Raw genomic sequence first — 57465 nt, 5'->3', positions numbered from 1 at the left:
TGGTCCTCCCAGTCGCGTCGGGCGAACCCGACGAGGGAGAAGCCCGGCGGCAGCATGCCGCGGTTGGCCAGGTCGTAGACGGCCGGCATCAGCTTCTTGCGGGACAGGTCGCCGGTGACACCGAAGATGACCAGCCCGGACGGGCCCGCGATACGCGGGAGCCGGCGGTCGCGCGCGTCCCGCAGCGGGTTGTCCCAGTCGTCCGTCAGGGCGTCGGTGATCTCCTCGACGGTCAGGTCCCGCACGGCCGGTCCGGCCGGTTTCGTCTCGGGAAGTTCCTTGCTCATTCCCCGTCGACCCCCTTGCTGCTCAGCGACTTCGCGACGGCGTCCAGCAGGTCCTGCCAGGCCACCTCGAACTTGGCGACGCCCTCGTCCTCCAGCTGCTTGACGACGACGTCGTACGAGATGCCCAGCCGCTCCACGGCGTCCAGGTCGGCGCGGGCCTCGGCGTAGCCGCCGGTCACCGTGTCGCCGTGGATGTCGCCGTGGTCGGCGGTGGCGTTCAGCGTCGCCTCCGGCATGGTGTTGACCGTGCCGGGCGCGACCAGCTCGTCGACGTACAGGGTGTCCTTGTACGACGGGTCCTTCACGCCGGTCGAGGCCCACAGGGGGCGCTGCTCGGTGGCCCCGGCGGCGGCCAGAGCGGTCCAGCGGTCCGAGGAGAAGACGTCCTCGTAGGCCTCGTACGCGAGCCGCGCGTTGGCGAGGGCGGCCCTGCCCTTGAGGGCGAGTGCCTCGTCCGTGCCGACGGCGGTCAGGCGCTTGTCGATCTCGGAGTCGACACGGGAGACGAAGAAGGAGGCCACGGAGTGGATGGTCGCCAGGTCGATGCCCGCCGCGCGGGCCTTCTCCAGGCCGGCCAGGTAGGCGGCCATGACCTCGCGGTAGCGCTCCAGGGAGAAGATCAGCGTGACGTTGACGCTGATGCCCTGGCCGATGACCTCGGTGATGGCCGGGAGACCGGCCTGCGTCGCCGGGATCTTGATCATCACGTTGGCGCGGTCCACGAGCCAGGCCAGCTGCCTGGCCTCGGCGATCGTCGCCTCGGTGCGGTGGGCGAGCCGGGGGTCGACCTCGATGGAGACCCGGCCGTCCCGGCCGCCCGTCGCCTCGTGGACCGGGCGCAGGATGTCGGCGGCGGCGCGGACGTCGGCGGTGGTCATCATGCGGACGGCCTCGTCGACCGTCACCCTGCGCACGGCCAGGTCGGCCAGCTGCTCCTCGTAGCCCTCGCCGGAGCCGATGGCGGCCTGGAAGATCGAGGGGTTGGTGGTGACACCGACGACGTTCCTGGTGTCGACGAGTTCGGCGAGGTTGCCGGACTCGATCCGCTTGCGCGACAGGTCGTCCAGCCAGATGGAGACGCCCTCGTCGGACAGGCGCTTGAGAGCTCCCGCGGTCGCGGTCACTTCGGTCACTGTGATCATCTTCTTTCTGGCGATCGGATCAACCGCGCGCGGCGGCAAGGGATTCCCGTGCCGCCGCGGCGACGTTCTCGGCGGTGAAGCCGAACTCGGCGAAAAGGGTCCTGGCGTCGGCGGAGGCGCCGAAGTGTTCGAGGGAGACGATGCGGCCTGCGTCACCTGTGAACCGGTACCACGTGAGACCGATCCCGGCCTCGACCGCAACGCGGGCCTTCACGGACGGCGGAAGGACACGGTCGCGGTACTCGCGCGTCTGCTCCTCGAACCACTCCACGGACGGCATCGACACCACCCGGGTGCCCACGCCCTCGGCCTCCAGCCGCTCCCGCGCCTCGACGGCGAGGTGCACCTCGGAACCGGTCGCGATCAGCACCACGTCGGGGGTCGGGGCGGAGGAGTCCGCGAGGACGTAACCGCCGCGCGCCGCATCGGGGTTGGGCGCGTAGGTCGGCACACCCTGCCGGGTCAGCGCGAGACCGTGCGGGGCGGGCTTCGTGGCGTGCCGCTTGAGGATCTCGGCCCAGGCGACGGCCGTCTCGTTGGCGTCGGCCGGGCGCACGACGTTCAGGCCCGGGATGGCGCGCAGCGAGGCCAGGTGCTCGACCGGCTGGTGGGTGGGGCCGTCCTCGCCGAGACCGATGGAGTCGTGCGTCCACACGTACGTCACCGGGAGCTGCATCAGCGCTGACAGGCGTACGGCGTTGCGCATGTAGTCGGAGAAGACGAGGAAGGTGCCGCCGTAGACACGGGTGTTGCCGTGCAGGGCGATGCCGTTCATCTCGGCCGCCATCGCGTGCTCGCGGATACCGAAGTGGATCGTACGGCCGTACGGGTCGGCCTCCGGCAGCGGGTTGTCCTTCGGCAGGAAGGACGACGTCTTGTCGATGGTGGTGTTGTTCGAGCCGGCCAGGTCGGCGGAGCCGCCCCACAGCTCGGGCAGGACCGCTCCGAGTGCCTGGAGCACCTTGCCGGAGGCGGCGCGGGTGGCGACCGAGGAACCCTCCTCGAAGACCGGCAGGGACTGCTCCCAGCCCTCGGGGAGCTGGCCCGCGACGACGCGGTCGAAGAGCTTCGCGCGTTCGGGCCGGGCGCCGCGCCACTTGTCGATCCCCTTGTCCCAGGCGGAGTGCGCCTCGGCGCCCCGGTCCAGGGCCCTGCGGGTGTGCGCGATGACCTCGTCGGCGACCTCGAAGGACTTCTCCGGGTCGAAGCCGAGGACGCGCTTGGTGGCGGCGATCTCCTCGGCGCCGAGCGCGGAACCGTGCGAGGCCTCGGTGTTCCGGGCGTTGGGGGCGGGCCAGGCGATGATCGTGCGCATCGCGATGATGGAGGGGCGCCCGGTCTCGGCCTGCGCCGTCCTGAGCGCCGTGTACAGCGCGTGGGGGTCGATGTCGCCGTCGGCGGCGGGCTCGATGCGCTGGGTGTGCCAGCCGTAGGCCTCGTACCGCTTGAGGACGTCCTCGGAGAAGGCGGTCGCGGTGTCGCCCTCGATGGAGATGTGGTTGTCGTCGTAGACGAAGACGAGGTTGCCGAGCTTCTGGTGGCCGGCGAGCGAGGAGGCCTCGGCGGAGATGCCCTCCTCCAGGTCGCCGTCGGAGACGATCGCCCAGATGGTGTGGTCGAAGGGCGACTCGCCCTCGGGTGCCTCGGGGTCGAACAGGCCGCGCTCGTAGCGGGCGGCCATGGCCATGCCCACCGCGTTGGCGACACCCTGCCCGAGGGGTCCTGTCGTGGTCTCCACACCGGCCGTGTGCCCGTACTCGGGGTGACCAGGCGTCTTCGACCCGTGCGTGCGGAACGCCTTCAGGTCGTCGAGCTCCAGCTCGTACCCGGCGAGGTACAGCTGCGTGTACAGCGTCAGCGAGGTGTGGCCGGGGGAGAGGACGAAGCGGTCACGTCCGGTCCACTCGGGGTCCGCCGGGTCATGACGCATCACCTTCTGAAAGATCGTGTACGCGGCCGGAGCCAGTGCCATCGCGGTGCCCGGGTGTCCGTTGCCGACCTTCTGGACCGCGTCAGCGGCCAGGATGCGTGCGGTGTCGACGGCGCGGCGGTCGAGATCGGTCCACTCGAAGCTGTCAGGTGTATGGGCGTTCATCTTCAAGAAGTCCTCGGTAAGAGCGGCAGAACTGCTCGGACGCCTTCAAATCTAAAAGTCTGACTTTTATGAGGGAAGGTGCCGGTGTGTCAGCCTGTGGTGAAAGTGGGACACCGGGATGAGCGGCGAGGCGGCACGAGAAGGACATGACGGACAGAACTATCCACAACGTCGGCGGTGACGGCGACGCGATCAGAACGTTTCCCTTCCCCGTCGATCTGAGCGTCTGCGGCGTCGGCATGCAGGTCGGCCCGATGGGCACCGGCCGCACCTGGCACGCCGACGCGCCCCTGCACCGCGTCCACCGCATCGACTTCCATGTGGTGATGCTCTTCTCCGGCGGCCCGGTCCGCCACATGATCGACTTCGCCGAGTACGAGGCCGGCGCAGGCGACGTCCTGTGGATCCGCCCCGGCCAGGTCCACCGTTTCTCCCCGGCCGGCGAGTACCGCGGCAGCGTCCTGACCATGCAGCCCGGCTTCCTCCCCCGCGCCACGGTCGAGGCGACCGGCCTCTACCGCTACGACCTCCCCCCGCTCCTGCACCCCGACGAGCCCCGCCTCGCCGCCCTGCGCGCCGCCCTGGACCAGCTCCGGCGCGAGTACGAGGACACGGAGACCCTCCCGCTCAGCCTGCACACCTCGGTCCTGCGGCACTCCCTGACGGCCTTTCTGCTCCGGCTCGCGCATCTCGCCGCCAGCTCGGCCGAGGACGCCGCACGCCAGGCCGACACGACGTTCACCCTCTTCCGGGACGCCGTGGAGCAGGGCTTCGCCACCAACCACAGCGTCAGCGCCTACGCCGATGCCCTCGGCTACTCCCGCCGCACCCTGGTCCGCGCCGTGCGCGCCGCCACCGGCGAGACCCCGAAGGGCTTCATCGACAAGCGCGTCGTCCTGGAGGCGAAACGGCTGTTGGCCCACACGGATCTGCCGATCGGCCGGGTGGGAGCGGCGGTCGGCTTCCCCGACGCGGCGAACTTCTCCAAGTTCTTCCAGCAGCACACGGATGTGACACCGGCCGGGTTCCGGGCGGAACTGCGCTGACGGACCGGGGGCGGGCGGGGGCGGGGAGTCGGCGCAGAGGGGCCAGCGAGCATGGAGCGAGCCAGGAACGAGCGAGGAGCGAGCAAGGAGAAGGGGCCCCACGCGTGCGCGTGAAGCCCCTCTGTCCCGTGGGGAGTCGGTGTCAGTGGCCGAAGTCGAACCAGTTGACGTTCACGAAGTCCGCCGGCTGGCCGCTGGTGAAGGTGAGGTAGACGTCATGGGTGCCGGTGACCGAGCTGATGTTCGCGGGGACCGTTCTCCATGACTGCCAGCCCCCGGTGCCGGCCAGCGCGAAGCTGCCGACCGGGGTCGCGGTGGGGCTGTCTAGGCGCACCTCGACCAGGCCGCTGACCCCGCTCGCGGCGCCGCTCGCGACCCGGGCGTTGAACTGGGTGGCCGCCGTGGAGCCGAAGGCGACGCCCTTGTAGAGCGCCCAGTCGCCGTTGGCTATCGAGCCGATGTCCTGACCGCCGCCCGTGTCCGTGGTGGTCTCGGTGACCGTGCCGGACTGGCTGTCGTAGGACTCGGCCTGGATCGCGCTGTACGCGTCCCGGCTGCCGGTCGGCGGGGTCGTGGTACCACTCCCGCCGCCCGCCGACGAGAGCACCTGGACGTAGTCCACCGTCATCGGGTGGTTCGGGTCGGTGGCGCTGGTGGGGCCGCCGCCGAACGCGTCCGGGAAGCCGCCGCCCATCGCCACGTTCAGGATGATGAAGAAGCCGTGGTTCGTCGCGTTGGCCCAGGTCGTCGCGTCGACCTGACTTGACTTCACCGTCTCGAAGTTGACGCCGTCGAGGTAGTAGCGGATCTGCTCGGGACTCGTGGACCGGTCCCATTCCATGGCGTACGTGTGGAAGCCCGCCTGGCAGGTCGTGCCGGTGCACGACGTCGAACCGCCGATGCCCGTCGTCTCGTTGCACGGACCGCCCGGGTTCGTGCCGCAGTGCATCGTGGACCAGTCGGTGTTGAGACCCTGGACGTTCTCCATGATGTCCAACTCGCCCACGCCGGGCCAGTTCTGGTAGTTGCCCCGGAACGGCGCGCCCAGCATCCAGAACGCGGGCCAGTAGCCGAGCGCCGACGAGCCGGTGACATTGGGGAGTTGGATGCGGGCCTCGACACGCAGCTTCCCGCCGGCCGGCGGCTGGAAGTCGGTGCGGTTGGTCTCGATGCGCCCCGAGGTCCAGTTGCCGGAGGCGTCCCGGCGCGGGGTGATCAGCAGGTTGCCGTTGCCGTCGAGTGCCACGTTGTTGGTGGAGGAGGTCATCGTCTCGACCTCGCCCGTGCCCCAGTTGGCCGCGCCGCCCGGGTACGAGGTCCCGGTGTCGTACTGCCAGTTGGCGGTGGACACACCGGTGCCCGCGGCGCCGTTGAAGTCGTCGAGGAACACCTGCGTCCAGCCGGAGGGCGGTGTGGGCGCGGAGGCGTTCGCGGGCAGGGTGAAAGCGGTTGCGGTGGCGGCGGCCAGACCGAGGGTGCTGAGGACGGCGATGAGGACACGCCGTAAGGGACGGGGTCTGCGCTGCCTGTCGGAGGTGTCGCTCATGGCTGCCTCTCGGGTACGGGGTGGGGGTGCGAGTGCGGTTGCCGCGCCCGTCTGAGAGCGCTCTCAGACAGTGGGTGCGCGGTCAATGTGCTCTCAGCCACTCCGGACGTCAAGAGGTGAAGCCGGGAAAGTCCTTTCGGCGGGCGGGAGTTCAGGGGGTGAATACGGTGAAAGAGGAGGTTTCCGCTCCGCCTTTCGGCGCGACGGTCCTAGACAGCGCTTCCCGTCTTCCACTCCGCCCACGACAGGTTCCAGCCGTTGAGACCGTTGTCCGCCGCCACGGTCTTCTCGCCGGAGTTCTTCACGACGACGACGTCACCGAGCATCGAGCTCTCGTAGAACTTGTAGCCCGCCACCGAGGTGTCGTTCGCGCCCTTCGCGTCGTGCAGGCCGACGCAGCCGTGGCTGGTGTTCTCGCTGCCGAACACCGACGTGGACGCCCAGTAGTTGCCGTGCACGAACGTGCCGGAGGTGGTGAGGCGCTGGGCGTGCGGGACGTCCGAGATGTCGTACTCGTCGCCGAGGCCGACCGTCGAGGACTCCATGCGGGTCTGCTTGAACCGCTCGCTGATCACCATGATCCCGGACCAGGTGGTGTGCTGGGCGTTGCCGCCGCTGACCGGGTAGGTGGCCAGCGTCGTGCCGTCGCGCTTGACGACCATCTCCTTGGCGGCCAGGTCCACCGTGCTGATCTGCTCGCGGCCGATGTGGAAGGTGACGTCCTTGGACTGCACGCCGTAGACGCCGTCCTGGCCCTCCACGTCCTTCAGGCGCAGGCTGAGCGTGATCTTCGTGCCGGCCGCCCAGTACGTCTCGGGGCGGAAGTCGAGCCGGGTGTCGCTGAACCAGTGGCCCACGACCTCCACGGCGGGATCGGCGGTGACGGTGATCGCCTTCTGGACGGCGGACCGGTCCTCGACCGCGTGCGTGAAGTTGATCGAGACGGGCATGCCGACGCCGGAGGTGGAGTTCGCCTCGGGGGTGAAGTAGCCGACGAAGGTCTCGCCGGGCGACTTCGTGGTGAAGGTCAGCGTCTGGGCGGCGGCGCCCCGCGGCTGCGCGGCGACCGTGTACTTCGTGCCCGAGTACGGGTTCCTCGCGGACGTCCATGTCGTCCTGGCGTCGTCGAAGGTCCCGGCCAGCGTGGAGCCGTCGTTGCCGGTCACCTTCACCGCGGCGAACGTGCCGTCGGTCACCTTCACGGTGACCGGAGCCGTGAAGTCGGCCTTCCTGGTGCCGTCGGCGGGCGTGACCGTGACGGTCGGCGCCTTCGCGGCCTTCGCGGACGCCGTCGCCGACGCACCACCGCCGGAGGACGAGCTCTCCGCGGCCCCCGCCGAACCGCTGCAACCGGTCAGCACGGCGGCCGGCACCACCCCGAGCACGGTGAGGACCCCACGACGGGACCACCTCTCCGACTGCTTCTCGGACCGGTTGGATATGTGCGACACGCCCACGGCAGGCCTTCCTCCGCATGTCGCGCACACGCCCTGGCCGTACGCGACGAGATCACCAGTGCCGTTGCATCCTGCGTCACGTCCATGGGTTGAATCTTTGAATCACAGGGGCTCCACCTGAGATTCCTGTGAAGAGAGCCTGAAAGAAGGCCTGAAACCACGGTTGCCGGACGCTTCCCGAGTGTGAACAGAGTATGAAGGCGCCGACCGGTGTCCTGAGTATCCGGTGAGATCCCCTGTCCCGCCATGGCTTCCCCACCCGACCGGTCGGAAGAGTGAGAAAGGAACCGAAGGCGGAGTTCCGTTTCGGCGGCTCCGCGGCAGACCACGCCGGAGGTATTCGTGACCGAAGTCCGCACGCGGCCCACCGTGGCGATCGTCGGAGCGGGCGCGGCAGGCACCCTGACCGCCGTCCAGCTCTGCGAGACCGCCACCCGCCGCCGGACCCCCCTCGACCTGGTACTGGTCGACCCGGCCCCGGAAGCCGGCCGCGGCACGGCCTACGCCACCCCCGATCCACGCCACAGGCTCAACGTCCCCGCGGGCGGCATGAGTTGCTACCCCGACGACCCCGGTCACTTCACCCGCTGGCTGTGCCGCCACGGTGAACCCACCGTCAGGGGCACCGACTTCGCCACCCGCTACCGCTTCGGCGCCTATCTCGCCGACACCCTCGCCCAGGCCGTCGTCCGCTCCCACGGCACGGTCTCCGTACGCCGGCTGCGCACCCGCGCCGAGCGCTGTACCGGCACCCCCGACGGCCCGGTGGAACTCCACCTCGCCGACGGGGGACTCCTCACCGCCGACGGTGCCGTCCTCGCCACCGGCCCCGCCGCCCCTACGGCCGCCTGGGCCCCGCCCGCGCTGCGTACCTCGCCCCGCTTCGTCGACTCGCCCTGGAAACCAGGTGTGTTGGACGCCGTGCGCGAGGACAGCGCCGACGTCCTCCTCGTCGGCACCGGCCTCACCGCCGTGGACCTCGCCCTCACCCTGGACCGTCCCGAACGCACGGTCCACGCCGTCTCCCGCAGCGGACTCCTGCCCCAGCCCCACGCGTTGGGCCCGGCCGGCGCGATGGAGGCACCGGACTGGCCCGACGACCCGACCCTGAGCGGACTGCGCCGGACCGTCTACCGGCACATCAGCCGCTCTGTCCGCACCCACGGCGACTGGCGCCCCGCCCTGGACAGTCTCCGCCCGCACACCGCACGCCTCTGGCACAGCCTCACGCCCGAGGAACGCGACGAGTTCCTCGGCGGCGAGGGCGCCCTCTGGAACACCCACCGCCACCGCATGGCCCCCGCCACCGCCGAGTCCCTGACCCGCGCCCGCACCGCCCGCCGCCTCCGGCTCCACACGGGCACGATCACCGATGTGGCGCGGTCCGGCGAGCGGTTGACGGTGACGCTGTCCAACGGCCGTGCGGTGCACGCGGGTTGGGTGATCGACTGCACCGGACCGGGACAACGGCTCGAAGACCCGTTGTGGCGCTCCCTGTTCGAGTCCGGCACGGCCGTGCCCGGTCCGCTCGGCATGGGGGCCGCCACCCGCGACGGACGCCTCCTCGACGCCCAGGGCCGCTGCGTACGACCGCTGTTCACGCTCGGCGCCCCCAGACGCGGGGAACTCTGGGAGACGACCGCGATCCCCGAGATCCGCGTCCAGGCCGCCACCCTCGCCCGGCACCTCCTCGCCCCGCCGCCGCGCCGCACCCGCCGCAGGCCCGTCGACGGACTCGGACTCCCGCTGTCCACCCACGCCGAGGCCGCCACCGCCTACCGCAACGGACTCGACCGGGTCCTCAAAGTGCGCGCCGGAGCCGAGGCCGCCTTCGCCCGCGCGGTCGCCCTCGACCCCGGATTCGCCCTGGGACACGCCGCGTTGGCCCTCCTCGGCCACGAATGCGGAGCCGCCGTCGACGTCCCCCGGGCACTGGCCGACGCCCAGCGCAGCGCACGCGAACGCGCCGACGAACGCGAGCGGTCCCTCGTCGACGTGATCACCCGCAGGGTCCGATCCACCGACGGGGACCGCGCGTTGATCCGCCACCTCGGCACCCACCCGGCCGACGCGCTCGCCCTCGCCACCGCCGTCCCCACCATCGCCTTCTCCGGCGTCACCGACCTGGACGACGACTTCGCCCTACGGCTCGTCGAGCGCACGTCCCCGGCCTACGACGGGCACTGGTTCCACACCTCGCTGCTCGCGTTCCTCCGCCAGGAGCAGGGCCGGCTGCACGAGGCGGGCGAACTGGCCCACCGCGCCCTGGCGGTCGAGCCCGCCTCCGGCCACGCCGTGCACGCGCTGGCCCACGTCCACTACGAGTCCGGCGCCCACGAGGCGGGCCGCGACTGGCTGGACCGCTGGGTCTCGGGGCAGGGCCGGGGCGCGGTCCACCGGGCCCACTTCTCCTGGCACATCGCCCTGCACGAACTGGCGTTGGACGACCCGGCCGCCCTACGCAGGCGCTGGTTCGCCCAGTTGGCGCCGGGACGGGTGACCGGGATGCGTGCCCTGGTCGACTCGGGGTCCCTGCTGTGGCGGGCCCGGCTCAGCGGCAACTGGCAGGGGGAGCAGCCTACTTCGGACGTCCTGGACTCGGTGACCCGCGAGGTGCTGGAGCGCCCGGCGACGGCGTTCACGGCCCTGCACGCGGCGGTGGCGCTGACGGCGGCCGGAGACCTCCCGGCCCTCCGCCGTCTGCGCGACCACGCGGCGGGCGCCGACCCGGTGCAGCGCGAGGTCATCGCTCCCCTCTGCGATGCCTTCGTCGCCCTCGTCGAACACCGCTTCCACGAAGCCGCCCACGGCCTCGACGCGCTGCTCCCGGTCCTCCGCAGGGTGGGCGGCAGCGCGGCCCAACGCGAGGTCGTGGAGGAGACGTTGCTGTACGCGCTGGTGTCCGCGGGGCGGTGCGACGCGGCACGACGGCTGCTCGACGCGCGGTTGGACCGCACGGCGGCGCCCCGGGACCGGCGGATGCTGGCGGGACTCCCCGGATGAGTTGAGCGGAGGACGGGGGTGTGCCGGGGTGGACGTCGGCCGGTCGGTGCACGCGGGCCCGGTCCGGGCCGGGAAGGGCGCCGTCACGGCTCGGGGCGCCACCCCAGTGCCCGCGAGATGCCGCGCGCCGCGAGCCGCACCGCCGGGACCAACGCCGGTACCTGGGCGTCCGCATGAGGCACCACGACCGACACCGCCGCCACCACCGCACCGCCCGGACCGCGCACCGGCGCGGCCACCGAGAGCGCGTCGTCCGTGACCTGACGGCTGCTCACCGCCACGCCGGTGTGCCGTACGTCGGCCAGGACCCGGCGCAGTCGCACCGGATCGGTGATCGTGTACGGCGTGAAGGACGCCAACGGCCCGGCGCAGTAGGCCTCTTGGCCGTCCGGGGCGTCGTGGGCCAGCAGGGCGAGGCCCACTCCGGTGGCGTGCAGGGGCCAGCGGGCGCCGACCCGGATGTGCACGCCGACCGCCGAACGGCCCGAGATCCACTCGGTGTAGACGACCTCCGACCCGTCCCGCACCGCCAACTGCACGTTCTCGTGCGTCGCTTCGTACAGGTCCTCCAGGTACGGCAGCGCCAGCTGGCGCAGGGCGAGGCCGCGCGGGGCGAGCGCCGCGACCTCCCACAGCCGCAGGCCCACGTGGTACGTGCCCGTCGTGTCCCGTTCCAGGGCGCCCCACTCGGTGAGGGCGCCCGCGAGCCGGTGGGCGGTCGTCAGGGTGAGGCCGGCGCGGCGGCTGATGTCGGACAGGGACAGGGCAGTGTGCGTGTGGTCGAAGGCGGCGAGCACGGCGAGCAGCCGGTCCGGCGCGGAGCGCGTGGCGGGCGCCGCCGCCCGGGGGATCACCGAGGGTCCCGTCGGGATGGCCGGTCCGGTGGCCGGTGCCGGCCGGGCGGTGGCGGCGGGCCCGGTGGCCGTGGCGGCCTCGGCAGGCGTGGCGGAGCCCGCCGTCGTGGCGGAGCCGGCGGTCGTCGTGGACCGGGTGGTGGGCATGGCCGGGCCTCCGTCCGGGGTCAGGCGAGTCCGTCCTCGGCGACCCGTTGCAGCAGGGTGTGCAGGGTCGCGCGCTCGGTCGCGTCGAGCGGGCCCAGCAGTTCGTTCGTGACGCGCAGGCCCGCCTCGTCCGTGTCGCGGAGGAAGCCGCGGCCGTCCGCCGTCAGGACCACGATGCGGCTGCGGCGGTCGTCGGGGGAAGGGCGGCGCTCGGCGAATCCGAGTTTCTCCAGGTCGTCCACGAGGCCGACGATCGCGCTCGGGTCGTAGCCGAGGCGGGTGCTCAGTTCGCGCTGGAGGGCGCCCTCGGTCGTGGCCAGGAAGCGGAGCAGCGCGTAGTGGCGCAGGCGCAGGCCCGACTCCTGGAGGAACGTGTTGAAGAGCTGGCCCGACCGCAGGCCCAGCCGGTACATGAGGTAGCCCGTGTCCGCGTGCAGCCCGCGCATCCACGGCTCGTGCGCGTCGATCGGCGGGTTCGCGGCGTGCGGCTGACGGGCGATGGCGGGCTCCCTGGGTCGAGGCCCCGGGCGGGGCGTGCGGTGGTCCGGGGCCAGTCTGACGCACCTGGCCCGTCGGCAACAACTATTGACGTCAACAATTATTGCTCTTAGCTTCGATCTCGTAGCCGCACCGGTGCGTCAGCAGCCGCATCGCGATGCACCGCCTTGTGAAGGGACCCCTCGTGCCCAGCATCGATCTGACCGGCAAGGTCGCCGTCGTCACCGGCAGCGGCCGGGGCCTCGGCCTCGCCTACGCACACGCCCTCGCCGCCCACGGCGCGTCCGTGGTCGTCAACGACATCGACGAGGCGGTGGCCGACCAGGCCGTGAAGTCGATCGCCGGGGCGGGCGGCACCGCCGTCGCCGAGGTGGTCCCGGTCGGCACGGCGGAAGCCGCCGAACGGCTGGTGAACCGTGCCGTCGCCGAGTTCGGGCGGCTCGACGTCCTGGTCACCAACGCGGGCATCCTGCGCGACAGGGTGCTGTGGAAGATGACCGACGACGACTTCGACGCGGTGATCACCACCCACCTCAAGGGCACCTTCACCTGCGCCCGCGCCGCCGCCGTGCGGATGCGCGAGCAGGGCGGGGGCGGCAGCCTGATCCTGGTCGGCTCGCCCGCCGGCCAGCGCGGCAACTTCGGCCAGACGAACTACGCGGCCGCCAAGGCGGGCATCGCCGCCATGGCCCGCACCTGGTCGATGGAGCTGGGTCGCGCGGGCATCACCGTGAACGCGATCGTGCCGGTCGCCGCGACCGCGATGACCGAGACGATCCCCGCGTTCGCGCCCTACGTGGAGGCGCTGAAGAACGGCGAGCCCCTCCCCGACGTCCTGCGCAAGGGCGAGGGCTTCGGCACTCCCGAGGACTGCGCGGCACTCGTCCCGTTCCTGGCCTCCGAGGCCGCGCGCGGCATCACGGGCCAGGCCATCGGCATCGGCGGCGACAAGGTGGCACTCTGGTCCCACCCGCGGGAGATCAGCACGGCCTACGCCGACGGCGGCTGGACCCCCGACACGCTGGCCGACGCCTTCACCGCCTCGGTCGGTGCCGAACTCCAGTCGGTGGGCATCCCCGCACCGAAGCTCCCGGAGGCGTGATGACACCCCCCATGGACCTCGAAGGACTCGTCGCGATCGACGTCCACACCCACGCGGAGGTGTCGTCGAAAGGCCACTCCTCCCTGGACGACGACCTGCACGACGCCTCCTCCGCCTACTTCAAGGTCGAGGGCAAGCGGAAGCCGACCCTGGAGGAGACCGCCGCGTACTACCGCGAGCGGAACATGGCCGCCGTCGTCTTCACGGTCGACGCCGAGTCCGCGACCGGCACCGAGCCCGTCCCGAACGAGGAGGTCGCCGAGGCCGCCGCCGCCAACGCCGACGTCCTCATCCCCTTCGCCTCCATCGACCCCTTCCGCGGCAGGGCGGGCGTACGGCAGGCCCGCCGCCTGGTCGAGGAGTACGGGGTGAGGGGCTTCAAGTTCCACCCCAGCATCCAGGGCTTCTTCCCCAACGACCGTGCCGTGGCCTACGACTTGTACGAGGTCATCGAGGAGACGGGCGCCATCGCCCTCTTCCACACGGGCCAGACGGGCATCGGCGCGGGCGTCCCGGGCGGCGGCGGCATCCGTCTCAAGTACTCCAACCCGCTGCACGTGGACGACGTCGCCGTCGACTTCCCCCACCTCAGGATCATCCTGGCGCACCCGTCCTTCCCCTGGCAGGACGAGGCCCTCGCCGTCGCCACCCATAAGCCGGGCGTGCACATCGACCTCTCCGGCTGGTCCCCGAAGTACTTCCCGCCGCAACTCGTGCAGTACGCCAACACCCTGCTCAAGGACAAGGTCCTCTTCGGCTCCGACTACCCCGTCCTCACTCCGGACCGCTGGCTCGCCGACTTCGAGAAGCTGCCCATCAAGGACGAGGTCCGCCCGAAGATCCTCAAGGAGAACGCCGCCCGCCTGCTCGGCCTGACCTGAGGGATGCCGGATGCGCAACGAGGGACTGGGGTCCTGGCCCGCCCGCCGGGCTCGGAAGACCCCACGCCGTACGGCTCTGGTCCACGGCAGTTCGTCGACGGACTACGGCACATTGCATACCAGGACCACCCGCCTGGCCCACGCCCTCCGGGCCCGGGGCCTCCGCCGCGGCGACCGCATCGCCTACCTCGGCCCGAACCACCCCGCCTACCTGGAGACCCTGTTCGCGGCCGGCCTCCTCGGCGCGGTCTTCGTCCCCCTCAACACCCGCCTCGCCGGCCCCGAGATCGCCCACCAACTCACCGACTCCGGCGCCCGGATCCTCCTCTACGACCCCACGCACACCGGGCTCGTCGCCGGACTGCCGGGCAGCACCGACGTACGCGTCTACATCGAAGTCGGCCCGGAGTACGAGGAGTTGATCGACTCCGCCGCGGACGAGCCGATCGACGAGCCCGTCACCGCCGACGACACCTGCATCATCATGTACACCTCGGGCACGACCGGCCGCCCCAAAGGCGCCATGCTCACCCACGGCAACCTGACCTGGAACGCCCTCAACGTCCTCGTCGACACCGACCTCGTCGCCGACGAACGGGCCCTGGTCTCCGCCCCGTTGTTCCACACGGCCGGGCTCAACATGCTCACCCTGCCGGTGCTGCTCAAGGGCGGCGCCTGCGTCCTGGTCGCGGCCTTCGACCCGGCGGCCACCTTCGACCTCGTCGAACGGCACCGCATCACCTTCATGTTCGGGGTCCCGACGATGTTCGACCAACTCGCCCGGCACCCCCGCTGGGCCGACGCCGACCTCTCCTCGCTGCGCATCCTCACCTGCGGCGGCTCCCCGGTCCCGTCCCCGCTGATCGCCGCCTACCAGGAACGCGGCCTGACCTTCCTCCAGGGCTACGGCATGACGGAGGCCGCGCCCGGCACCCTGTTCCTGGACGCCGAACACGCGCGGAGCAAGGCGGGCTCGGCGGGCGTGCCGCACTTCTTCAGCGACGTACGGGTGGTGCGGCCCGACCTCACCCCCGCCGACGTCGGCGAGACCGGCGAGATCGTGGTGCGCGGACCCCATGTCATGCCCGGCTACTGGGGGTTGCCCGAGGAGACGGCCGCGGTCTTCGCCGACGGCTGGTTCCGCAGCGGGGACGCGGCACGCGCCGACGAGGACGGCTACGTGTACATCGTCGACCGCATCAAGGACATGATCATCTCCGGTGGGGAGAACATCTACCCCGCCGAGATCGAGGACCTGCTGCTCGCCCACCCCGACATCGTGGAGTGCGCGGTGATCGGGGTCGCGGACGACACGTGGGGCGAGGTGCCGCGCGCGGTCGTCGTCCCGCGCGAGGGCGTCCCGCTCGACCCCGCCGAGGTGCTCGCGTCGCTGGCCGGGCGGCTCGCCAGGTACAAGATCCCCAAGTCGATGGTGGTCGCGGACGAACTCCCGCGCACCGCCTCCGGAAAGCTCCTCAAGTCCCGGGTGCGCAAGCGCTTCGGGGACCGGCAACTCCCCTAAGGAACGGGCTACTCATGAGCATCACCGTCAACGGCCTCGACGCACTCAGGAAGCTCGCGGGCAGCGACCTCGGCACCAGCGAGTGGATCGAGGTCACCCAGGAGCGCATCGACACCTTCGCCGACGCGACGGGCGACCACCAGTGGATCCACGTCGACCCGGAGAAGGCCGCGGCCGGACCGTTCGGCGCGCCGATCGCGCACGGCTATCTGACCCTGTCCCTCTTCATCCCGCTCTTCACCGAGCTGCTGGACGTCGAGGGCGTGTCCACGAAGGTCAACTACGGCCTGGACAAGGTCCGTTTCCCCGCACCGGTGAAGGCCGGCTCGCGGATCCGGCTCGCCGCGCGGCTCGCCGCCGTCGAGGACGTACCGGGCGGGGTGCAGATCGCCGTCGAGGGCACGATCGAGATCGACGGCGGGCCAAAGCCCGCCGCCGTCCTGCGGAGCCTCTCGCGGTTCTACGTCTGACGGACGGTCACGGTCGACCGTCGTGCGGGTACCGCCGCCCGTCTACTGCTGCTTGTACGCGTACACGCTCGTCGACACCTGGCACACGCCCGGCTGGACGACCTCGGCCCGCAGTGTGCCGCTGTTCACGTCGTAGTCGATGCCCTCGGCCTCGAACGTGCCCGTGCAGATGCTGCGTTGGGGCAGCGCGAACAGGCTGGTGACCGTGCCGGTGACCGGCTGGCCGTCCAGCTTGTGCGGCAGGTCGACCTGGAGGAGCGGGCGGATCTCGGGGAACTTGGTCCCCGACGCGTCGTCCGAGACGCACACCAGCCGGGTGTCCGTCACGAAGTCGCAGCCCTGGATGTCGTTCACCGTCCGGTCCAGGGTGATCTGTCCGGCCTGCGGCAGCGCCCCGCCCGTCTTCGGGGTGGAGGCGTTGAGCAGGGGAGTGGGGAAGACCTGGAGTCTGGACTGGTCGCCCCACTCGCCCGACACCATCCACTGCGTGTCCGGCGAGATCGCGTCGAACGAGTTGTTGATCTTCTCGCCCGGGTCGAGGGTGTGGACGTACGTGTAGCGCGTCCCGGACGGCGTGGTGACCGCGAACATCTTGGACGTGCCGGTGTCGGCGCCCTGGTAGGCGTCGAAGACGTAGCCGTTCGCGATGTCCGGGTCGCCGATGTGGTTCCAGCCCTGGATGCGCAGATCCAGCGGGATGGACGCCAGCCCGCGGTACAGCAGCGAGCCGTCGGCCCGACTGGCGACGCCCTCACCGCCGCCGAGACTGCCGGTGTAGGCCGTGCCGGTCTCCACCCAGGTGGTGGAGGCCGCCGCCGAGGAGGTGCTCACGCCGAGCGTGAGCGCACCCAGTAAGGCGGCGAGGACAGTCAGTTGACGCTTCATCAGATACCTGCCAGGTCGACGAAGATGGGGTTGGAATAGAACCATGTGTCGGCCCACGGGTCACCGTTGCCGGGCTCGTGGGGGATCGGGCCGTGCGGGTCCACCGAGGCGCCGAGGTAGCCCGTGCCGTGCCGTTCGCCGTCGCTGCCGCGCAGCCGCAGATAGAAGGACTCGTCCCCGGCGGTCACCGGGACGCGCAGGGTGTACGTCCCCTTGCGGCCGCTGACGTCCGCCGTACGGACGACCTTCGTGTCCGGCGCCCGCCACGCGTCCCGGTCGGCCACCGCACCGCGCACCGCGCCCCGGATGACGTCCACGTGCGCCAACTCCGGCAGGATTCCCTGGCTGTTGGGGCGCGAGGCGGTCGTCACGGTGATGTTCAGGGTGAGCCGGTCGCCCCTGCGGACCCGCAGCCGGCCGCCCAGTGTGACCCCCCGGCCGTGGTCGCAGTCCCGCTTCAGGCGGACGTCGAGCCCGTCCAGCAGATGCCCGTGGTCCACCCAGACCCGGCCCGCGCGCAGGCCCGCCATGACCTCGCGGTAGCCGTAGCGGGTCACGCCCACGTGGGTGCGGCTGAACTCGCCGGGCCAGAAGTCGCTGCCGGGCTGCTCGGAGTCGGTCCGCACCGGGTCGGGGAGCCTGCCGGTGTTGTCGAAGTTCTGCCCGTCGGGCCAGGCGCCGTTGGCCCAGGTGTCGTGGACCGTGCGGTGGTTGTCGGAGTTGGTGGTGATCGAGAAGAGCCGCCCCTCGGCCAGCATCGAGTCCCACAGGCCGCCGACGGTCGCCGTCGCCCAGTCGAAACCGCCGTAGGTCACGTACGCGCCCTCGGGGTAGCCCGACCAGGACTGGTCCGACGGCTTGTTCTGGTACTCGCCGCGGACGGACGTCGCACCGCCCCAGCCGGGCAGGGCCGCGCCCTGGGCGCCGGGCGCGCCCTCCATGCCGATCATGATCTCGGGGGCCGCGTCCCGCCAGGCGCGTATCTCGTGCGGGGAGTCGATGCCCAGGCGCAGCGGGTGGTTGGCGAGGACGAGGACGTCGTCGACGTAGCCCGAACGGCGTTGCTCCGCCAGCCACTTGACGGCCTTCACGGCGTGGGCCTCGTTGCGGGCGGTGTCCGCGTCGGCGGCGCCGCCCTTGTCGTAGCCCAACAGCTTGCCGTCGTAGGCGAGTTCGAACCGGGTGAGCAGATCCACCTCGTGCCGGCTCGGCGCGGCGAAGATCGTGCAGTGCTCGGCCGCCGGGATGTACCACTCCAGGCCCTGGAAGATCAGCTGACGGGGGTTCGCGGCACGTGCCCTGAGGATCTCCGCGTGCTCCAGCTTCGCGCCGTAGGAGGCGTGTCCGAAGTTGGAGTGCTCGTTGAAGACCATCCAGTCGAGGCCGTACCTCGCGGCGGCCCGCGCCTGCTGGGAGAACGTGTACTTCGCGTCGTGGCTGTACACGGAGTGCACGTGGTGGTCGCCGACGAGGTAGGCGAGGCGCGGGTCGTCGCCGCCGTAGCCCCGGCCGGCCGCCGCCGCGGAGGTGGCGAGCGGGCCCGCGCCGAGGGCGAACGCGGCGCCGAACAGGCCCGCGCGGCGCAGGAGTCGGCGTCGGGAGACGCCTTGTGCGTCGAGGTCGGCGGGGGAGACGGACGGGTCGGCCCAGGTGGGCAGCTGCTGCTCGGTCATGATGGCTCGGAAGTCCTCTGGGGTGTGGAGGGCTGTCAGTGGGTCATGAAGGAGGTCACGGGCAGCGCCCGGGAGACGATCCGGACGTCGCCGAGGCGGCCGCGCAGGATCTGGTCGATCCTGTCCGCGTAGGTGTAGCCGCCGAGCAGCCAGGGCAGGCCGGCCGAGGTGAGGCCCACGGCGGACGCCTTCGGATTGCGCACGACCGGGCAGCCGTCGACGTACAGCGTGGTGTGCCGGCCGTCGTTGACGACGGCGAGGTGCGTCCAGGTCTCCAGCGGGGTCTCCTGGCCCCAGTTGCTGGCGATGCCCTCCTGGTCGAGCGGGCGGACGGCCCACTGCGGCTCGCGGTCGTTGGACAGGGACAGAGTGGCGAGCGGCTCGTCCGGGTCGTCGGCGGTCTTGCCCGCGTCGCCGCCCGTGCCGGTCCGGCTCACCAGTCCGGACCAGGCGTTGTGGTCGGGGTCCCAGTCGGCGGGCAGCCGGAAGAACGCCTCGATCGTGTAACCCCGTTCGAACGTCGCGGAGTTGAGCGGCGCGCGGTCGGCCGTGCGCAGGTAGGCGCCCTTCAGCGGCGACTTGTGGCCGGTGAACTCCAGGCTGCCGTGGGCCGGTTGGTCGGGGTGGTGGTCCGCCGACCAGCCGAGCGTGCCGCCGCCGACCGTGACCACGGTGAGGTCGTTGCCGTGGCCGGACAGGTCGCGGACGGTGCCGGACACCGGGGACTCGAAGCGCCAGTAGGCCGCCGTGCCCGGGATCACCAGCTTCGACGCGGGACGCGCCGCACGGGCCGGCACCGGGTCGAAGCCGGCGAAGCGGTCCGCGAAGTCGATGCCGACGGAGAACCGGTCGGCGTCGCCGCTGAGTTCGATCTCCCGCCGCTCCAGCTCGTTGAGGCCCTTCGCCGCCCGGCCCAGGATCCACGGCGACACCGTCTCGACGTCGATGACATCGCGGTCCAGGTCGAAGTGGTAGAGCCGGATCATCGCCGCGCCGCCGAAGTAGCGGTTCTGATAGTTCGTCAGGTGCAGGTGGACGTCGTTGCCCGCCTTGTTTTTGCGGGTCGCCCGGCCGGCGGGCCAGTAGTGGCCGTTCAGGGTCAGGAAGATCTGGTCGTGGTCCGCGACGAGCCGGTCCCACAGCTGCTGCCCGTAGTCCGACAACGTGTCGTCGGCCACCACGAGTTCGTGGGTGGTGAGGACGACCGGCGTCCTCGGATGCTGCGCGAGGACGTCCTCCGCCCAGGCGTAGCCCTGCGCCGACAGCCGCCAGTCCAGCGCCAGCACCAGCCACTCCCGGCCGGCGGCCCTGAACACGTGGTACGTGTTGTAGCCGTCCGAAGAGGCCCCGCCGAAGGTGGACTTGTTCCTGAAGCGGCGCGGGCCGAACGTGTCCAGGTACGCGGACGCGCCGCGCTGGTCGTCCTTGGACGAGTCGATGTCGTGGTTGCCGGCCAGCACGCTGTAGCCGACGCCGCGCCGGTCCAGGAGCTCGAACGCCTCCCCGATCGCGGCGCATTCGGGCGCGGCGCCGTTCTGCGTCAGGTCGCCCAGGTGGGACAGGAAGACGATGTTGTCGTCCTTGCCGTGCTCCAGGAGGTAGCGCAGCGAGGCCTCGACGGGCGCACTGTCGATGCTGGGTCCGTCGAACAGGTACTGGGTGTCCGGCATCACGGCGAGCGTGAAGCGGCGGCTGTCGGTGTCGGGCCGCCAATGCGCCGCCGCGGAACCGGAGTCCGGGGCCGCCTCGGCGCCGCCCGGCAGTGCGACGCCGGCCGTGGCGGCGGCGCCGAGCAGGGCGGTCGCCCGCAGGAAGGTGCGTCGTCCGGCGCCGGCTTGCGCGCTCTCGCACCGCTCCTGCTCGTGTTCGTGGTCATGCGAAGTGCACACATGTGCTCCGTACGGGATGAGTGCTCGTGAGAGCTGCCGGGAACCGGTGGTTCACAGAACGCGCAGGGTCCAGCTCCAGCGATGGACACCCGGTGCGACGAGATACCGCGCCGATGTGTCGGGGCCGCACGACGCCGTGCCCAACCCCCGGTGCGCCGCGTCGAGTTGCACCACGCAGGACGCGCGCGGCACGAGTTCGTCGTGATGCCGTACGGCGGTCAGGTCGTCGGCGCGATGGCGGCTCACCGAGACCTGGCGGGGCTCGTCGAGGTCGACCGCGAGACCGGTGGCGTCCGGTGCCGACAGCGTGAACCGCCGTACCCCGTGCCGCCCACCGCTCTCCTGCGGCCGCAGGTACGGGGTGAACAACTCGTCGACGGGGACCGAGTGGTGGCCCACGGGCGCACCCGTGCTGCGGTCGGGGTACGACTCCCAGGGACCCTGACCGAACCACTCCAGCAGATCGAGCCCCGCCACCGTCTCGAACACCGTGCCCACCCGGGCCACGTCGTCGAACTCGGCGGGCAGTTCGGCCGATTCCTCGATCCTGACCCCGCCCTCCACCGGCGTGAACACCTGGCAGTGCCGGATCACACCGGTGGCCCCGGCGTACTCGGCGACCGTGGTGATCCTCCCCCAGCCTTCGGCCGGGGGGACCCCCATCTCGCTTCGCTCGCCGTCACGCCGTACCGAGACGACCTTGCGGACCAGCGAGTCGAGCCCCCAGGCCCGCCAGCGCGCGGCCATGCCCCCCAACTCGTCGTTGTCGGTGGGCGCCCGCCACAGGGACAGCGTGGGGGCGACCGTCAACAGCGGGTGGAGCAGCAGGCCTTCGCCGTCGACCTCGACCCGGCCGCCGCCGACCGCGGGCGTCGCCACCGGCGTTGCCGCCCGCAGCCGCACCTGGGGCGCGCAGACGTCTGTGCCGCGCGGTGCCCACGGCTGGTCCTCGGCCGTCGTCACGCGCAGCGTCAGCCAGGCCTCGCCGCCGTCCTCGGGCAGCGCGAACGGCAGCGGTACGGCCACCGTCTCGCCCGGGCACAGGGCGGGCAGCTCGGCCGGGGCGGTCAGCGTACGGCCGTCCGCGAGGGCCAGCTCCCAGGTCCCGGCGAGCCAGTCGAGGCCCCGGAAGTGCTGGTGGTTGCCGAGGACGACGCCCTCGTGCCGGAAGCGCTCGATGCGCACCGGCGCGGAGATCTCCCGGTGCTCGAACATCACCGGCTTGGGGGTGCGGTCGGGGAACACCACGCCGTCCGCGATGAACACGCCGTCGTGGACCGCCTCGCCGAAGTCACCGCCGTACGCCCAGCGTTGGCCCGGCGCGGTGACACCGTTGTCGTACAGCCCGGCGCCCGCGCGGCCGGTGGGTCTTCCGTCGCTCACACGCTGCAGGATCCCGTGGTCCCAGAACTCCCAGATGAAGCCGCCCTGAAGACCCGGGGTGGACTCGATGGCAGCCCAGTGGTCCGCGAGGGTGCCGTTGCTGTTGCCCATCGCGTGCGAGTACTCGCACTGGATCAGCGGCCTGGTCTGCTCACCGGACAGCGCGTGCGCGACGCAGTCCTCCAGCGGCGCGTACATCGGGCAGGCGATGTCCGAGGCGAGGTCCGGATCGGCCCAGCCGCGCTTGGCGGCGCCCTCGTACTGGATCGGTCTGGTCGGGTCGTGGCGCCGGACCCAGCCGGCGGCCGCGTCGTGGTTCGCGCCGTAGTCGGACTCGTTGCCGAGCGACCAGATGATCACCGAGGGGTGGTTCTTGTCGCGCAGGACCATCCGCGCCGTGCGGTCCACGAACGCGTTCAGATAGCGCGGGTCGTCCGCGATCTCGTGCGCGTGGTCGTGCGACTCGATGTCCGCCTCGTCGACGACGTAGAGCCCCAGCTCGTCGGCGAGGTCGTAGAGCGCCGGGTCGTTCGGGTAGTGCGCGGTGCGGATCGCGTTGAAGCCGAACCGCTTGAGCAGCACCAGGTCCGCGCGCATGTCGTCGTACGACACGGTGCGGCCGGTCAGCGGATGGAAGTCGTGCCGGTTGACGCCCCGGATGTACACGCGCTCGCCGTTGACGAGCAGGTCCCGGCCGACGATCTCCACGTCCCGGAACCCGATGCGCCGGTACGACGTGTCGGCGACCGTGCCGTCCGCGCGGTGCAGCCGGACGGTGAGGCCGTACAGCTCGGGCGTCTCGGCGTTCCAGGTGCGCACCTCGGGGACGACGGCGCGCATGCGGGCCTCGCCGAGGAAGTCGGAGACCCGGTCGTCCTCGGCGTTGAACCGGTCGAACTCCGTTTCCTGGGTGAGGAGTTGACCGTCGAGGTCGCCGGAGACGTACCATCCGCCGGGCAGCGCGCCGGCCGTGTCCCGCACCTGGCAGTCGACGCGCAGGGTGCCGTCGTAGGACGCTCGCACGGTCACGTCCGCGAGATGCAGCGGATCGGTCGCGTACAGCAGCACCGACCGGGTGATGCCGCCGTGCCACCACTGGTCCTGGTCCTCGATGTGCGAGGCATCCGACCACTTGACGACGGTCAGCCGTACGGTGGCCCGTCCGCCGGGGCGTACGAGATCCGTGAGGTCGAAGTCGGCGGCGAGGTGGGAGTCCTTGGAGACACCGACGGGCCGCCCGTCCACATGCACCAGCAGCACGGTCTCGGCCGCCCCGACCTGGAGCACGATCCGCCGCCCGGCCCAGCCGGCCGGGACGTCCACCTCGCGCTCGTAGACCCCCGTCGGATTGTCGACCGGCGACAGCGGCGGGAATTCCGCATACGGCATACGGACGTTCGTGTACTGCGGACGGTCGTCCGTGTCCTGCATGGTCCAGGCGCCCGGCACGTACGACGAGGACCAGGTCTCCGCGAGCGGCGCGTCCGGCGCCGGCAGCAGCTGGAAGCGCCAGTCGCCGTCGAGGGGTACGGCCCCCGCACGGCGGTCGACGGCAGACATGGGCAACCGCCCCCAGGAGGTCACCTCGGGTGACTCCCAGGGGCGGAGCGCGAGCAGCGGGTCGGTCATCAGCGGATGGCTCCCTTGCCGAGGTCGCCGATGATCTGCTTGGCGCCGACCGCGAACACGATCAGCAGGGGGATGAGAGCGAGGAGCGCGCCGGTCATGACCATTCCGTAGTCGGTGGTGCCGTGGGTCCCGTTGAGCTGGGACAGGGCCACCTGGAGGGTGACGTTGTTCGGGTTGGTGAGGGCGATCAGGGGCCAGGCGTAGTCGTTCCACTGGCCCATGAAGGTGAAGATGCCGAGGAAGGCGAGGCCCGGCCGGACCACCGGGAGCGCCACGTGCCAGTACTGGCGCAGGAAGCCGGCGCCGTCGATGCGGGAGGCGTCGAGGAGTTCGTCGTGGATCGCGCTCTTCATGTACTGGCGCATCCAGAAGATGCCGAACGCGTTGGCCGCCGCCGGGACGATCAGCGCGGTCATCGAGCCGATCCAGCCGAGCTTCGCCATGATGACGAACTGCGGGATGGCCGCGAGCTGCGCGGGCACCATGAAGATGACCATCAGCGTCGCGAACAGCACGTTCTTGCCCGGGAAGCGGAACTTGGCGAAGACGAACGCGGCGAGCGAGTCGAAGAGCAGGACCAGGAAGGTCACCGACCCCGCGACCAGGACCGAGTTGAACATCGAGCCGAAGAAGTCGATGTTGTCGAAGAGGCTGCGCACGTTCTCCAGGAAGTGCGTGCCCGGCAGCAGCTTCGGCGGGTAGGAGAAGATCTCCGACGAGGTGTGCGTCGACATGATCACGGCCCAGTAGAACGGGAAGGCCGAGATCAACACGCCCAGGATCAGGGAGACATGGAGGCCGATACCGCGGCTCCGGGTGCCCCGGATGCCCTTCGGTCGGCGGGTGCCGTGGAGGAATGCCATGGTGACCGACTCCCTAGTCTTCGCCCCGGCGCTGCACCAGCCGCCAGTTGACGATGGAGAAGAGGATGACGACGAGGAAGATGCCCCAGGCCACGGCGGCGCCGTAACCGAAGTCGTTGTTGTCGAAGGTCTGTTGGAAGAAGTACAGGACCATCGTCTGGCCGGAGTGGCCCGGACCGCCCGCGAACGTCGAGTCGTTCGAGGTGTTCTGCAGCAGCACCTGTGGTTCGGAGAAGCTCTGCAGACCGGTGACCGTCGAGATGACGAGCACGAACAGCAGCACCGGGCGCAGCATCGGCAGCGTGATGCGGAAGAACGTCTGCACCGGTCCGGCGCCGTCCATCCGCGCCGCTTCGTAGAGTTCGCCCGGGATGGTCTGCAGACCGGCGAGGAAGATGATCGCGTTGTAGCCGGTCCACTGCCAGGTCATCAGTGTCGCGATGGCGATCTTGATGCCCCACGGGGTGTTCAGCCAGGCGATCTGGTCGAAGCCCACGGCCTGCAACAGGGCGTTCACCAGGCCGAAGTTGGTGGAGAACACCGAGCCGAAGACGATCGCGATGGCCACCACCGAGGTGACGTTCGGCAGGAAGTAGGCGAAGCGGTACACGTTCTTGAAACGGACCGCCGAGTTGAGCATCACCGCGGTGACCATGGCGAGGAAGATCATGGGGAACGTCGCCAGCGCCCAGATGATCAGGGTGTTGCCGATCGAGTTCCAGAAGTCGGTGTCGCTCAGCAGGTACGTGTACTGCGACAGGCCCGCCCACTCCATGGAGCCGAGGCCGTCCCAGCGGTGCAGGGAGAGGTAGAACGAGAACCCGACCGGGATCAGCCCGAAGCAGAGGAACAGCAGATAGAACGGGGAGATCGCGGCATACAGATGCCAGTACTTGCGGAAGCCGCTCCGGGGCCGCGAGGGGGCGGCCGAACTGCCCACGGCGGCAGGGGGCTTGTCCAGTGCGGTGGCCATCAGTGGGTCACCCCCAGGTGGTCCGCGATGCGCCGGCACTTGCTCATGGCGTCACTCCAGGCCTTCTTGGGGTCCTTGCCGAGGACACCGACGTTCTTGATCTCGTCCTTGAGGGGCTGCCCGAGCGCGATGTCGAACGGGCTGTTGTAGGCGACCGTGATCTTCTGCGCGGCCGGCCCGAAGACGTCCATCGTGTCCTGGCCGCCGAAGAACGGGTCCGGAGCACGCAGCGTCTTCAGGTCGTAGGAGGCCGGGGTGGACGGGAACAGGCCCGCGTCGACGAAGCCCTGTGCCTGGTTGGCCGGGTTCAGGACCCAGCTGATGACCGCGAAGGCCTGCTCGGGCTCGCGGCACGCCTTGGTGATCGACAGGAACGAACCGCCGATGTTGGCCGGCCGCACCGGCATCTGGGCAACGCGCCAGTGTCCCTTGGTCTTCGGCACACCGGTCTTGATGTCGCTGGTGGCCCAGGACGCGTTGAGCTGGCTGGGCAGCTTGCCGTCCTGCACGGCGGAGAGCTGGTCCGGTGTACCGCTGACCAGATCCGAGACGATCCCGCGCTGCTTGGTCTCCACCGCCAACGCCCAGGCCTGGCGCACGTGTTCCTGGTCGCCTATGAAGTGCCGGTCCTTGTCGACGTACCGTTTGGAGCCCTGGTTCACCGCGTTCTCGAAGATGCTGTTCACGTCGGTGACGAGGTAGGTCCCGGGGATCCGCTTCCTGAGCTGCTCGCCCGCCGCGAAGAACTTCTCCCAGGTGTTCAACTCCCGTGAGACGTCGGCGGGTTCGTACGGCAGTCCGGCCTTGCGGAACACGGCGTACTGGTAGTAGTGCGCCACGGGTCCGCAGTCGATGGGGAAGCCGACCATCGTGCCGTCGTCGGCGATGCCCTGCTGCCACTTCCAGTCCAGGTACTGGCTCCTGTACTTGTCCGCGCCGAGCGTCCTGAGGTCCACGAACTGGTGGGCGTTGGGCAGATAGGACGCCATGTCCTCGCCCTTGAGGCCGGCGATGTCGGGGATGTGGGCCCGGCCGGCCATCGTGGTGATCAGCTTCGACCGGTAGTAGCCGCCGATCTTGATCGCCTGGAGGTCGACCGAGCTGTCGTAACGCGCCTTGGCGTTTTTGACGACCGTGTCGCCGAGGCCGCCGTCCCAGTACCACAGGACCATGTTCCGGCCGGTGGAACCGGTCGGAACGGCACAGCCGGACGCCAGGCCGCCGAGCGCCGTGGCGGCCGTACCGGCCAGGCCCGCACGGAGCAGGCCTCTTCGTGAGAGCCGCACAGCTCCCACCGCCTTTCGGATCTGTTCGATCTGTTCGGGTCGTGCATACGAAGGGGTGAAGTGGGGGGACTCGCAGGGGAGTTGCAGGGACTTCGGGGAGGGCTACTCCCGTGCGGGGGGAGTGACGGGCGCGTATCTGACGGGCGGGCCGGGGTCCGCCGGGATGCGGTCGGCGAGGAAGCCGTACGTGCGCCGCAGTTCCGGATCGCGGACCGTACGCAGCCAGCGGTCGACGCCGTACCAGCCGGGCGCCGCCGGTGCGCCGCCGTGGTGCTGGACGGACAGGCCGGCGGCGAGCACCGCGAACCGCAGCCGTTCCTCCAGCGGCCAGCCGCCGAGCGAGGCCGTGACGAAGCTCGCGCCGAACACGTCGCCGGCGCCCGTCGCGTCCAGGACGTCGACGGACAGGGCCGGGACCTCCGCGTACTCGCCGGTCGTCTGGTCGACGGCGATCGCCCCGTCGCCGCCCCGCGTGATCACCGCGACCGGCACCAGCTCGGTGAGCGTGCCGAGCGCCGCGACCGCGCTGTCGGTGCGGGTGTAGGCCATCGCCTCGGCCTCGTTGGGGAGGAAGGTGTGGCACAGGGCGAGCTGGTCGAGCAGGTCGCGGGACCACTGCTCGGTGGGGTCCCAGCCGACGTCGGCGTAGATCTGCGTGCCGTTCGCCGAGGCCTTCGCGAGCCATGCGCGCGGCTCGGCCTCCAGGTGCACCAGTGCCGTGCGGGCGTCGGGCGGGTCGCCCATCAGCACGTCCTGGGAGTACGGCGGCTCCTGGCCGTGGGTGACGAGGGCGCGGTCGTCGCCGTAGGCGAGCGAGACGGTGACGGGGGTGTGCCAGCCGTCCGCGGTGCGGGACATCGAGAGGTCGACGCCCTCCTGGCCGGCGAGGATCTCATGGCAGTAGGCGCCGTAGAAGTCGTCGCCGAAGACCGTGGCCAGGGACGTGCGCAGACCGAAGCGGGACGCGGCGACCGCGAGGTTCGCGATGCCGCCCGGGCCGCAGCCCATGCCGCCGGTCCAGATCTCCTCGCCCGGGGTCGGCGGCTGCCGCAGACCGGTGAGGACGAGGTCGTAGAAGAGCAGCCCGGTCAGCAGCACATCGGCCCGGTCGTCGTCCACGCGCAGATCCTCTCGTCGGCACGTCAGGGGAGAGCTCGTCAAAACTCTTCATTTCGGTGACCGGAATCGTGCGCTGTCCGACGAGATTGGTCAATACCCAAGCAGAACTGAGCATAGAAATGATTGAAGATGACGAGTAGTGTTCGCGGCGTGCTGGCAGAACGACGACATCAACTCATCCTGCGGGCCCTGCGCTCCGGTGGCCCCGCGGCCGTGACCGATCTCTCCGAACAGCTGGGTGTGAGCCCGGCCACGATCAGGCGTGATCTGCTCAAACTTGAGGAGGACGGACTCCTCACGCGCGTCCACGGCGGCGCCGTGGCCGACGAGGGCGACCAGCCCTTCGCCGAGGTCGCCGAGGTGCGGGTGGCCGAGAAGGACGCGATAGCGGCACGCGCCGCGGCGATGGTCGCGGACGGCCAGTCGGTCCTCCTCGACATCGGCACCACCGCCTACCGGCTGGCCCGGCAGCTGCACGGCCGCCGGCTCACCGTGATCACCAGCAACCTCGTCGTCTACGAGGAGCTGGCCGACGACGAGGGCATCGAACTGGTGCTGCTCGGCGGGATGGTGCGGCGCGAGTACCGCTCCCTGGTGGGCTTCCTCACCGAGGACAACCTGCGCCAGCTGCACGCCGACTGGCTCTTCCTCGGCACCAGTGGAGTGCGCCCCGGCGGGCAGGTGATGGACACGACGGTCGTCGAGGTGCCGGTCAAACGGGCCATGATCAAGGCCGCCGAGAAGGTCGTCCTGCTCGCGGACGCGCAGAAGTTCCCGGGTACGGGGATGGCGAAGGTGTGCGGTCCCGAGGACCTGGACGCCGTGGTGACGAACGCCCCGGTCGACCCGGCGACACGCTCCTCCCTGGAGGAAGCGGGCGTCGAGGTCGTCGTGGCAGGAAAGGTGAAAGCGTGAAGCTGACGATTCTGGGCGGCGGCGGGTTCCGGGTGCCGCTCGTCTACGGGGCACTCCTCACGGACCGCGGCGAGGGCCGGGTCACCGAGGTGGTGCTGCACGATCTCGACGACGGCCGACTGTATGCGGTCGCCCGTGTACTGGCCGAACAGGCCGCCGCCGTCCCCGACGCGCCCACCGTCACCGCCACCACCGACCTGGACGAGGCGCTGCGCGGCGCCGACTTCGTCTTCTCCGCGATCCGCGTCGGCGGCCTGGAGGGACGGGCCGCCGACGAGCGGGTGGCCCTCGCGCAAGGCGTCCTCGGCCAGGAGACGGTCGGCGCCGGCGGTATCGCCTACGGCCTGCGGACCGTCCCGGTCGCCGTCGACATCGCCCGGCACGTGGCCCGCCTCGCCCCCGATGCCTGGGTCATCAACTTCACCAACCCCGCGGGCCTGGTCACCGAGGCCATGTCCCGCCACCTCGGCGACCGCGTCATCGGCATCTGCGACTCCCCGGTCGGCCTCGGCCGCCGTATCGCCAAGGTGCTCGGCGCGAACCCGCGCGAGGCGTTCATCGACTACGTCGGCCTCAACCACCTCGGCTGGGTCCGCGGCCTGCGCGTCGCCGGCCGCGACGAACTCCCGCGCCTGCTCGCCGACCCTGACCTGCTCGGCTCCTTCGAGGAGGGCAAGCTCTTCGGCACCGACTGGCTCCAGTCGCTCGGCGCCATCCCGAACGAGTACCTGCACTACTACTACTTCAACCGCGAGACCGTCCGCGCCTACACCGAGGTCGAGAAGACCCGCGGCGCGTTCCTCCGCGACCAGCAGGCCCAGTTCTACGACGAGATGAAGCGCCCCGACACCTCCGCGCTCACCGCCTGGGACCGCACCCGCGCCGAGCGCGAGGCGACCTACATGGCGGAGAACCGCGAGACCGCCGGCGCCGGCGAGCGCGACGAGGACGATCTGTCCGGCGGCTACGAGAAGGTCGCCCTCGCCCTCATGCGGGCCATCGCGCGCGACGAGCGCACCACCCTCATCCTCAACGTCCGCAACCAGGGCGCGCTGTCCGTCCTGGACACGGACGCCGTCATCGAGGTGCCGTGCCTGGTCGACGCCAACGGCGCCCACCCGGTCGCGGTCGCCCCGCTGCCCGACCATGCCACCGGCCTGGTCTGCGCGGTCAAGGGCGTCGAGCGCGAGGTCCTCACGGCGGCGGAGAACGGCTCCCGTGCGACGGCGGTGAAGGCCTTCGCCCTGCACCCGCTGGTCGACTCGGTCAACGTCGCACGCCGGCTGGTCGAGGGCTATACCGAGGTCCACCCGGGCCTGGCGTACCTTAAGTAGGCATCCGTACAGTAAGCGCTTTCCCCGAGAGCGTTTCCCCGAGTGCCCCGCGACGGGTTCCCCGCGGCGGGCTCTCGGCAGCTTCCCCCGTTCTCAGCAGCTCCCTGGTTCCCTGGAGACCTCCCATGCACGACGAACGCCGCCGGATCGAGGAGCGCGTCGAGCGCGCCCACAACCAGCGCATCAAGCCCGCGATCTACGCGGCCACCGCGCCCCTCACGGTCGAGGCCTGGCAGGCCCCCGGTGAGCCGGTCTCCTTCGACGAGGCCGCGGCGGCGCCGTACGCGCCGTTCGCCATGGACACCCCGTGGGGTCCGCCCTGGGGCACGACCTGGTTCCGGATGCACGGGCAGGTGCCTGCGGAGTGGGCCGGGAGGCGGGTCGAGGCCGTCATCGACCTCGGCTTCGTCGGCGACTGGCCCGGCAACCAGGCCGAGGCCCTGGTCCACCTGACGGACGGGACACCGCTGAAGGCGGTCAACCCGCTCAACCAGTACGTGGCGATCGCGAACCCGGCCGAGGGCGGCGAGGTGATCGACTACCTGGTCGAGGCGGCCTCCAACCCCGACATCCTCGCCAACGACTTCGCGGAGCCGACCCCGCTCGGCGACGTCCTGACGGCGGGCGACCGTCCGCTGTACACATTCCGACGCGCCGACCTCGCCGTCCTCGACGAGGAGGTCTTCCACCTCGACCTCGACGTCCAGGTGCTGCGCGAACTGATGCTGGAACTGGGCGAGCACGACCCCCGCCGCCACGAGATCATGCACGCCCTGGACCGCGCCATGGACCTGCTCGACCTCGACGACGTCGCCGGTACGGCCGCCGACGTCCGGGCCGCGCTCCGGCCGGTGCTGGCCAAGCCCGCCAACGCCAGCGCGCACATCGTCTCCGGCGTCGGGCACGCGCACATCGACTCGGCGTGGCTGTGGCCGATCCGCGAGACCAAGCGCAAGACGTCCCGCACCTTCTCGAACGTGACGTCCCTGGCGGACGAGTACGAGGACTTCGTCTTCGCCTGCTCGCAGGCCCAGCAGTACGAGTGGGTGCGCGACAACTACCCCCAGGTGTGGGCCCGGATCCAGGAGTCCGTCAAGCGCGGCCAGTGGGCGCCGGTCGGCGGCATGTGGGTCGAGTCCGACGGCAACCTGCCCGGCGGCGAGGCCATCGCCCGCCAACTCGTCCACGGCAAGCGGTTCTTCATCGAGCACTTCGGCATCGAGACCAAGGGCGTCTGGCTGCCCGACTCCTTCGGCTACAACGCGGCCTACCCGCAGCTCGCCAAGCTCGCCGGCAACGAGTGGTTCCTCACCCAGAAGATCTCCTGGAACCAGACCAACACGTTCCCCCACCACACCTTCTGGTGGGAGGGCATCGACGGCACCCGCATCTTCACGCACTTCCCGCCGGTCGACACCTACAACGCCCGCTTCAGCGGCGAGGAGATGTCCCGCGCGGTCCGCAACTACCGGGAGAAGGGCAACGCCACCCGCTCCCTGGCCCCCTTCGGCTGGGGCGACGGCGGCGGCGGCCCCACTCGCGAGATCATGGAACGGGCGCGCAGGCTCGCCGACCTGGAGGGTTCCCCGAAGGTCGTCGTCGAGCATCCCGACGAGTTCTTCGCCAAGGCCCGCGCCGAGTACCCGGACGCCCCCGTCTGGGTCGGCGAGCTGTACCTCGAACTCCACCGCGCCACCTACACCTCCCAGGCCCGCACCAAGCAGGGCAACCGGCGCAGCGAACACCGGCTCCGCGAGGCCGAGTTGTGGGCCACCACGGCCGCGCTGCACGCGCCGGGCTACGCGTACCCGTACGAGAAGCTCGACAAGCTGTGGAAGACGGTGCTGCTGCACCAGTTCCACGACATCCTGCCCGGCTCCTCGATCGCCTGGGTGCACCGCGAGGCCGAGGCCGAATACGCCCGTGTGGCAACGGAGTTGGAGGAGCTGACGACGGCGGCCGTGGCCGCGCTCGGCGGCGGCGGGACCCGTGTCTTCAACACCAGCCCCTTCGACCGCGCCGAGGTCATCCGTACGGCGACCGGTGTGCCGATGTACGCGACGGTCCCGGCGAACGGCAGCGCCCCGCTGGCCGCCGAGTACGTCCCGCAGGCGGTGACCGTCACAGACCGCGTCCTCGACAACGGCATCGTCCGCGTCGAACTCGCCGACGACGGCACCCTCGCCTCCGTGCGCGACCTGCGCCACGGCGGCCGTGAAGTCCTCGCCGACCAGGGCAACCTGCTGCGTCTGCACACCGACCTCCCGAACTACTGGGACGCCTGGGACGTCGACAAGCACTACAAGAACCGCTTCACCGACCTCCTCGACGCCGACTCCATCACCGTCGTCGACCAGGACCCGCTGCTCGGCGCGATCCGGGTGGAACGGTCCTTCGGCAAGGGCTCGAAGATCGTGCAGACGATCACCGTCCGCGCGGGCAGCGCCCGCATCGACTTCGAGACCGACATCGACTGGCACGAGGCCGAGAAGTTCCTCAAGGCGGGCTTCCCGGTGGACATCCGGGCCGCGCACTCCTCCGCCGAGATCCAGTTCGGCCACATCCAGCGGCCGACGCACACCAACACCAGCTGGGAGGCGGCCCGTTTCGAGGTCTCCGGCCACCGCTGGGTGCACCTCGCCGAACCGGGTTACGGCGTCGCCGTCATCAACGACTCCACCTACGGCCACGACGTCTCCCGCACGGTCCGCGAGGACGGCGGTACGACGACCACCGTCCGCCTGAGCCTGGTGCGCGCCCCGCGCATCCCCGACCCCGGGGCCGACCAGGGCAGGCACCGCTTCACGTACGCGCTGCTGCCCGGCGCGAGCATCGAGGACGCCGTCGCCGAGGGCTACGCCCTCAACCTCCCGCTGCGGGTGGCCGATTCGGACGGCGCCCCGGACCCGGTCGTCTCCGTGGACGGCGACGGGATCACCGTCGAGGCGGTCAAGCTCGCCGACGACGAGTCCGGCGACGTCGTCGTCCGCCTCTACGAGTCGAACGGAGGCCGGGCGGAAGGCGTCCTGCGGACGGGCTTCCCGCTCGCGGACGCACGCGTCACCGACCTGCTGGAGCGACCGCTGGCGGACGAGGTCACCGTCGACGGCGACTCCGTGGCCGTGTCCCTGCGGCCGTTCCAGATCCTGACGCTCCGTCTGAAGCGGGCGGGCGCGGGCCGGTAGAACCCCAGGGGGCGGGACCGGTAGTCGCACACCGGTTCCGCCCCCTGGCCGTTCCCGATCCCGGCGGGGGCCGGGAACCGGAGCCGTGCCGGGATCGGGACGGCTCCGGAAGCGGTCCGCGTCTCAGGGGGCGGACCAGTTCCCATGAAGAATTAAGAAAACGGTAAATGGCCAGGTCGGCGGCGCTTTTCGGCCGGTCTCCGCGTGCGGTGTTCGACTCCGCGACACCTGGAGTTCGCCTGCTCCCTCTGGGATCCGGGGGTACGGCGAGAGAAAGGTGTCAGCATGCGAGACCCGCGGATGTCCGCGATCGGCAAGGGACTCAGGCGGCGGGGGAGGCTGATGGCGCAGGCGGTCAGCCCGCCGCGCCGCCACCTGGACGCGCTGCCCGCTCCCCGGCCCGCCGCCGACGGCTACACCGCGCCGCGCGCCCCGCGCCTGGTGGACTCGCCGGTGTTCGTGCTGTCCTCGGTCCGCTCCGGGTCCACCCTGCTGCGGGTCCTGATGAACAGCCACAGCCGGATACGGGCCCCGCACGAGATGCATCTGCGGACCCTGCACGTCCATCTCTCCCGCGAGTTCACCGACGACGCGATGCGGGCGCTCTCGCTCGACAAGGAGGAGCTGGAGCACGTCCTGTGGGACCGCGTGCTTCACCTCGAACTGGAGCGCAGCGGCAAGGACGTCATCGTCGACAAGACCCCGCCCAACACCCTCATGTGGCCGCGCCTGCACCGATGTTGGCCGCACGCCCGGTACATCCTGCTGCTGCGCCACCCCGGCGCGGTCGTCGCCTCGCTGACCGCCCGCCGGGACGACCCCGACCACGAGGCGATCCGCGCCGAGGTCCTGGGCTACGCCGAGAAGCTTGAGGAGGCCCGGCAGCATCTCGACGCCCATGTGATGACGTACGAGGACCTCACCGCCGAACCGGAGAGGGTGACCCGCGGGCTGTGCGCGTACCTCGGTGTCCCCTGGGAGAGCGGCATGCTCGACTACGGCAGCAAGGACCACGGTGCCTACCGGCCCCAGCTCGGCGACTGGAGCAGCACGCTGAAGTCTGGCCGGGTCCAGCCCGCCCGCACCGCCGATCCGGCCGTTGAACTGCCGCCCAGGCTGGCGGAGTTGGCGCGGGCGTGGGGGTACCCGGAAGAGGCACCCCCACGCTGACGCTCAGCCGGTGAAGCCGGCCGTGATGGACGTGAACTGCCAGGTGCTCTGGTTGATGCCGGAGCAGTTGCTGACCACGCCGCCACCGGCGCACGGCCGGTCGCGGTTCACGGCCCAGTAGGCGAGCCGTGCGATGTGGTGCGTGTTGGACCAGTCGCGGATCTGGGTCCAGATCGCCGGAGTGGTGTTCTCCTGCTGGTCGCTGAGACCGTTCATGCCGGAGATCCCGATGTGCGCGTAGGCCGTCGCGTCGTCCCACCCGAAGGTGGACTTCAGCTTGGTCTTCAGGCCCTCGGCCGCGGCGACCGTGTTGCCGTACATGTCGGAGCCGCCACCGAAGTCGAACGGCATGATGGTGAAGACGTCGATGCCGGCGTTGAGTGACTGCGCCTGCTCGATGAGCCGGTTGCCGTAGGACGTCGGGCCGGTCGTCGAGGTGCCGAAGGTGACGATCGTGCGCAGGCCCGGGTTGTTGGCCTTGACGGTCTTCAGCGCGGTCAGGATCTTCGCCTGCACGGCCTCGTTCTCGAACTCGTCCGTGTTCTCGATGTCCATGTCGATGGCCTTGAGGCCGTAGGCGCTGATCACCTTCTGCAGGGCCCCGGCGAGCGCGCTCGCGGAGGAGCAGTTGGCGCCGAGCTTGCTGCCCTGCCAGCCGCCGAAGGACGGCACGACGTCACCGCCGGCCGCGCGGATCTGGTTGATCGCGGTCTGGTCGACCCCACCGGTCAGCGGTCGGCTGCCGTCCCAACTCGGGTTGCAGCCACCGGAGTCGAGCACGAACGCCATCGTGAACCACTTGACGCCGGTCGCGCTCATCACCGTGCTCGGGGCCGGCGGATCGCCCCAGCCCTCGTAGAGATACGGCGCGGCCTGGGTGAACTTGGTGCCGCCGCCGGTGTCGGCGCTCGTCGTGACGCTCACCGCGTTCGAGGCCGGCGAGGTGTTCCCGGCAGCGTCCCGCGCCTTCACGGTGAACGTGTAGGCGGTACTGGCCGAGAGCCCGCCGACCGTCCCGCTGGTGCCGGAGACGCTGAGGACCTGGTTCGCGCCGCTGTAGACGTCGTACGACGTGACACCCACGTTGTCCGTCGCGGCGCCCCAGGAGAGCGACACGCTGGAGGAGGTCTTGCCGGTCGAGGTCAGGCCGGTCGGCGCGGTCGGGGCCTGGGTGTCGCCACCGCCGCCACCGCCCGGACCGTCGAGGCTGATGTCGTCCGCGTAGTAGGTGCCCTGCGCGTACCAGCCGTGCACGTAGATGGTGGCGCTGGTCTGCGAGGCGCCGGTGGTGAAGGACGTCGTCAGCTGGCTGTACGCCGACGGGGACGAGGTCCACGTCGAGGAACCGCCGTTGACACCGAGGTAGACATAACTGCCGCGCACCCAGCCGCTGAGCGAGTACACCGTGTTCGGCTGCACGGAGACCGTCTGGGAGCACTGTGCGGTGTCGCTCGAACTCACCGCACCGGCAAGGGACTTGGAACCTCCGTGCACGGGCGAGGAGACGACCGAGCCGAGGTTTCCGGAGCAGGACCAGGGGGAGAGGCTGCCCGACTCGAAGCCGGGGTTGGTCAGGACGTTGGCCGCCTGCGCGGTACCGGGCAGCGCGATGGCCCCGGCCATGGCCAGGGCGGCGGTGCCGAGCAGGGCGAGGAGCCGGTGTCTGGAACGTCTGAGTCTGTTGCGCACGCGATCTCCCTGAAGGAATGGGGGTTCGGGAGGACAGGAGGGTGCGCAACCAAGTTGGTATGGACCAATCACGGTGTCAAGATGCGACGCCATGATTGGTCCATACCGGTGTGAAGGTGCGGGGAGGGGCAGAAGTCAGGCGCGGGCGGCGGCCCGGCTGCCCGCCTCCGAGGTCTCCGTCGCCGGCTCCACCTCGCTCCGCACCGGTGCGGGCGCCGCCGGGAGCAGCGGCTCCGACTCCTCCGCACGCTGGTGCGGGAGCGACACCGGACGCAGCTGACGCGGGCCCGAGACGACCGCGTAGTCGGCGCCCAGGAACGGCGGCTCCATCGTGCCCGGGTCCTCACCGAGCGCCAACTGCACAGCCGCCCAAGGGGCGTTGACCCCGCACAGCGACAGCTGGTGCAGACCGCCGGCCGGGCGGGTGTTGACGTCCATCAGCACCGGCTGGTCGCCGAGCATGCGGAACTGGATGTTGGACAGGTAGTGCAGTCCGAAGCCCTCCGCGATCCGGCGGGCCGGCTCCAGCCACTGCTCGTGCAGGGTGAAACCGCGACGGCGGCCGTTCTTCGTGCGGCCCACCGCGAGCCGGACCAGGTTGTCGGGGCCGGTCAGACAGTCCACCGACACCTCCGGCTCCTCCAGCCGCGGCATGACCAGCCAGTCGACCTGCTCGTCGGCCTGCTCCAGCGCCCCGACGACCGTGTCGAGCGGGACGTAGGGGCTCGGGAAGCCGTTGAGGTGCATGAGCGAGAAGGGGGCGCGCGTGATCACCCGGAAGCCCACCCCGCCCGCGCCGGACGCCGGCTTGAAGCACGCCTTGTGGCCGGCGGCCTCCAACTCCTCGACGGCGGCGACGAGTTCAGGGGCGGTACGGACGCGCCACCACGGCGGTACGGGCACGCCGATCGCCTGGACGGCCTCGTACGCGATCACCTTGTCGTGGAAGACGGCGACGGCCTCGGGGGTCGGCGCGAGCAGGGCCGTGCCCACCGCCTCGAAGTCCGCGCGGTGCGCCACGATCTCCGACTGGTGCAGCCGGGGCACGAACACGTCGATACCGCGACGGGCGCACTGGTCGAGCGCGAACTCGACGTACGCGGCCGGGGAGAGGCCCTCGGGCTCCAGGTCGGCGGTGTCGGCGGCGGCCAGCACGGGGGAGTCCGCGTCGCCGTGCGTGGCATGGATCTCGACGGCCCGATCGCTGGGATTTCTCCGCAGCTGATCCATGAAGAACACGTTCTCCGCGTACGTGCGGTTGAGCCAGACGCGTACGCGAGAGACCATGCAGGGCCGTCCTTTCGGGTTCGCGGGCACGGCGGAGCAGGGCCGTGCCCGGCCAGGGTGTTGGGAGGTACACCAAACCGCCCTCGGCGAAGAGGCGTTCGTGGCGGTGGTGTTGGGGCGATCATACGGCTTGCGAAGGGTGCCGCGTGCAACGCCCGTGTTACGGATTTCCCGATGGTGCCCAGCCGGCACATGAACTCCCGTCGCGGCAGCGCCCGACCTTGCCCGTTCCCGCTCGCCCGCCGTGCGGACGGCACCTCGTGCCGCCTGCCGTCTTGTCGCGGAACGGCCCGATGTGATCTCTTAGGCTGCATCGTGCGCGTGGAAGGGGCGAGGGTGGAGTCGACGGCCGGCGGTGCCGGACAGCTGCTGGCCATCAGCGACCTGCACATCGGGTACGCCGAGAACCGCGCCCTGGTCGAGAACATGCGGCCCGTCACGGACGACGACTGGCTCATCGTGGCCGGTGACATCGCCGAGACCGTGGCCGACATCCGCTGGGTCCTCGAACTCCTCGCCGGCCGCTTCCGCAAGGTCCTCTGGGCCCCCGGCAACCACGAACTGTGGACCCACCCCAAGGACCCCGTCACCCTGCGCGGCGTCGCCCGCTACGACCATCTCGTCGCCCTGTGCCGGGAGTTGGGGGTCGTCACCCCCGAGGACCCCTACCCCGTCTGGGAGGGCGCGGGCGGCCCGGTCGTCGTGGCCCCGCTCTTCCTGCTCTACGACTACTCGTTCCTCCCGGCGGGCTGCGCCACCAAGGACGAGGGACTGACGTACGCGCACGGCACCGGCATCGTCTGCAACGACGAGTTCCTGCTGCACCCCGATCCCTACCCCAGCCGCGAGGCCTGGTGCCGAGCCCGGGTCGCCGAGACCGAACGCCGGCTCAGCGAGATCCCCGACACCCTCCCCACGGTCCTGATCAACCACTACCCGCTGGACCGGCACCCCACCGAGGTCCTCTGGTACCCCGAGTTCGCCATGTGGTGCGGCACCACCCTCACCGCCGACTGGCACCGCAGATTCCGCGTGGACACCATGGTCTACGGCCACCTCCACATCCCGCGGACCACCCATCACGAGGGGGTCCGCTTCGAGGAGGTGTCCGTGGGATACCCCCGCGAGTGGCAGAAACGCCCCGGACCCCCGGGCCGACTGCGCCGCATCCTGCCGATGGAGGTCGGAACCGGTGATCGAGGAACTGCTTCCGGACTCCGTGGTGACCGTGGAGACACACGGTGACGAAGAGTTCCGCGACGCCCCGCTGTACCCCGAGGAAGAGGCCCGTGTGGCGCGCGCGGTGCCCAAGCGCCGCCACGAGTTCGCGACCGTACGCGCCTGTGCCCGGCGTGCCATGGAGAAGCTCGGCGTGCCCCCGCAGCCGATCCTGCCCGGCGCGCACGGCGCACCGACCTGGCCCGCCGGGATCATCGGCAGCATGACCCACTGCGACGGCTACCGCGCCGCCGCACTGGCCCGCGCCGGCGACCTCGCCTCCCTCGGCATCGACGCCGAACCCCACGCCGCGCTCCCGGACGGCATCCTCCCGACCGTCTCCCTGCCCGCCGAACAGGAGCGCCTGGCACGCCTGACGGCGCGGCGGCCGGGCGTGCACTGGGACCGGCTCCTGTTCAGCGCCAAGGAGTCCGTCTACAAGGCGTGGTTCCCCCTCACGGGCAAGTGGCTCGACTTCTCCGAGGCCGACATCGAGGTCCTCACCGATCCGGGCGAGGAAGCACGCGGCGGTCTGCGCGCCCGCCTCCTGGTCCCCGGCCCGGTCGTCGACGGCGTACGGCTCGACGTCTTCGAGGGCCGCTGGATCGTCGGCCGCGGACTCGTCGCCACGGCGATCACGGTCCCGCACCGGTGAACGGCCCGGCCGCTCCCCGCCCCTGACGCACCGCCCCTCGGCTCACCCCTCCGGACACCAGCTCTCCAGCAGCCGGAAGAACCCCTCCTCGTTGCCCGCGAGGCCCGCGTCCGTCAGGGCCTGGTCCGCCTCGGCCAGCACCGAGGGCGGCACCAGCACCGGGCGTGCGCCGGGAGGCGCGTCGAAGGCTGCTCGGACCGTGTGCAGCAGCCGGAGATACGCCTGGACGGCGGCGCGTTCGCGGTCGGTCATCACTGCGGTCTGCATAGGACGGCTCTCCCCTGGTCGGCATCGCGTGCCTCCGCAGAGCGGTGGCACGACTCCAGCTTGCCGGGTGCCACTGACAATCCGGTTCCGGCGGGCGCCGGTTCGCCCGCTTAGCGGAGGCGAAACGTCCCCGAAACCCCCGGTGGAACAGCGGCCCTACGCTGGAGGGAAGGGCTTTCGGCGCCCGCGTGCGGGCGGATCGACAGGAGGCGAGTGCGTGGAGGACGTCCCGGTACGGCGCCCGGCGCGCGCCGCACGACTGCGCTCGGTGGGCGCCGCGGAACTCGCCCTGCGCTACCGCGTCGTGCACGGATACCGCCGCGCCTTCCGCATGGCCGGCAAGGGCCCCGTCCTGGTCCTCATCCACGGCATCGGCGACTCGTCGGCGACCTGGACCGACCTGATCCCCGACCTCGCCCGCACCCACACGGTCATCGCCCCCGACCTCCTCGGCCACGGCGCCTCCGACAAACCGCGCGCCGACTACTCGGTCGCCGCCTACGCCAACGGCGTCCGCGATCTGCTCACCACCCTCGGCATCGAGTCCGCGACCCTGCTCGGACACTCGCTGGGCGGGGGAGTGGCCATGCAGTTCGCCTACCAGTTCCCCGAGCGCACCGAACGCCTCGTCCTCGTCAGCGCGGGCGGCGTGGGCCGCGAGGTCAACCCGGTGCTGCGGCTCGTCACGCTCCCGGGCGCCCATCTCGCCCTGTCCGCGCTGCGACTGCCCGGCATGCGGCTCCACGTCGGCCTCACCGTCGGCCTGCTGAAGCTCCTCGACACCGACCTCGGCCGGGACGCCCCCGAACTCCTCACCCTCGTCGACGCGTTGCCCGACGAGACCGCCCGCAACGCGTTCATCCGCACCCTGCGCGCGGTCGTCGACTGGCGGGGCCAGGTGGTGACGATGCTCGACCGCTGCTACCTCACCGAGGGCATGCCGACCATGCTGCTGTGGGGCGACCGGGACAGCGTGGTGCCGGTACGGCACGCGCACGGCGCCCACGCGGCCATGCCCGGCAGCCGGCTGGAGATCTTCGAGGGCGCGGGCCACTTCCCGTTCCACGCCGACCCGGCCCGATTCCTCGGCCTGGTACGGGAGTTCACCGCCACCACCAGCCCTGCCCACTGGAGCCGCGAGCACTGGCGCGACCTGCTGCGCGAGGGACGCCCGGGTGTCACGGCCGAGGGCGAAGCGAGGGAACGGGACCTGCGGGAGGCGAGCGAGCGCAGCGCCACCTGACGGCGGACCGGTCCTGCGGCCGACCGGTCCGACGGCGGGCCGGTGCGCAGGACCGGGCGTCACGGCGTCGGGGTCGGTGCGCCGACGAGCCGTCAGCTACTGTCCGCGCGGCCCCGGATACCCGAGCGACGCCTCGATCCGCCCCGCCAGATGGTCATGCCGGGAGGGCTCCCGCAGGGACGAACCGGCCAGCCACGTACGGCACTTGCTGGCGAGCAGCAGGCCGAAGCTCTCGGCCTCCCGCTCCTCGGCCAGCTCGAACCGGCTGCGGGCGGCCACCGTGAGGACGGTCGCGCGCAGCGCCGCCTCGTCGACGGTCGCGCCGAGCAGCCGGGAGGCCACCCGGACACCCTCCACGTGCGGGCCGCAGTGACCGGCCGTCATGTGCCACAGCTCATGGCCCAGGATCACCAACTGGTGGTCGGGCGCGGTGCGTTCCTCGATCACGACGAGATCCTGGTCCGCCAGGTCGAGCCACAGCCCGCTCGCCGTGCAGGCCGGGAAGGCGGCCGTGCGGAACTGCACCGGGCGGCCCCGGCGACGGCTCATCGCGTCGCACAGCGCGGTGTACAGGTCGTGCGGGCGGGCGGGCGCGCCGAGGCTCAGCTCCGCGACCAGCTCGGCGCACAGGCGGCGCATCTGCCTGCCGATGCCGACAGTTCTCCCGCGGGTCACGACTCGGGCCGCTTCACGCTCTCCAAAAGCATGTCCAGCCACTCGGCGACCTTGTCGCGGTGCTGGTCGGTGGGCAACTGCGCGGCCCGCCAGGCGATTCCGCGCACTCCGTGATCCTGGAGCAGCCGCTCCAGCGGGTCCTCCGCCGCCTCGGCCGCCGCGCGTTCGCGGTCGGCGAGCTTCTGCAGCAGCTCCTGCTCGGTGCGCTGGAGGGCACCCGCGAGGGCTTCGGGGTCCTCGGCCGTGAGGAACCCGGCGTGCACCCGGAAGAAGCGCTGGAGCGCGTCGCAGTGCTCCATGGTGGGACGCCGGTCGCCGTTGATGAGCGCGCCCGCCTGCTGCCGGGACATGCCCGCGCCGTCGGCGATCTCCTGCTGGGTGTACCTGCGCCCGTTGGGCTTGAGTCTGGTGCGGCGCAGCAGCCCGAGACGCTGCAGGAACCGGGCCTGCACGTCGGGTTCGCCCGCGGGACGCCCGCTCAGCAGGGCTCTGACCACGGACTCCGGGACACCGCAGGCGACGGAGATCCGGCCGATGTGGAAGACCTCGGACCGGGGGACGTCGAGCCGTTCGGCGAGCGCGGTGACGCGGTCGACGACGCCGGGCAGCAGAGCGGTCGCCGTCGTGCCCGGTACCTCGAAGCCATCCGACACCGACAGATCTCCTATACGTATTCCACAGGCTTCTCACAAACGGGGGCCGTGAACATCCCGGAGAGTAGCGGTTCGTTCGAACTCGCATCCAGGTCTCGCCACAACTGTGGCCAATTTCAGCCGTCAACCAGCATGAAATGCCACGATAGTTGACACGACTCGCGTCGGGGCAGCAGGATCAAGGCGCCGCGAGAAGGCCGCATAGGCAAGAGGGGTGACCTCCCGATGGCGTATCAGGCAGGTGGGCAGCGGTCCGCGCCGCGACCCGCCCCCGAGAGTCCCGAGGCCCAGGCGTATCTCCTGGACTACGCCACGCTGTTGGAGGCCGTCCCTTTCCCGTCCGTCGTCGTGGACCACCGTTGGGACGTGGTGTCGACCAACGGCGCCTTCAAGTCACTTTTCCGGGCGGTCGGCCCGCATCCCACAGCGATGCCCGGTGACAACTTCCTTCGTTTCGTGCTCTTCCACCCCGACGCGAGCAGTGTTCTCGGTGCGCACGAGGCGAGTTGGTGCCTGCCGATGCTGGCCCACTTCGCCGCCGCCCTGGAGAGCCACGGACACGACCACGGCCTCCAGGCGATCCGCCGTGACATCGCCCAGGACCCCCTCATGGAGGCGGCCTACCGGCAGGGCCTGCCGCACTGGATCCGCGCGGTCGGCGAGGAGGCCGTGGAGCACGACGGCGCGGTCCGACCGCTGCTCCACCCCGACCCGCGCTGGGGTGCCACCGAGTGCCGTGTCGTCTGCGAGACCCCCAAGACCCTTGAGAACATGGGCTACACGCGCCTGACACTGGTCCTGCGCGAGGCCCGCCGCACACCTCCGGCGAGTGTCCGCAGGGCGGGTCGCGGCGCCGGTCACCTGAGGGTGGTCACGGCGTCCGAGTGAGCGCCGGCTCCGCATGGCCGTCCCAACAGGGCGCCCGTGCGGCCGAGTTCCGCCACTGCTCCAACTCCCACTCCACGCCCTTGAGTTCCACCGCTGCTCCAACTGTCCTCCTGCCGTGCCGAGTTCCGTCACCCCTCCGCGACGACCAGCACCAACGGCACCCCGTCGCACGGCACCAGCCGCGCCCCGCGCGCGAACCCCGCCCGGCCCGCAGCGAGCGCCTCGGCGAAGTCCGGGCCCTTGCTCAGCGAACCCACCAGATGCCGGGGATCGGTCGAAGCGGCCACCCGCCCACGGGCGTTGACCAGTCGGGCCGGACCCGGCAGCCGGTGCAGCATCGGCATCACGGCCGCCTCGAAGTGCCGTAGATAGACGTCCGCCGCGGCCACCCCGGTGAAGCGGCCCTCGGTCAGGACCGGCGCGGACAGGGTGAGGCTGTACTCCTCCGAGCAGAGGTAGTCGACGTACGGTCCCGCGACCGCCCGCTCGCCGGTGTCGCGGGGCAGCGCGAACCAGTCCCAGTGCGTGTAGTCCGCGTACGCCGAGTGCTCGGGATCGAGGTCGGGCAGCAGCGGCCGTATGCCACCGTCCGAGGTGGTCTGCCACCACTCCAGCCATGCCGGTACGTCGGCCAGCAGCCCCGGCGCGGCGACGAAACCGACGCCGGACACCAACTCGTGCCGGGTGAGCCGGAGATGGAGGCCCGGGCGGAGCGCGGCGAGGTCCGCGGTCGCCGGGCGGCGGCCCTGTGCGGCCACCTTGGCGAGCAGCGCCGTCGTGTCGGCGCGGGTCGCGGCCACGGCGTCGAACACGGACTCCAGAGCCGAGCGGACCCCGGCCGCGACGGACTGTTCGGGTGCCGTGGCCGGTGTTGCCGTCGCGAGGCTCATGCGTGCCCTCCAGCAGACGGGGAGCGGACGCGGTGGCGGCTACAGGGCGAGCCGCCGGGCGATGAGCCGGGCCGTCGATTCCTGCACGCACCGCTCGGCCAACTCCCTGGCCGAATCGTGGGCCCCATCTTGCACGGCCGAGATTACGGAGCGGTGACGGTCTGCGGCTTCTTCACGATATTCGTCGCTCCCGAGCACGAGACACAGCAGCGCGCCGACCTCGGTCTGCAACGCGACCTGTTCCCGGGTGAGGCGGGCCGACTGCGCGGCGGCGGCCAGCTCGACATGGAAGCGGCCGTACACCCGGCCGCGCGCCGCCGCGTCCTCGGCCTGTGTCAACTCATCGGCCGTACGCCGGAGTTGGAACAGATCCTCGGCCTCGGTGCGCTCCGCGGCGAGCCGGGCCGCGGTGCCGGACAGGGCCGCCCAGTGGTCGCCGAGGTCGCGCAGCTCCTCGGTGCTCCAGCCGCGCAGCCGGACCATCAGCCGCTCCTCGCCCGGGACTTCGGGCAGCGACACGAAGCTGCCGCCGCCGCGCCCCCGCCGGGTGGTGACCAGACCCTGCTGGCGCAGCGCCATCAGCGCCTCCCGCAGGGTCACCGTGGACACCCCGAGCTGCCCGGCGAGCTCGCTCTCGCCCGGCAGCTGCTCGCCGTCGGCGAGCAGTCCCAGTTCGATGGCGTCCCCGAGCCGGCTGACGACGGCGTCGACCCGCGCCCTGTTGTCGACCGGGGCGAAGACGGCTTTTCGGGCGCCGCCGTTGATGTGCTGCTCCTGGTTCACGGCCACCACCTTGCACGTTGACTCAAGCTTTACCCTAAGGGGGCCTTGAGATTTGAACTATGACTTCATATGTTTCCGTGCAACGTTACGGAGCACCAGAAAGGTTCCCGCCCATGGAGGGGATTGCGATCCGGCTGCGGGATCTGCGGAAATCGTTCGGCGAGACCACCGCGGTGGCGGGGGTCGACCTGGAGATCGCGGACGGCGAGTTCTTCTCGATGCTCGGCCCGTCCGGCTCGGGCAAGACGACCGTGCTCCGCATGATCGCCGGCTTCGAGAGCCCGACCGGCGGCACCATCGAACTCGCCGGCCAGGACGTCACCGGCCTCGCCCCCTTCGAGCGCGACGTCCACACCGTCTTCCAGGACTACGCCCTCTTCCCGCACATGACAGTCGAGGAGAACGTCGCCTACGGCCTCAAGGTCCGCAAGGTCCCCAAGCCGGAACGCCTCACCCGTGCCCGAAAAGCCCTCGCGGAGGTACGACTCGACGGCTACGGCAGGCGCCGCCCCGCCCAGCTCTCCGGCGGCCAGCGGCAACGCGTCGCCCTCGCCCGAGCCCTCGTCGGCCGCCCCGGCGTCCTCCTCCTCGACGAACCGCTCGGCGCCCTCGACCTCAAGCTCCGCGAGCAGATGCAGGTCGAACTCAAGTCGCTCCAGCGGGAGGTGGGCATCACCTTCGTCTTCGTCACCCACGACCAGGAGGAGGCTCTCACGATGAGCGACCGCGTCGCCGTCTTCAACGAGGGCCGCATCGAACAGGTCGGCACCCCCGCCGAGGTCTACGAACGCCCGGCGACCCCCTTCGTCGCCTCCTTCGTCGGCACCTCCAACCTGCTGGCAGGCGAGTCCGCCCAGCGGATCGTCGGCACCCCGGGCACCTACAGCATCCGGCCCGAGAAGATCCGCGTCCTCAAGGACGCCGCCGAACCCGGCACCCCGGACCACGAGAGCGCCGCCGGCACCGTCGCCGAAGTCGTCTACCTCGGGGACTCCACCCGCTTCCTCGTCGATCTCGACGCCGGCGGCCGGCTCACCGCGCTCCAGCAGAACCTGGAGACCTCCGCCGAGGACGTCGCCGCCTACCGCGGCAGCCGGGTGCGACTGCAATGGCACCGACGCCACACGGTGCACGTGCCCGACCCCCGCTGACCCGCCCGCTCCCGCACCCAGCGCCCACCCCCGCACCCAGCGCCCGACCCCGCTCCTCACCCCGCTCTTCTTCCAGCTCTTCTCCCGTCTCCTCACCCATCTCCTCCACCCATGGAGAACGCCGTGCGTCTCACCCGAACCCTCCAGGTCACGGCCTGCGCCGCCGTCCTGCTCGCCGCCACCGCCTGCGGCTCCTCCGACAGCGGCTCCTCCGGCGGCGGCCTCAACCCCCCTGATCTGAAAGCCCAGTCGAAGCTCGGCAAGAGCGAGGGCGAGGTCAACCTGATCGCCTGGGCCGGCTACGTCGAGGACGGCTCCAACGACCCCAAGGTGAACTGGGTCGCCGGCTTTGAGAAGCAGACCGGCTGCAAGGTCAACTCCAAGGTCGCCGCCAGCTCCGACGAGATGGTCAAACTGATGAAGACCGGGGAGTACGACGCCGTCTCCGCCTCCGGTGACGCCTCCCTGCGCCTCATCGCGTCCGGCGACGCGGCGCCCGTCAACACGGACCTGGTCCCCAACTACAAGGACGTCTTCCCCGATCTGAAGCTCCAGGCCTGGAACTCGGTCAAGGGCAAGGCCTACGGCATCCCGCACGGCCGCGGCGCCAACCTCCTGATGTACAACACCCAGAAGGTCTCCCCGGCCCCCACCTCCTGGGCCGCGGTCTTCGACGACGCCTCGCAGTACAAGGGCCATGTCACCGCCTACGACTCACCGATCTACATCGCCGACGCGGCCCTCTATCTCAAGGCCACCCAGCCCGGGTTGAAGATCAAGGACCCCTACGCGCTCGACCAGAAGCAGTTCGACGCCGCCGTCGCGCTGCTCAAGAAGCAGAACGCGGACATCGGTGAGTACTGGGGCGACTACCTCAAGGAGATCTCCGCCTTCAAGAGCGGTGACTCCGTCGTCGGCACCACCTGGCAGGTCATCGCCAACCTCACCGCCGCCGAGGGTGCCAAGGTCAAGGCCTTCGTCCCCAAGGAGGGTTCGACCGGCTGGTCCGACACCTGGATGATCTCCGCCAAGGCCAAGCACCCCAACTGCGCCTACCAGTGGCTCAACTGGATCGTCTCCCCGAAGGTCAACGCCCAGGTCGCCGAGTACTTCGGCGAGGCCCCCGCCAACGCCAAGGCCTGTGCCGAGACCAGCGACAAGAACTTCTGCACCACCTACCACGCCGCCGACACCGCGTACTGGAAGAACATCGCCTTCTGGAACACGCCCATCGAGCAGTGCCTCGACGGACGCACCGACGTCAGGTGCGTGCCGTACGCGAAGTGGGTCCAGGCCTGGACCGAGATCAAGGGCTGATTCATGTCCCTGCCGACCCGGACCGCGGGGGCGCTGTACCGGCGCCCCCGGCTGCGGCTCTCCCTGCTGCTCACCGCGCCGCTGCTGTGGCTCGCCGTGCTCTATCTCGGCTCGCTCGGCGTGCTGTTCGTCTCCGCGTTCTGGACGACGGACTCCTTCACCTCCCAGGTGGTGAAGGTCTGGTCGACCGACAACTTCCACGAGCTGTTCACGGTGCCCGTCTACCGCCAGGTCATCCTGCGCAGCATCGGCGTCGCGCTCGGCGTCACGGTCCTGTGCGCGGTGATCGCGTTCCCGCTCGCCTTCTACACGGCGCGCGTCGCGAAGGCGCGGTGGCGCCCGCTGCTGGTGGTCGCCATCCTCACCCCGCTGTGGGCCAGTTACCTCGTCAAGGTGTACGCGTGGCGGCTCATCCTGTCCCAAGGCGGCCTGGCCGACTGGGTGTTGAAGCCGTTCGGGCTGAGCGGCCCCGGGTTCGGACTGCCCGCCACCGTCCTCACCCTCACCTATCTCTGGCTGCCCTACATGGTCCTGCCGATCCACACCGCGCTGGAACAGCTGCCCGCCAACCTCCTCGACGCGTCGGCCGACCTGGGCGCGCGGGCCGGGCGGACCCTCCGGTCGGTGGTGCTGCCGATGGTGCTGCCGTCCGTCGCCGCCGGATCCGTCTTCACCTTCTCGCTCAGCCTCGGCGACTACATCACCGTCCAGATCGTCGGCGGCAAGACCCAGCTCATCGGCAACCTCGTCTACTCCAACATCGAACTCGACCTGCCCATGGCCGCCGCCCTCGGCACCGTCCCCGTCGTCGTCATCGTGGTGTACCTGCTCGCGATGCGCCGCACGGGCGCGCTCAGCAGCCTGTAGGCAGACCTCCACAGCCTCCGAAGGGGGTGACTCGTCATGCGACTCTCCCGTTCCGCGCGCATCGCCCTGCGCGTGGCCGCCGGGTTCGGCTTCGCGGTGATCTACGTCCCGCTCCTGCTCGTCCTCGTCAACTCCCTCAACCCGGACCGCAGCGCGAGCTGGCCGCCGTCCACCCTGACCTTCCACTGGTGGTCGGTCGCCTGGCAGAACTCCGGTGCCCGCACGGCCCTCTGGGTCTCCGTGAAGGCCGGGCTCGGCGCCACCGCCATCGCCCTCGTGCTCGGCACGCTGATCGCCTTCGCCGTGGCCCGGTACCGCTTCTTCGGCCGCGACGCCATCTCCTTCGTGGTCGTCCTGCCGATCGCGCTGCCCGGCATCGTCACGGGCATCGCCCTCAACTCGGCGTTCAGCACGGTACTGGAGCCGCTCGGTGTGGGCCTCGGCCTGTTCACGGTGATCGTCGGGCACGCGACCTTCTGCATCGTCGTCGTCTTCAACAACGTCGTCGCCCGCCTGCGACGCACCTCCGGGTCGTACGAGGAAGCCGCGATGGACCTGGGCGCCGACAGCTTCCGCGCCTTCGCCGACGTCACCTTCCCACTGGTGCGCTCGGCGCTCCTCGCGGGCGGACTGCTCGCGTTCGCGCTGTCCTTCGACGAGATCGTGGTCACCACGTTCACCGCCGGGCCCGGCATCGAGACCCTGCCGATCTGGATCTTCAACAACATGACCCGGCCCCAACAGGCCCCGGTCGTCAACGTGGTGGCCGCCGTGCTCGTCCTGCTCTCCGTGCTCCCGATCTACGTCGCCCAGCGGCTGTCCGCCGACACGGCCACGGCCAGCCGCGTCTGACGCCTCGTCGACCATGCGGGGGAATACGCCGGACGACTGGTCACCCTCCCCTCCTCGGGCGGGTGACCAGCCGACGCGTTCAGCCCGCGAACTCCCGCATCCACGCCTCGACTTCGTCGGCCGAGCGCGGCAGCCCCGCCGACAGGTTCTCGTACCCGTCGGCGGTCACCAGCAGGTCGTCCTCGATCCGCACGCCGATGCCCCGCCACTCCTCCGGCACCGTCAGGTCGTCGGGCTGGAAGTACAGGCCCGGCTCGACGGTGAGCACCATGCCCGGTTCCAGGACCCCGTCCACGTACTCCTCGCTCCGCGCCTGCGCGCAGTCGTGCACGTCGAGCCCGAGCATGTGCCCGGTGCCCGCCATCGTGAACCGCCGCTGCAGCGCCAGCTCGTAGGCCCGCTCGACCGGTCCCTCGATGAAGCCCCACTCCACCAGCCGTTCCACCAGCGACCGTTGGGCCGCCTCGTGGAAGTCCCGGTACCGCGCGCCCGGCTTCACCGCCGCCATGCCGGCCTCCTGGGCCTCGAACACCGCGTCGTAGACCTTGCGTTGGACGGGGGTGAACGTGCCGTTGATCGGGAGGGTGCGGGTGACGTCCGCGGTGTAGAGGCTGTGCGTCTCGACCCCCGCGTCCAGCAGGAGGAGTTCACCGGGGCGCACCGGGCCGTCGTTGTCGGTCCAGTGCATGATCGTGGCGTGCTCGCCGGCGGCGCAGATCGAGCCGTAGCCGACATGGTTGCCCTCGACGCGCGCCCGGCGGTAGAACGTGCCCTCGATCCAGCGCTCCGAGGTGGCGACCGCCTGGGACAACTCCCGTACGACATCGGTGAATCCGCGCACCGTGGAGTCGACCGCGCGGCGCATCTCGCCGATCTCCCACGCGTCCTTGACCAGCCGCAGCCCGGAGACGGCCGTCTCGAACTCGTCGTCGCGCTGCTCGTCGGTGTCGAGGGCCGCGTCCAGGTCCGGGGCGACCCCGCGCACGATGCGGGTGGGGGTCCCGGAGGCCTTCGCGAGGTCGTCGGCGAGCGTGCGGATGTCACGGCAGGGCAGGCCGAGCAGGAGGGCCGACTCGGCCAGGGTGCGGCGGCGGCCCATCCACAGCTCGGCGGTGTAGCCCGTCCAGAACTCGTCGCTGTCCCGGCTGTCGCGGGGGAGCTGGTAGCAGTGCGCGTCGTGGCCGCCGTCGGGGCGGGGCTCCAGGACGAGGGCGCCGTCGCGGGCCTGGTCGCCGGTCAGGTGCACATAGCCGGAGTACGGGCGGAACGGGTGGTGGTCGTCGTTCGAGCGGATCGCGAGGCCTCCGGAGGGCACGACCAGCCGCTCGCCCGGGAAGAGCGCGGACAGCGCGGCACGACGGCGTGCGGCGTGCGGTGCCTGCTCGGTCGGCTCCAGGTCCGTGCGCTCGGTGTCGGCCCAGCCGGTGCGCATCAGGGCGGACAGCTCGTCGGAGATTCCTCGGTACAGACCGTTCTTTCGGCCCTTGGCCACGACGGGCACCTCTTCCGTGTGTGGTGATTCCGGTTCCGTGGGTGGTGGTTCCGGGTGGGTGACATTCGGTTCGGAACATACCCAGCTAGAGAGACATGTGACATAGTACTGCCGTGAGCAAGCGACTGACCTGCGACGTCGTGGTCGTCGGAGCCGGAATGGTGGGCGCGGCCTGCGCCTTCTACGCGGCCCGGGCCGGCCTCGACGTGATCGTCGTGGACCGTGGCCCGGTCGCCGGCGGCACGACCGGGGCCGGCGAGGGCAACCTCCTCGTCTCCGACAAGGAACCCGGCCCCGAACTCGACCTCGCCCTCCTCTCCGCCCGCCTGTGGACCCAACTGGCCGAGGAGATCGGGGACTTCGTCGAGTACGAGGCGAAGGGCGGCCTCGTCGTCGCCTCCACGCCCGACGGACTCGCCGCGCTGGAGCGCTTCGCCGAGCAGCAGCGTGCCGCCGGGATCGTGGCCGCACCGGTCCGGGGCGACGCCCTCCACGACCTCGAACCCCACCTCGCCCCCGGCCTCCCGGGCGGCGTGCACTACCCCCAGGACAGCCAGGTGATGCCCGCCCTGGCCGCCGCCCACCTCGTCCGCGTCTCGGGCGCCCGCCTGCTCACCGGCCGCACGGTGACGGACGTACTCCTCACGCCGGACGGCACGGTCGACGGCGTCCGCACGGACCGGGGCGACCTCCTCGCCCCCACGGTCGTCAACGCGGCCGGCACCTGGGGCGGCGACCTCGCCGCCCTCGCCGGGGTCACCCTCCCCGTCCTCCCGCGCCGCGGCTTCGTCCTCGTCACCGAACCGCTCCCGCGCCTGGTCCGCCACAAGGTGTACGCCGCCGACTACGTGGCCGACGTGGCCAGCGACTCGGCCGCCCTGCAGACCTCACCGGTCGTGGAGGGCACCGCCGCCGGACCGGTCCTGATCGGCGCCAGCCGCGAACGCGTGGGCTTCGACCGGGAGTTCTCGCTGCCGGTCGTCCGGGCCCTCGCGGCGGGCGCGACCAGGCTGTTCCCCTTCCTGTCCGGCGTCCACGCGATGCGCTCCTACCTCGGCTTCCGCCCCTACATGCCGGACCACCTCCCCGCCATCGGCCCCGACTCCCGCGTCCCCGGCCTCGTCCACGCCTGCGGACATGAGGGCGCCGGCATCGGACTCGCCACCGGCACAGGGCACTTGATCGCCCAGCTGCTCTCCGGCACGACCCCGGACCTCGACCCGGCACCCTTCCGGCCCGACCGCTTCCCCGAGGAGGAGCCCGCGTGAACTCCCCGCTGCACCTGGCCGACGCCCACCCGGGCCCGGCCTTCACGGTCACCCTCGACGGACGTGACATCGAGGCCCTGCCCGGCCAGACCGTCGCCGCCGCGCTCTGGACGTCAGGCGTGACCTCCTGGCGCACCACGCGCGGCGAGGGCCGCCCGCGGGGAGTCTTCTGCGGGATCGGCGTCTGCTACGACTGCCTCGTCACCGTCAACGACCGCCCCAACCAACGGGCCTGCCTGGTGCCCGTGCACCCGGGAGACGCCATCCGCACGCAGGAGGGAACGGGTCACGATGACTGACGACCGACCGCACCTCGCCGTCATCGGCGCGGGCCCGGCGGGACTCGCCGCCACGGTGGCCGCCGCCGCCCACGGCGTCCGCGTCACCCTGATCGACTCGGCGCCCCGGGCCGGCGGCCAGTTCTACCGCAGGCCCGCCGCCGAACTCGACGCCCGGCGTCCCCAGGCCCTGCATCACCAGTGGCGGACCTGGGAACGGCTCGCCGACTCCCTCGCCCACCACGTGGCGGCAGGCCGCGTCACGCATATGACGGACCATCATGTCTGGCTCGTGGAGCGGGGGTTGAAGGGCACGCCCGGAGCCGCCGGACCTGTCGGCTTCACCGTGCACGCCCTCCTCGGTCCCGCCCAGGAGACCTCGGCCGAGGTGGGCGCGGACGCCGTCCTCCTCGCCACCGGCGGCTACGAGAAGGTCCTCCCGTTCCCCGGCTGGACCGTTCCGGGAGTCCTCACCGCGGGCGGCGCCCAGGCCATGCTCAAGGGCAGCCTCGCCGTCTCCGGCCGCACCGCCGTGGTCGCGGGCACCGGTCCGCTCCTCCTCCCCGTGGCGACCGGCCTCGCGGCGGCGGGCGTCGAGGTGGCCGCGCTCGTCGAGTCCACCGACCCCAGGGCGTTCCTGCGGCGGACCCGCGCGCTCGCCGCCCAGCCCGGCAAGATCGCCGAGGGCGCTCAGTACGCGGCCCGGCTCCTGCGCCACCGTGTCACGTTGCTCACCCGGCACACGGTCGTGGAGGCGCACGGCGACGACCGGCTGGAGGCGGTGACCGTCGCCGCGCTCGACGCCGACGGGCGGGCGAGGCCCGGCACCGAACGCCGGATCGCCTGCGACACCCTCGCCGTCGGCCACGGCATGCTCCCGCACACCGACCTCGCCGAGACCCTGGGCTGCCGGCTCGACGGGACCGGCGTCCACGTCGACGACGAGCAGCGCACCGACGTCCCCGGCGTCTGGGCGGCCGGCGAGACCACCGGCATCGGCGGCGCCGCCCTCTCCCTCGCCGAGGGCCACATCGCGGGACGCTCCGCCGCGGCGCGCCTCAACGGCGCGGAACCGGACCGGAGTTCGTGGGCGCCCGCCGCCAGGTCCCGCGGCAGGCTGCGGGAGTTCTCCGCCGCGCTCGACACCGTGTACGCGCCGCCCGCCCACTGGACCGACCTCGTCACCGACGACACCGTCGTCTGCCGCTGCGAGGAGGTCACCGCGGGAGCGATCCGCGAGGCCGTGGACGGGCTCGGCGCCGGAGACGTCCGCACGGTGAAACTGCTGACCCGGGCCGGGATGGGCTGGTGCCAGGGGCGGATGTGCGGGCCCGCCGTGGCGGGGCTGACCGGGTGCGCGCTCACACCGTCCCGGCGGCCGTTCGCCCGACCCGTGCCGCTGGGGGTGCTGGCCCGCGCCGGGGAGACCCGGGACGCGGAAGAGACCGAGGACGACTGACCGCCGACCATTGACCGCACCCGGTATCTCACCGCACCCGGTACCCGACCGCAGCGTCCGAGCAACAGTAAAATGTCACACCCCATTGAGAGGGGACTCCTCATGACCTCCACGTCCACCGCCACCACCCCCGCGAACCGCCCCTGGCGTGGCGTCCTCGTCGCCACCGCGCTCCCGCTCACCGACGAACTCGCCGTCGACCACGACAAGTTCGCCGAGCACTGCGCCTGGCTGGTCGAGAACGGCTGTGACGGCGTCGTCCCGAACGGTTCGCTGGGCGAGTACCAGGTGCTCACCCCGGAGGAGCGCGCCAAGGTCGTCGAGACGGCGGTCGCCGCGATCGGCGGTGCCCGGGTGATGCCCGGCGTCGCCGCCTACGGTTCCGCCGAGTCCCGCCGCTGGGCCGAGCAGGCCCGCGACGCGGGCTGCGCCTCCGTGATGCTGCTGCCGCCCAACGCCTACCGGGCCGACGAGCGTTCGGTCCTCGCGCACTATGCGGAGGTCGCGAAGGCGGGCCTGCCGATCGTGGCGTACAACAACCCCATCGACACCAAGGTCGACCTGGTGCCGGAACTGCTCGCGAAGCTGCACGGCGAGGGGTACATCCAGGCCGTCAAGGAGTTCTCCGGCGATGTCCGCCGGGCCTACCAGCTCGCCGAACTCGCCCCGGAACTGGACCTGTTGATCGGCGCAGACGACGTCCTGCTGGAGCTCGCGCTCGCGGGTGCGAAGGGCTGGGTGGCCGGTTACCCGAACGCGCTGCCCGGCGCGAGCGTCGAGCTGTACCACGCGGCCGTGGACGGCGACCTGGCCACCGCGAAGAAGCTGTACGAGCAGCTGCACCCGCTGCTGCGCTGGGACTCCAAGGTCGAGTTCGTGCAGGCCATCAAGCTGTCCATGGACATCGTCGGCCGGCACGGCGGCCCGGTCCGTCCGCCGCGCGTCCCGCTGCTGCCCGAGCAGGAGGCGACCGTGCGGGCGGCGACGGAGAAGGCGGTCGCGGCGGGGCTCGCCTAGACAACGGCACCACGGTCCACCGGAATCCACCAGGAGCGTCATGCGCAGCAAACTCGTCCTGCACGCCGTCGACTCGCACACCGAGGGCATGCCCACCCGTGTGATCACCGGCGGGATCGGCACCATCCCCGGTGCGACCATGAACGAGCGGCGGCTGTACTTCCGCGAACACCGCGACCACATCCGGCAGTTCCTGATGAACGAGCCGCGCGGCCACTCCGCGATGAGCGGTGCGATCCTGCAGCCGCCGACCCGCCCCGACTGCGACTGGGGCGTCGTCTACATCGAGGTCTCCGGGTATCTGCCGATGTGCGGGCACGGCACGATCGGTGTCGCCACCGTGCTCGTCGAGACGGGCATGGTCGAGGTCGTCGAACCGGTCACCACCATCCGGCTCGACACCCCGGCCGGGCTCGTCGTCGCCGAGGTCGCCGTGGAGAACGGCGCCGCCCGGCACGTCACCCTGAAGAACGTCCCGTCGTTCTCCGTCGGCCTGGACCGCGAGATCACCCTCGCCGACGGACGGACGGTGACCTACGACATGGCGTACGGCGGCAACTTCTACGCCATCCTGCCGCTGGACGAGTTCGGGCTGCCCTTCGACCGTGCCCGCAAGGACGACATCATCAAGGCGGGCCTGTCCCTCATGGAGGCGATCAACGCCGAGGAGGAGCCCGTCCATCCCGAGGACGCCTCGATCCGCGGCTGCCACCATGTCCACCTGTACGCGCCCGGCGCCACCGCCCGGCACTCCCGGCACGCGATGGCGATCCACCCGGGCTGGTTCGACCGCTCGCCCTGCGGCACGGGCACCAGCGCCCGCATGGCGCAGCTGCACGCACGCGGCGAACTCCCGCTGCACACCGAGTTCGTGAACGAGTCCTTCATCGGCACCCGGTTCACCGGACGACTGCTCGACACCACCGAGGTCGCCGGCGTCCCGGCGGTCCTGCCCAGCTTCACCGGCCGCGCCTGGATCACCGGCACCGCCCAGTACCTGCTCGACCCCGCCGACCCGTTCCCGGGCGGATTCGTCCTCTGATCCGGGGATAATGGCGGGTCACGCGTGACATTGCATCATGAGGAGATTCGATGGCCGTCCAGCGCGCCAGCGCCCCGACCAGCACCGCTCCGGACCTGCCCACGCTGGGCGGCAGGAAGAGCAGCTACCGCGAGCGGGTCGTCGACGCCCTGCGGGCCGCGATGATCGCGGGGGAGCTGCGGCCCGGCGAGGTGTACTCCGCCCCGACGCTCGCCGCCCGCTTCGGCGTCTCGGCGACCCCGGTGCGCGAGGCGATGCTGGACCTCGCCAAGGAGGGGCTGGTCGACACCGTCCCGAACAAGGGGTTCCGGGTCACCGCCGTCTCCGAGAAGCAGCTCGACGAGTACACCCAGATCCGCGCCCTGATCGAGATCCCCACGGTGGTGGGGCTCGCCGCAAGCGCCGACCCCGTCTCGCTGGAGGCGCTGCGCCCGGCCGCCCGGGAGATCGTCCACGCGGCCGTGGCCGGCGACCTCATCGCCTACGTCGAGGCCGACACCCGCTTCCATCTCGGACTGCTCGCCCTCGCGGGCAACGCCCACCTCGTCGAGGTCGTTGGTGATCTGCGGGGGCGCTCGCGGCTCTACGGGCTGACCGCGCTCGTCGAGGCCGGACGTCTGCTGGCCTCCGCCCAGGAGCACTTGGAGCTGCTGGACGCGCTCGTGGACCGGGACGAACGGGCCGTGCGTGAGATCATGACCCGGCACCTGGGACACGTCCGCGGCCTGTGGGCCGCCCACGACTGACGGGGGCCGGGAGCGGCGATCGGCTTGATCCGACCGCCCCATAACGCAAACCACTTGCGTATCTTGCGCTATTCTTGCGCACATGACGCGACGACTTGCTGAGGTGGCGAAGAAGGTCGGGGTCAGCGAGGCCACGGTCAGCCGGGTGCTCAACGGCAAACCCGGTGTCTCCGAGCCCACCCGGCAGGCGGTGCTGTCGGCCCTCGACGTTCTCGGCTACGAACGGCCCACGCAGCTGCGCGGTGAACGCGCGCGGCTCGTGGGCCTCGTACTGCCCGAACTGCAGAACCCCATCTTCCCCGCCTTCGCCGAGGTGATCGGCGGCGCGCTCGCCCAACTCGGTCTCACCCCGGTGCTCTGCACCCAGACCAAGGGCGGGGTCTCCGAGGCCGACTACGTGACGCTGCTGCTGCAACAGCAGGTCTCCGGCGTGGTGTTCGCGGGTGGGCTCTACGCGCAGGCGGACGCCCCGCACGACCACTACCGGCTGCTCGCCGAGCGCAACATCCCGGTCGTCCTGGTCAACGCGGCCATCGACCACCTCGGTTTCCCCGCCGTGTCCTGCGACGACGCGGTCGCCGTCGAGCAGGCCTGGCGGCACCTCGCCTCCCTCGGTCACGAGCGCATCGGGCTCGTCCTCGGCCCCGCCGACCACATGCCGTCGGCGCGGAAGCTGACCGCCGCGCGGGCCATCGCGGCGGACCTGCCGGACGAGTTCGTGGCCCGGGCGATCTTCTCCATCGAGGGCGGGCACGCCGCCGCCTCCCGGCTCATCGACCGGGGCGTCACGGGCATCATCTGCGCCAGCGACCCGCTCGCACTGGGTGCGGTGAGGGCCGCGCGGCGCAAGGGACTTGATGTTCCAGCGGAAATTTCCGTCGTCGGTTACGACGATTCCGCCTTCATGAACTGCACCGAGCCCCCGCTGACCACCGTCCGCCAGCCCATCGAGGCCATGGGCCGGGCCGCCGTGGAGCTGCTGAACTCGCAGGTCGGCGGCACCGCCGTACCGGCCGAGGAGCTGCTCTTCGAACCGGAACTGGTAGTGCGTGGTTCCACCGCGCAAGCCCCGCGCGGCTGACCGGCACTCTGCTGTCGAATAATTACAGATTCTGCGCGACATCTTGCGGACGGATGTCGGCGGTGCTTGAGTGTGCGGCGCCCACCGCTCCTGCCCAGAGGGGTCCACCGATGAGAAGCACCGGGTTCCGCCGCACCTTCGCCGCGATCGGCGTCTGTTCTCTCGCGCTCACCGCCGCCGCCTGCGGGTCCGGCGACGACTCGGCGAGCGGCAAGACGCGCATCACGGTCAACTGCCAGCCGCCCAAGAGCGCCAAAGTCGACCGCTCGTTCTTCGACTCCGATGTCGCGGCC

49 protein-coding genes (2 of these 49 only partly in view) are annotated in these 57465 nt (G+C 71.1%); 26 read left to right on the top strand and 23 right to left on the bottom strand.

All coding sequences use genetic code 11. The features are described 5' to 3' along the window. The 3 genes in view from zwf to tkt are tightly spaced (at most 19 nt apart) and all read right to left on the bottom strand, a layout consistent with a single transcriptional unit that may run on beyond the window. Window positions 1-287, bottom strand: partial view of a glucose-6-phosphate dehydrogenase gene (gene zwf / locus ACIPTO_RS01680; protein WP_366311341.1) — the 5' end (the start) only. Its footprint begins 1321 nt before the window's first position; only the first 287 of its 1608 coding nucleotides appear in the window; the start codon lies at window positions 285-287; its stop codon lies beyond the left edge, outside the window. Beyond that, on the bottom strand, window positions 284-1429 hold the full coding sequence (gene tal / locus ACIPTO_RS01675) for a transaldolase (RefSeq protein ID WP_401188512.1): 1146 nt from the start codon (window positions 1427-1429) through the stop codon (window positions 284-286). The genes zwf and tal overlap by 4 nt, the downstream gene beginning before the upstream one ends. A gap of 19 nt (window positions 1430-1448) precedes the next feature. Continuing rightward, window positions 1449-3524 carry a transketolase gene (gene tkt / locus ACIPTO_RS01670; protein ID WP_401188509.1) on the bottom strand — a complete coding sequence of 692 codons (2076 nt, stop codon included), beginning with the start codon at window positions 3522-3524 and terminating at the stop codon, window positions 1449-1451. Between the two features lie 146 nt (window positions 3525-3670). Here tkt and ACIPTO_RS01665 point away from each other — a divergent pair, with 146 nt between their 5' ends. Next, entirely contained in the window at window positions 3671-4570 is a 900-nt protein-coding gene (locus ACIPTO_RS01665; protein ID WP_401188507.1) for a helix-turn-helix domain-containing protein, read from the top strand. A gap of 142 nt (window positions 4571-4712) precedes the next feature. On the opposite strand, the gene ACIPTO_RS01660 is transcribed toward ACIPTO_RS01665, so the two are convergent. Both ACIPTO_RS01660 and ACIPTO_RS01655 read right to left on the bottom strand, forming a co-directional pair. Further along, window positions 4713-6116, bottom strand: a complete 1404-nt coding sequence (locus tag ACIPTO_RS01660) for a glycoside hydrolase family 16 protein (RefSeq protein ID WP_366311333.1) — start codon at window positions 6114-6116, stop codon at window positions 4713-4715. Window positions 6117-6325: 209 nt separating this feature from the next. Then, window positions 6326-7573, bottom strand: a complete 1248-nt coding sequence (locus ACIPTO_RS01655) for an Ig-like domain-containing protein (protein ID WP_401188504.1) — start codon at window positions 7571-7573, stop codon at window positions 6326-6328. Window positions 7574-7915: 342 nt separating this feature from the next. On the opposite strand from ACIPTO_RS01655, the gene ACIPTO_RS01650 reads away from it, so the two are divergent. Further along, window positions 7916-10576 carry an FAD/NAD(P)-binding protein gene (locus ACIPTO_RS01650; protein WP_401188502.1) on the top strand — a complete coding sequence of 887 codons (2661 nt, stop codon included), beginning with the start codon at window positions 7916-7918 and terminating at the stop codon, window positions 10574-10576. Window positions 10577-10659: 83 nt separating this feature from the next. Here ACIPTO_RS01650 and ACIPTO_RS01645 read toward each other — a convergent pair whose 3' ends face one another. Together ACIPTO_RS01645 and ACIPTO_RS01640 are read right to left on the bottom strand one after the other, a co-directional pair. Continuing rightward, window positions 10660-11577, bottom strand: a complete 918-nt coding sequence (locus ACIPTO_RS01645) for an IclR family transcriptional regulator (protein ID WP_401188499.1) — start codon at window positions 11575-11577, stop codon at window positions 10660-10662. A 20-nt stretch (window positions 11578-11597) separates the two neighbouring features. Further along, complete coding sequence (locus ACIPTO_RS01640) at window positions 11598-12023, bottom strand: MarR family winged helix-turn-helix transcriptional regulator (protein ID WP_401188496.1); 426 nt, start codon at window positions 12021-12023, stop codon at window positions 11598-11600. Window positions 12024-12259: 236 nt separating this feature from the next. Between ACIPTO_RS01640 and ACIPTO_RS01635 the strand changes: the two genes are divergently transcribed. Genes ACIPTO_RS01635 through ACIPTO_RS01620 form a run of 4 tightly spaced genes read left to right on the top strand, consistent with a single transcriptional unit; the run spans window position 12260 to window position 16050 of the window. After that, window positions 12260-13177: an SDR family NAD(P)-dependent oxidoreductase gene (locus tag ACIPTO_RS01635; protein WP_401188493.1), complete on the top strand. Its 918-nt coding sequence runs from the start codon at window positions 12260-12262 to the stop codon at window positions 13175-13177. 11 nt (window positions 13178-13188) lie between these two features. After that, the gene (locus tag ACIPTO_RS01630) at window positions 13189-14058 is read left to right on the top strand and encodes an amidohydrolase family protein (RefSeq protein ID WP_401189662.1); all 870 of its coding nucleotides are present in this window, start codon (window positions 13189-13191) and stop codon (window positions 14056-14058) included. A 10-nt stretch (window positions 14059-14068) separates the two neighbouring features. Continuing rightward, complete coding sequence (locus ACIPTO_RS01625) at window positions 14069-15580, top strand: long-chain fatty acid--CoA ligase (RefSeq protein ID WP_401188491.1); 1512 nt, start codon at window positions 14069-14071, stop codon at window positions 15578-15580. A 14-nt stretch (window positions 15581-15594) separates the two neighbouring features. Continuing rightward, complete coding sequence (locus ACIPTO_RS01620; protein ID WP_401188489.1) at window positions 15595-16050, top strand: MaoC family dehydratase; 456 nt, start codon at window positions 15595-15597, stop codon at window positions 16048-16050. A 42-nt stretch (window positions 16051-16092) separates the two neighbouring features. Here ACIPTO_RS01620 and ACIPTO_RS01615 read toward each other — a convergent pair whose 3' ends face one another. The 8 genes from ACIPTO_RS01615 to ACIPTO_RS01580 all read right to left on the bottom strand — a co-directional run bounded on the left by ACIPTO_RS01615 (window position 16093) and on the right by ACIPTO_RS01580 (window position 27750). Next, the gene (locus ACIPTO_RS01615) at window positions 16093-16935 is read right to left on the bottom strand and encodes a hypothetical protein (RefSeq protein ID WP_366311317.1); all 843 of its coding nucleotides are present in this window, start codon (window positions 16933-16935) and stop codon (window positions 16093-16095) included. Continuing rightward, window positions 16935-18608 carry a histidinol-phosphatase gene (locus tag ACIPTO_RS01610; protein WP_401188487.1) on the bottom strand — a complete coding sequence of 558 codons (1674 nt, stop codon included), beginning with the start codon at window positions 18606-18608 and terminating at the stop codon, window positions 16935-16937. Before ACIPTO_RS01610 ends, ACIPTO_RS01615 begins: the two co-directional genes overlap by 1 nt. A 35-nt stretch (window positions 18609-18643) precedes the next feature. Continuing rightward, window positions 18644-20497 carry a LamG-like jellyroll fold domain-containing protein gene (locus tag ACIPTO_RS01605; RefSeq protein ID WP_401188484.1) on the bottom strand — a complete coding sequence of 618 codons (1854 nt, stop codon included), beginning with the start codon at window positions 20495-20497 and terminating at the stop codon, window positions 18644-18646. A gap of 51 nt (window positions 20498-20548) precedes the next feature. Then, window positions 20549-23509, bottom strand: coding sequence for a glycoside hydrolase family 2 TIM barrel-domain containing protein (locus ACIPTO_RS01600; protein WP_401188482.1), 2961 nt, complete (start codon window positions 23507-23509; stop codon window positions 20549-20551). Further along, window positions 23509-24372, bottom strand: coding sequence for a carbohydrate ABC transporter permease (locus tag ACIPTO_RS01595; RefSeq protein WP_366311309.1), 864 nt, complete (start codon window positions 24370-24372; stop codon window positions 23509-23511). The genes ACIPTO_RS01600 and ACIPTO_RS01595 overlap by 1 nt, the downstream gene beginning before the upstream one ends. 13 nt (window positions 24373-24385) lie before the next feature. Beyond that, window positions 24386-25345 carry a carbohydrate ABC transporter permease gene (locus tag ACIPTO_RS01590; RefSeq protein ID WP_401188480.1) on the bottom strand — a complete coding sequence of 320 codons (960 nt, stop codon included), beginning with the start codon at window positions 25343-25345 and terminating at the stop codon, window positions 24386-24388. Beyond that, window positions 25345-26631, bottom strand: coding sequence for an ABC transporter substrate-binding protein (locus tag ACIPTO_RS01585; protein WP_401188478.1), 1287 nt, complete (start codon window positions 26629-26631; stop codon window positions 25345-25347). The genes ACIPTO_RS01590 and ACIPTO_RS01585 overlap by 1 nt, the downstream gene beginning before the upstream one ends. 102 nt (window positions 26632-26733) lie before the next feature. Further along, entirely contained in the window at window positions 26734-27750 is a 1017-nt protein-coding gene (locus tag ACIPTO_RS01580) for a carbohydrate kinase family protein (RefSeq protein WP_366311303.1), read from the bottom strand. A 150-nt stretch (window positions 27751-27900) separates the two neighbouring features. On the opposite strand from ACIPTO_RS01580, the gene ACIPTO_RS01575 reads away from it, so the two are divergent. The 4 genes from ACIPTO_RS01575 to ACIPTO_RS01560 all read left to right on the top strand — a co-directional run bounded on the left by ACIPTO_RS01575 (window position 27901) and on the right by ACIPTO_RS01560 (window position 34354). Beyond that, window positions 27901-28665 carry a DeoR/GlpR family DNA-binding transcription regulator gene (locus ACIPTO_RS01575; protein WP_266774229.1) on the top strand — a complete coding sequence of 255 codons (765 nt, stop codon included), beginning with the start codon at window positions 27901-27903 and terminating at the stop codon, window positions 28663-28665. Continuing rightward, complete coding sequence (locus tag ACIPTO_RS01570) at window positions 28662-29999, top strand: 6-phospho-beta-glucosidase (RefSeq protein WP_401188474.1); 1338 nt, start codon at window positions 28662-28664, stop codon at window positions 29997-29999. The genes ACIPTO_RS01575 and ACIPTO_RS01570 overlap by 4 nt, the downstream gene beginning before the upstream one ends. A gap of 125 nt (window positions 30000-30124) precedes the next feature. Beyond that, the gene (locus ACIPTO_RS01565; protein WP_401188471.1) at window positions 30125-33184 is read left to right on the top strand and encodes an alpha-mannosidase; all 3060 of its coding nucleotides are present in this window, start codon (window positions 30125-30127) and stop codon (window positions 33182-33184) included. 285 nt (window positions 33185-33469) lie between these two features. Beyond that, window positions 33470-34354: a sulfotransferase gene (locus ACIPTO_RS01560; RefSeq protein WP_366311296.1), complete on the top strand. Its 885-nt coding sequence runs from the start codon at window positions 33470-33472 to the stop codon at window positions 34352-34354. Between the two features lie 3 nt (window positions 34355-34357). Here ACIPTO_RS01560 and ACIPTO_RS01555 read toward each other — a convergent pair whose 3' ends face one another. Both ACIPTO_RS01555 and ACIPTO_RS01550 read right to left on the bottom strand, forming a co-directional pair. Next, on the bottom strand, window positions 34358-36043 hold the full coding sequence (locus tag ACIPTO_RS01555) for a carbohydrate binding domain-containing protein (protein ID WP_366311294.1): 1686 nt from the start codon (window positions 36041-36043) through the stop codon (window positions 34358-34360). 135 nt (window positions 36044-36178) lie between these two features. After that, window positions 36179-37330, bottom strand: a complete 1152-nt coding sequence (locus ACIPTO_RS01550) for an ATP-grasp domain-containing protein (RefSeq protein WP_366311292.1) — start codon at window positions 37328-37330, stop codon at window positions 36179-36181. A 336-nt stretch (window positions 37331-37666) separates the two neighbouring features. Here ACIPTO_RS01550 and ACIPTO_RS01545 point away from each other — a divergent pair, with 336 nt between their 5' ends. Both ACIPTO_RS01545 and ACIPTO_RS01540 read left to right on the top strand, forming a co-directional pair. Beyond that, window positions 37667-38575 carry a metallophosphoesterase gene (locus ACIPTO_RS01545; protein WP_366311290.1) on the top strand — a complete coding sequence of 303 codons (909 nt, stop codon included), beginning with the start codon at window positions 37667-37669 and terminating at the stop codon, window positions 38573-38575. Continuing rightward, on the top strand, window positions 38523-39203 hold the full coding sequence (locus ACIPTO_RS01540) for a 4'-phosphopantetheinyl transferase (RefSeq protein ID WP_401188467.1): 681 nt from the start codon (window positions 38523-38525) through the stop codon (window positions 39201-39203). The genes ACIPTO_RS01545 and ACIPTO_RS01540 overlap by 53 nt, the downstream gene beginning before the upstream one ends. 42 nt (window positions 39204-39245) lie before the next feature. On the opposite strand, the gene ACIPTO_RS01535 is transcribed toward ACIPTO_RS01540, so the two are convergent. Continuing rightward, window positions 39246-39470, bottom strand: a complete 225-nt coding sequence (locus tag ACIPTO_RS01535; protein ID WP_328827392.1) for a hypothetical protein — start codon at window positions 39468-39470, stop codon at window positions 39246-39248. A gap of 217 nt (window positions 39471-39687) precedes the next feature. Between ACIPTO_RS01535 and ACIPTO_RS01530 the strand changes: the two genes are divergently transcribed. Further along, window positions 39688-40713 carry an alpha/beta fold hydrolase gene (locus ACIPTO_RS01530; RefSeq protein WP_366311285.1) on the top strand — a complete coding sequence of 342 codons (1026 nt, stop codon included), beginning with the start codon at window positions 39688-39690 and terminating at the stop codon, window positions 40711-40713. Between the two features lie 96 nt (window positions 40714-40809). On the opposite strand, the gene ACIPTO_RS01525 is transcribed toward ACIPTO_RS01530, so the two are convergent. Further along, on the bottom strand, window positions 40810-41352 hold the full coding sequence (locus tag ACIPTO_RS01525; protein WP_366312716.1) for a toxin-antitoxin system, toxin component: 543 nt from the start codon (window positions 41350-41352) through the stop codon (window positions 40810-40812). Between the two features lie 32 nt (window positions 41353-41384). Continuing rightward, window positions 41385-42041, bottom strand: a complete 657-nt coding sequence (locus tag ACIPTO_RS01520) for a helix-turn-helix transcriptional regulator (protein ID WP_366311283.1) — start codon at window positions 42039-42041, stop codon at window positions 41385-41387. 225 nt (window positions 42042-42266) lie between these two features. Here ACIPTO_RS01520 and ACIPTO_RS01515 point away from each other — a divergent pair, with 225 nt between their 5' ends. Next, the gene (locus ACIPTO_RS01515; protein WP_401188463.1) at window positions 42267-42929 is read left to right on the top strand and encodes a hypothetical protein; all 663 of its coding nucleotides are present in this window, start codon (window positions 42267-42269) and stop codon (window positions 42927-42929) included. A 128-nt stretch (window positions 42930-43057) separates the two neighbouring features. Here the strand turns inward: ACIPTO_RS01515 and ACIPTO_RS01510 are convergent, their stop codons facing one another. Together ACIPTO_RS01510 and ACIPTO_RS01505 are read right to left on the bottom strand one after the other, a co-directional pair. Continuing rightward, window positions 43058-43819, bottom strand: a complete 762-nt coding sequence (locus tag ACIPTO_RS01510; RefSeq protein WP_401188460.1) for a cache domain-containing protein — start codon at window positions 43817-43819, stop codon at window positions 43058-43060. A 39-nt stretch (window positions 43820-43858) separates the two neighbouring features. Further along, window positions 43859-44602, bottom strand: coding sequence for a FadR/GntR family transcriptional regulator (locus tag ACIPTO_RS01505; RefSeq protein WP_401188457.1), 744 nt, complete (start codon window positions 44600-44602; stop codon window positions 43859-43861). Window positions 44603-44715: 113 nt separating this feature from the next. Here ACIPTO_RS01505 and ACIPTO_RS01500 point away from each other — a divergent pair, with 113 nt between their 5' ends. From ACIPTO_RS01500 to ACIPTO_RS01485, 4 genes are all read left to right on the top strand, one after another. Then, window positions 44716-45753 carry an ABC transporter ATP-binding protein gene (locus tag ACIPTO_RS01500; RefSeq protein ID WP_401188454.1) on the top strand — a complete coding sequence of 346 codons (1038 nt, stop codon included), beginning with the start codon at window positions 44716-44718 and terminating at the stop codon, window positions 45751-45753. Window positions 45754-45876: 123 nt separating this feature from the next. Next, on the top strand, window positions 45877-47070 hold the full coding sequence (locus tag ACIPTO_RS01495; RefSeq protein ID WP_401188451.1) for an ABC transporter substrate-binding protein: 1194 nt from the start codon (window positions 45877-45879) through the stop codon (window positions 47068-47070). A 3-nt stretch (window positions 47071-47073) separates the two neighbouring features. Next, a complete protein-coding gene (locus ACIPTO_RS01490; RefSeq protein ID WP_366311271.1) occupies window positions 47074-47937 on the top strand; it encodes an ABC transporter permease in 864 nt (287 codons plus the stop codon). Between the two features lie 36 nt (window positions 47938-47973). Continuing rightward, window positions 47974-48789: an ABC transporter permease gene (locus tag ACIPTO_RS01485; protein WP_366311269.1), complete on the top strand. Its 816-nt coding sequence runs from the start codon at window positions 47974-47976 to the stop codon at window positions 48787-48789. Window positions 48790-48868: 79 nt separating this feature from the next. On the opposite strand, the gene ACIPTO_RS01480 is transcribed toward ACIPTO_RS01485, so the two are convergent. Then, window positions 48869-50281, bottom strand: a complete 1413-nt coding sequence (locus ACIPTO_RS01480; protein ID WP_401188447.1) for an aminopeptidase P family protein — start codon at window positions 50279-50281, stop codon at window positions 48869-48871. A 113-nt stretch (window positions 50282-50394) separates the two neighbouring features. Here ACIPTO_RS01480 and ACIPTO_RS01475 point away from each other — a divergent pair, with 113 nt between their 5' ends. The 8 genes from ACIPTO_RS01475 to ACIPTO_RS01440 all read left to right on the top strand — a co-directional run. Beyond that, complete coding sequence (locus tag ACIPTO_RS01475) at window positions 50395-51549, top strand: NAD(P)/FAD-dependent oxidoreductase (RefSeq protein WP_401188444.1); 1155 nt, start codon at window positions 50395-50397, stop codon at window positions 51547-51549. After that, on the top strand, window positions 51546-51848 hold the full coding sequence (locus ACIPTO_RS01470) for a (2Fe-2S)-binding protein (protein WP_401188442.1): 303 nt from the start codon (window positions 51546-51548) through the stop codon (window positions 51846-51848). Before ACIPTO_RS01475 ends, ACIPTO_RS01470 begins: the two co-directional genes overlap by 4 nt. Next, window positions 51841-53286 carry an FAD-dependent oxidoreductase gene (locus ACIPTO_RS01465; protein ID WP_401188439.1) on the top strand — a complete coding sequence of 482 codons (1446 nt, stop codon included), beginning with the start codon at window positions 51841-51843 and terminating at the stop codon, window positions 53284-53286. Before ACIPTO_RS01470 ends, ACIPTO_RS01465 begins: the two co-directional genes overlap by 8 nt. A 102-nt stretch (window positions 53287-53388) precedes the next feature. Then, window positions 53389-54303 carry a dihydrodipicolinate synthase family protein gene (locus ACIPTO_RS01460; RefSeq protein ID WP_401188436.1) on the top strand — a complete coding sequence of 305 codons (915 nt, stop codon included), beginning with the start codon at window positions 53389-53391 and terminating at the stop codon, window positions 54301-54303. 40 nt (window positions 54304-54343) lie between these two features. Next, window positions 54344-55345 carry a proline racemase family protein gene (locus tag ACIPTO_RS01455; protein ID WP_401188433.1) on the top strand — a complete coding sequence of 334 codons (1002 nt, stop codon included), beginning with the start codon at window positions 54344-54346 and terminating at the stop codon, window positions 55343-55345. Window positions 55346-55395: 50 nt separating this feature from the next. After that, window positions 55396-56091, top strand: coding sequence for a GntR family transcriptional regulator (locus ACIPTO_RS01450; protein ID WP_366311255.1), 696 nt, complete (start codon window positions 55396-55398; stop codon window positions 56089-56091). A gap of 82 nt (window positions 56092-56173) precedes the next feature. Then, complete coding sequence (locus tag ACIPTO_RS01445) at window positions 56174-57172, top strand: LacI family DNA-binding transcriptional regulator (RefSeq protein ID WP_366311253.1); 999 nt, start codon at window positions 56174-56176, stop codon at window positions 57170-57172. A gap of 110 nt (window positions 57173-57282) precedes the next feature. After that, on the top strand, window positions 57283-57465 hold the beginning of the coding sequence (locus tag ACIPTO_RS01440; protein ID WP_401188430.1) for an ABC transporter substrate-binding protein. It continues 1164 nt past the right edge of the window; 183 of the gene's 1347 nt are visible here — the first part of the coding sequence; its start codon is at window positions 57283-57285; its stop codon lies off the right edge, out of view.

It is taken from the genome of Streptomyces sp. NPDC090083, assembly GCF_044747445.1.
GTDB lineage: Bacteria > Actinomycetota > Actinomycetes > Streptomycetales > Streptomycetaceae > Streptomyces.
Note: the sequence above shows the minus strand (reverse complement) of the source record. Positions and strands in the feature narration are given on the sequence as shown.

Excerpts from the sequence above, each read along its gene's own strand:
- tal (WP_401188512.1), bottom strand. The coding sequence starts at position 1,429 with ATGATCACAGTGACCGAAGTGACCGCGACCGCGGGAGCTCTCAAGCGC.
- tkt (WP_401188509.1), bottom strand. The coding sequence starts at position 3,524 with ATGAACGCCCATACACCTGACAGCTTCGAGTGGACCGATCTCGACCGC.
- ACIPTO_RS01665 (WP_401188507.1), top strand. The coding sequence starts at position 3,671 with ATGACGGACAGAACTATCCACAACGTCGGCGGTGACGGCGACGCGATC.
- ACIPTO_RS01660 (WP_366311333.1), bottom strand. The coding sequence starts at position 6,116 with ATGAGCGACACCTCCGACAGGCAGCGCAGACCCCGTCCCTTACGGCGT.
- ACIPTO_RS01645 (WP_401188499.1), bottom strand. The coding sequence starts at position 11,577 with ATGCCCACCACCCGGTCCACGACGACCGCCGGCTCCGCCACGACGGCG.
- ACIPTO_RS01640 (WP_401188496.1), bottom strand. The coding sequence starts at position 12,023 with ATGCGCGGGCTGCACGCGGACACGGGCTACCTCATGTACCGGCTGGGC.
- ACIPTO_RS01630 (WP_401189662.1), top strand. The coding sequence starts at position 13,189 with ATGGACCTCGAAGGACTCGTCGCGATCGACGTCCACACCCACGCGGAG.
- ACIPTO_RS01625 (WP_401188491.1), top strand. The coding sequence starts at position 14,069 with ATGCGCAACGAGGGACTGGGGTCCTGGCCCGCCCGCCGGGCTCGGAAG.
- ACIPTO_RS01620 (WP_401188489.1), top strand. The coding sequence starts at position 15,595 with ATGAGCATCACCGTCAACGGCCTCGACGCACTCAGGAAGCTCGCGGGC.
- ACIPTO_RS01615 (WP_366311317.1), bottom strand. The coding sequence starts at position 16,935 with ATGAAGCGTCAACTGACTGTCCTCGCCGCCTTACTGGGTGCGCTCACG.
- ACIPTO_RS01610 (WP_401188487.1), bottom strand. The coding sequence starts at position 18,608 with ATGACCGAGCAGCAGCTGCCCACCTGGGCCGACCCGTCCGTCTCCCCC.
- ACIPTO_RS01600 (WP_401188482.1), bottom strand. The coding sequence starts at position 23,509 with ATGACCGACCCGCTGCTCGCGCTCCGCCCCTGGGAGTCACCCGAGGTG.
- ACIPTO_RS01595 (WP_366311309.1), bottom strand. The coding sequence starts at position 24,372 with ATGGCATTCCTCCACGGCACCCGCCGACCGAAGGGCATCCGGGGCACC.
- ACIPTO_RS01590 (WP_401188480.1), bottom strand. The coding sequence starts at position 25,345 with ATGGCCACCGCACTGGACAAGCCCCCTGCCGCCGTGGGCAGTTCGGCC.
- ACIPTO_RS01565 (WP_401188471.1), top strand. The coding sequence starts at position 30,125 with ATGCACGACGAACGCCGCCGGATCGAGGAGCGCGTCGAGCGCGCCCAC.
- ACIPTO_RS01560 (WP_366311296.1), top strand. The coding sequence starts at position 33,470 with ATGCGAGACCCGCGGATGTCCGCGATCGGCAAGGGACTCAGGCGGCGG.
- ACIPTO_RS01550 (WP_366311292.1), bottom strand. The coding sequence starts at position 37,330 with ATGGTCTCTCGCGTACGCGTCTGGCTCAACCGCACGTACGCGGAGAAC.
- ACIPTO_RS01535 (WP_328827392.1), bottom strand. The coding sequence starts at position 39,470 with ATGCAGACCGCAGTGATGACCGACCGCGAACGCGCCGCCGTCCAGGCG.
- ACIPTO_RS01525 (WP_366312716.1), bottom strand. The coding sequence starts at position 41,352 with ATGCGCCGCCTGTGCGCCGAGCTGGTCGCGGAGCTGAGCCTCGGCGCG.
- ACIPTO_RS01515 (WP_401188463.1), top strand. The coding sequence starts at position 42,267 with ATGGCGTATCAGGCAGGTGGGCAGCGGTCCGCGCCGCGACCCGCCCCC.
- ACIPTO_RS01510 (WP_401188460.1), bottom strand. The coding sequence starts at position 43,819 with ATGAGCCTCGCGACGGCAACACCGGCCACGGCACCCGAACAGTCCGTC.
- ACIPTO_RS01500 (WP_401188454.1), top strand. The coding sequence starts at position 44,716 with ATGGAGGGGATTGCGATCCGGCTGCGGGATCTGCGGAAATCGTTCGGC.
- ACIPTO_RS01490 (WP_366311271.1), top strand. The coding sequence starts at position 47,074 with ATGTCCCTGCCGACCCGGACCGCGGGGGCGCTGTACCGGCGCCCCCGG.
- ACIPTO_RS01485 (WP_366311269.1), top strand. The coding sequence starts at position 47,974 with ATGCGACTCTCCCGTTCCGCGCGCATCGCCCTGCGCGTGGCCGCCGGG.
- ACIPTO_RS01465 (WP_401188439.1), top strand. The coding sequence starts at position 51,841 with ATGACTGACGACCGACCGCACCTCGCCGTCATCGGCGCGGGCCCGGCG.
- ACIPTO_RS01460 (WP_401188436.1), top strand. The coding sequence starts at position 53,389 with ATGACCTCCACGTCCACCGCCACCACCCCCGCGAACCGCCCCTGGCGT.
- ACIPTO_RS01455 (WP_401188433.1), top strand. The coding sequence starts at position 54,344 with ATGCGCAGCAAACTCGTCCTGCACGCCGTCGACTCGCACACCGAGGGC.
- ACIPTO_RS01450 (WP_366311255.1), top strand. The coding sequence starts at position 55,396 with ATGGCCGTCCAGCGCGCCAGCGCCCCGACCAGCACCGCTCCGGACCTG.
- ACIPTO_RS01445 (WP_366311253.1), top strand. The coding sequence starts at position 56,174 with ATGACGCGACGACTTGCTGAGGTGGCGAAGAAGGTCGGGGTCAGCGAG.